Source organism: Larkinella ripae, from assembly GCF_054780775.1.
Map to the genome: position 1 here is coordinate 230,687 of NZ_BAAGVR010000033.1, position 50,516 is coordinate 281,202.

A 50,516-nucleotide genomic window follows, 5' to 3' on the forward strand; every position below is an offset into this window, starting at 1 on the left:
GCCCGATGGGCGGGTGTTTATGGTGGAGCGGACCGGCAAGTTTTACCTGTATGACCCGAAAACCAAAAGCACGAAGCTGGTCTACGATTTTCCGGTCAAAGCCGTGGAGAAGTATCTGAACGGACTGCTGGGCATGACCATCGACCCGAATTTTGCCAAAAACCACTTCCTGTATTTCTTCTACACGATTCAGGCTGGCGAGCAGACGAAGCAGCGCATCGGGCGGTTTGTGATGAACGACGACGGCACGCTGGATCTCAAATCCGAAAAATCCATCATCGAGTTTCCGATTGATCTGGAGGTGAGCGCGCACACCGGCGGGTCGATGGCCTGGGACAAACACGGCAACCTGTTTATTTCGACGGGCGACAATACCGTGCCGTTTGAGTCGAGCGGTTTTTCGCCCACCGACTGGCAGGCCGGCCGACTGACATTTGATGCGGCCCGTTCGGCGGGAAATACGAACGATCTGCGCGGTAAAATCCTCAGGATTCATCCCGAAGCGGACGGTTCCTACACCATTCCGGACGGGAATTTATTTCCGAAAGGCACGGCCCAAACCCGGCCGGAGATTTACGTAATGGGCTGCCGGAACCCGTACCGGATTTCGGTCGACCCGGAAACGTCGGTTGTTTACTGGGGGGAAATCGGTCCGGATTCGGGCACCGACGGCCCGCAGGGACCGCGCGGCTACGACGAGTTCAACCAGGCCAAAAAAGCCGGAAATTTCGGCTGGCCGTTTTTCGTCGGCGACAGCAAACCGTATAAAGCTTACGATTTTGCGACCAAAACCGTGGGGATCGAGTTTGATCCGAACGCGCCGGTGAACAATTCACCGAACAACACCGGTTTGAAAAACCTGCCGCCGGTGACGAAGGCGATGGTCTGGTATCCGTACAACAAATCGACCGAATTTCCGGAACTCGGAACGGGCGGTCGGTGCGCGATGGGCGGGCCGGTGTACCACTTCGACGCGAGTCTGCAATCGGACGTGAAACTGCCGCAGTACTACGACAAGGCGCTGTTCATGTACGACTGGATGCGAAACTGGGTCTACGCCGTGCGGCTGGACGACAGCCAGAACTACAAACGCCTGGAAGCGTTCATGCCGCAGCGGGGCGATTTCCGGCGGCCGGTCGATCTGGAAATTGGGCCGAAAGGCGAAATTTACATGCTTGAATACGGTTCGGTCTACGGTATTGACAATGAGGATGCCCGGCTGGTCAAAATCGAGTACAATCCCGGCAACCGCAGCCCGGTTGCCCAGGTTGCGGCCCGCGATACGATTGGTCTGGCTCCGTTGAAAGTGGCCTTCAGCAGCCGCCGGAGTTACGATTTCGACGAGGACGACAAGCTGGCGTATGAATGGCGGTTTGAAGGCAATCAGGTTGGCTCGACCGAAGCGAATCCGACCTACACCTTCCAGAAAAACGGAATTTACAAGGCCACGCTGAAAGTGACCGACCCGGCGGGCGCCAGTTCGGTGGACACGCTGGAAATCAAGGTGGGGAACACGCTGCCGCAGGTGGCTATTGCCACCACCGACAACAGCACCTTCTTTTTCGCCGACCAGACGCCGTTTAAATACGCGGTTGATGTGAAGGACAACGAGGACAAAATGATTGACAGGAAAAAGGTGAAAGTGGCGCTGAACTACATCCCGAAAGTGGCCGGGAACGAGCCGCTGGTGGGGCACCAGCAGATTACGAGCACCTTTAACCTGGGCAAAAACCTGATGCAGGGCAGCGACTGCAAAGCCTGCCACCAGATCAACGGCAAATCGGTCGGACCGGCGTTTATGGAAGTGTCCAAAAAATACCGGGGTGACAAAACCGCCCTGACGCGGCTGGCCAACAAGGTGATCACCGGCGGGGGCGGGGTCTGGGGTGAACACGCCATGAACGCCCACCCGCAATTGTCGAAGGAGGATGCCACCGAGATTGTGAAATACGTGCTGGCGTTGTCCATCACGCAGCCGGACATGACGCTGCCGCAGCAGGGCGCAACGGTGTTGAAGGAACACGTCGGCAAGGAGCAGACGGGGCGCTACATTCTGTCGGCTTCGTACACCGACAAGGGCGGGGCCATTACGCCCCTGACGACCAGCCAGAGCCTGATGCTGCGTCCGGCAAAAGTGATGGCCGGAGAAGCCGACGAGCTGTACAACATGAACCGCCAGCGCGGGCGGCTGGGTGCGAGCCGCAACAAGGCGTATTTCGTGCTGAAGGGTGTAGACCTGAAAGGCATCCAGAAGCTGACGTATCAGGTGGCTTCGAAAGACCACGACGGCACGATCGAGGTGCATACCGGATCGGCGAAAGGCCCGGTGATCAGCACGGTGAACTACACGGCCACCGGTGCCTGGAACAAAACCGCCGAGCTCAGTGCCCCGATCCAGAACCCCGGCGGCAAGCCGGATTTATACTTCGTGTTTGTGAAAGATGATCCGAAAGCGGAGAATATCGGGGGTGTAAGTTGGGTAGAGTTTGGAAAGTAAGGTAGTAGTTGAAAAGCCACCGTAATTTTTAGTTACGGTGGCTTTTTGATTTTGGCTTAAGCAACTACACTTTTTAATCTAATTTATATGCTGGATGTAAATTATAAGTATATCGCGATTCAGGTAGGAGATATTTTAAAATATTCAACTTCTGTTAATGAAATAGACCGAATAGGTCAATCAATATTAAATATAGATAAAGAGAATTTCCCAAACAGTTCAATTACTTCAATTAGAGCAAAAACCCTATATGACTGGATTATGTCGCTTTCTATAGCATCTCTTGATGCTTCAGAGCGAGTAAAAAGACTTATTAGGTTTTCTCTTGAATTAACACCAGAGGAATATAAAATTTCAACAATCGATTTTTTAGAGAAAAATAATTGCCCTTATAATCTTGTTTATAAAGATAGCCTAGATGAATTTGTCAGGCGTAACTTTCACTCAGAAGTAGTAAAGCATTCACAAAAGTTATTTATCCAAAGAAATTATTTTCATTCTGTTTTTGAATCAATAAAGGCTTATAATAAAGACGTTAAAGAGAAATCTAAAAGTGAAAAGGATGGACAAGCCTTAATGCTAAACGTTTGGGGATGCGATAGTGGTGTCTTGAAGATAACTGCATGTCTAACACAAACTGATAAAGATTACCAAGATGGCATAAAATTCATTTCTGGTGGACTTATGAGTGCGATTAGAAATCCCACTTCACACGAGCCGGCATTATTGTGGCCTATCGATAAACAAGATTGTTTGGATATATTGAGCCTCATTTCTTTCTTGTATAGACAACTGGATAAATCAGTTTATTTTAAAGCCTAAAAAATGGTAAAGCTTTAATCTTGAGTTTTAAATTAACCTATGTGCTTAAATTTTAGCTTAGTGGCAGCTAGTTTTTAATTTTAAACAAAATAATCATTAAATCGAAGGACTATTTAGATTAATGAATAGCCTGCATGCACGACCACGAAACCACCCGGCTTTCCCGGTTGACGGCCATCCTGACGCAGTTGCAGACCAAACGGCTGATCACGGCTACGGCGCTGGCGGCTAAATTTGGCGTCAGCGTACGGACCATCTACCGCGACATCCGGGCGCTCGAACAATCCGGTGTTCCCATCGTGACCGAAGAGGGCAGGGGCTACAGCCTGATGGAAGGCTACCGGCTGCCGCCCGTCATGTTCACGGAAAGCGAAGCCAACGCCCTGATTACGGCGGAAAAGTTTGTGGTCAAAAACCGGGATGCCTCGTTTGTCAGTGAATACACGGCGGCTATCGAAAAAGTAAAGGCGGTTTTGCGGCACAGCACCCGGGCGAACACCGAACTGCTGGCCAGCCGCATGGTCGTGAGCCAGAACAACACCCACGACCGCACCAGCCACCACTTGGCCGACCTGCAGTTGGCCCTGACCAATTTTAACCTCACCCGCATTGCCTACCAAAAACCGGATGCTTCCGCCCCCTCGGAGCGGTTCGTTGAGCCGTTTGCGCTGTTGAACACGCAGGAAAACTGGCTGCTGCTGGCCTGGTGTCGGCTGCGGCAGGGTTTCCGGCTTTTCCGGCTGGACCGCATCCGGAAGCTGGACGTGCTCGGCGAGAAGTTTGAGCCCCACCCCATGACGTTGCAAGAATTTTTTGACCATTCGCAAAAACCGGACAGACCCCTGACATAGGGCTGTCACCGGGCCGGTTTACCTTTGTTGCATCAATCACGTAAAACACAACCCAAATGGAATCAACGGGAAAATTTCGCGGAATGGCCAACGTCAGTTACTGGGCCGAAGATGTCAAGAAAGCGCGTCAGTGGTACACGGACGTGTTCGGAATCGAACCGTATTTCCAGCGCCCGACGACCGAAAATCCGGCGTATATCGAATTTCGGGTGGGCGATTATTTGCACGAAGTGGGCATCATCGACCAGAAATACCGCCCGCAGCCTGCCGCCGACGGCCCCGGTGGCGCCATTCTCTACTGGCACGTCGATGACATTCAGCCGGCGCTGAACCGGCTTTTGGCCCTGGGCGCAACGGCGTACCAGCCCGTTACCGAACACGGCGAAGGGTTTGTCACGGCCGCCGTGGTCGATCCGTTTGGCAATGTGCTGGGCATCATGTACAACCAGCATTACCTGGATATGCTGACTTCGATCTCGGCCCACTAATCACCAAGCCGAGCGGCACCGTGGAAACCAACAAAGGAGTCGACGTTTTTTACGCCCAAAACCGCACCGAATGGCGGCAGTGGCTAGCGGAGAATGGGCAGTCGAAAAAACAAATCTGCCTGATCATCTACCACCAAAAAAGCCGGACGCCGGGTGTTTCTTACCATGAAGCGGTGGAAGAAGCGTTGTATTTTGGCTGAATCGATTCGCTGACCAACAAACGGGACGGCGAAAGCACCTACCAGCGGTTTTCGCCCCGCAAACCGACCAGCCACTGGAGCAAAAGCAACCGGGAGCGGGTCGAGCGGCTGACCCGGGGCGGTTTTATGACGGAACACGGACAAAAGCTGATCGACTTCGCCAAACAGAACGGCAAAGGGGAAACCGCCCCGCCGGACTAGGATTCAAAACCGGCGGGCGGTTTAATCACCGTTTGGGAGCCGCGTGTTTTTCGAGCAACCGCAGGGTGTGTTCCAGCGCTTTGGTGTCGGTCCATTCCTCGTGGCCGGGCACCACAATTTTTGCCGACCCAAACTGGTTCATCACGCGCCGGATCGAATTCGGCCATTCTTTCAGGTTGGCGTCGCCGACGAAGCCCATGCCGAACGTCGCCACGCTCTTGACCAAACAACCACCGTGCAAAATCTGCTGATTGGGGAGCCAGACCACAAGGTTGTCGCTCGTGTGGCCTGCGCCCGGAAAATAACACCGGATCGGTTCCTGACCAATCGTAAAGGTCGTGTCGTTCGGCAGGAGGGCTTCGGGCGCTTCGTACCCCTCTTGTATTGATTTTTGGGCCGTCAGCGGGGTGCCGACGACCCGGACCCCGGCTTTTCGGAGTTCGCCGACTCCGCCCACCCGGTCTCCGTGGGCGTGGGTGACAATGCAAAGCCGGACGGGTTGGCGCAGACTATCCTTCACCCACTGGAGCAACTGCCGGGTGTTGTCGGTATTGCCACCGGTATCCCAGCCCGTATCGACCAGAACAATGCCATCTTTTGTTTTGATAATGAGTCCGTTGGAGGGTACGCTCTCGTTTTGGTAGAGCCCGTACGTCGTGTGGACGAACACCCGATCGTTGAGGGGCGTCACCACCAGTCTGGGTTTCGGGGGCGTTTGGGCGCGGGCAAAACCGGGGAGCAGGAGCGCAAGCAGGAGGGGCGTCAGAATACGCATGGGTCGGAGGTGAACAGGTTTGCCAATGAAAAAGCCGGTGGGTGGCGTGTCGGGCAAAATTGCAAAATAGTTTCCTATTTACCGTACAGACGCGGGGAATCGCGCTCCAAAGGCCCCGGAACGAAACACAGAAACCGCAAAAACCGCTACTTTTGCGGGCATGAACAACCGCCTATTTGCCTTCCTGCTTTTTCTGACGACCCCGCTGCTGGCGCAGGAACCCTCAGCGGACCGGATTCAGAAACACATCGTAAAACTGGCTTCGGACAACATGAAAGGCCGGGGGACGGGCAGTCGCGAGAACGCCAAAGCCGCGGCCTACGTCGCCCGGCATTTCCGGAGGTACGGCCTGAAACCGCTGGGCGAAGACGGTTTTTACCAGCGGTTTCAGGCCCGGGTCCGGCGCGTGGTAGTGCCCGACAGCCTGCGCAAAGCCGCCAACGTCATCGGTTTTCTGGACAACGGCGCCACCAACACCATCATCATTGGTGCGCATTACGACCACCTGGGAACGGGCAATCAGGGCAGTTCGCTGGCGGAAAAACCGCAGGGGCAGATTCACAACGGTGCCGACGACAATGCCTCGGGCGTGGCCGGTTTACTCGAACTGGCGCAGTATTACGCCAAAAATGACGTGAAAGAACCGTACAACTTCCTGTTTATGGCGTTCGGCGCCGAGGAACTGGGTTTGCTGGGTTCGCGCCACTTCCTGAACCACCCGACGCTACCGCTGGACCGCCTGAATTTCATGATTTGCATGGATATGATCGGCCGGTATGATCCGAACCGGGGCGTGGGGATTGGCGGCTACGGCACCGCCGACGCCTGGCCGGCGGTTTTCAGGGACGTAACGGCGGGTGTCAAGTTTTTTACCGACCGGGCCGGAAATGGCGGCTCCGATAACGCGGCTTTCTACGCCCGGCAGATTCCCGTCTTGTTTTTTCACACCGGCGGCCACCCGGATTACCACAAACCGGGGGACGATCCCGAAAAAATCGACGCCAAAGCCGAGGAGGAGATTCTGAAGCTGGAAATCAGGCTGATCGATAACACCATGAAACTGCCCAAAATGACGTTCACGCCGGTAAAATAAGGGATGAAAGAAACCGACGGGTGGATGGGCCGGTTTTAGTTCACGCCCGTCGCGGGCTCCCGGCCCCGTTTTGGCTACAAGAACAAGAGATTAGGCTACTTTTTTGCTGCCGTGATGGCGGACCTTTGTGTCGTTCCTTTTAAAACAAAACAGACACATCATGAGTCGTATTGAAACAACGAAGCTAGGCAGCCAGGGACTGGTAGTTCCCAGAATCGGGCTGGGCTGCATGGGCATGACCACCATTGCCGGGGCGGATATTTACGGAAAAGCCGACGAAGCCGAATCCATCGCTACCATTCACCGCTCGCTCGAACTGGGCGGCAACTTTCTGGATACCGCCGATCTCTACGGCCCGATGCTGAACGAACGGCTGGTTGCCAAAGCCATCAGAGGCAACCGCGATCAGTACATTCTTGCCACCAAATTCGGCTTTGAAATCGATGACAACGAGCAACTGACCTGGCGGATCAACGGCCAGCCGGATTACGTCCGAAAATCCATTGAGCGTTCGCTCAAAAACCTGGGTACGGACTACATCGACCTGTATTACCTGCACCGTCAGGACCCCAACACGCCCATCGAAGAAACCGTGGGCGCCATGGCCGAGCTGGTTCGGGAGGGGAAAGTGCGGTATATTGGGTTGTCGGAGGTGTCGGCGGAAACCATCCGCAGGGCGCACGGTGTTCACCCGATAACGGCGGTGCAAACCGAGTATTCATTTTTTGAACGCAGCGTGGAAGAAAACGGCATTGCCGACGTCCTGCACGAACTCGGAATCGGGTTTGTGGCTTATTCGCCGGTGGGTCGCGGTTTTCTGACGGGCGCAATCCAAAGCCCGGATGATTTTCCGGCGGACGATTTCCGGCGCAGCATTCCGCGGTTTCAGGGTGAGCAGTTCTATAAAAACATCGAGCTGGTCAACGAGATCAAAAAACTGGCCGGGGAGAAAGGCGTTACGGCCCCGCAACTGGCGATTGCCTGGGTGATTTCCAAGGGATTTGTGCCCATTCCGGGTACCAAGCGCGTTCAGTACGTGGAGGAAAACAGCGCGGCAACCACCATTAGCCTGAGTCCGGCCGAACTGGCGAAACTGGAAGCCATCGTGCCGGTGGGTCTTTCGGTGGGCGACCGCTACGATGCCACCGGAATGGCGCTGGTGAACCCGTAAAACAGAAAACCGAGCCGCTAAAACCGTTCCTTCGGGCGGTTTTAGCGGTTTTTATAAACGCAGATTCGTGATGAAAAAACCGCCCCCGGCTCCCTACCTCATCAATTCCGTTTCCGAGTTGCACCGCCTGCTGGCCCTCCCTAAACCGGAACATCCGCTGGTGAGCGTGATCAATCTGAGCGAAACCCACTGCTTTCCCGATGAGGTCCTGAAAAGTTTTGTGTACAACTTTTACTCGATCTGCATCAAGAAAGATTTCAAGGGCAAAATTAAATACGGGCAGAGCTATTACGATTTCGACGAAGGCGTCATGACGTTTTTCTCGCCCGGTCAGGTCATTTCGACCATCACGGCGGACGATGCCGCTGTGAACGGCTGGTGGCTGGTTTTTCATCCGGATTTTATCCGCAATTACGCCCTGGCCCGCGCCATCAAAAACTACGGTTATTTTTCGTACGCGGTCCACGAAGCGCTGCACGTTTCCGAAAAAGAGGAAACGATGATTGCCGGCATGATGAAGAACATCGCGCAGGAGTATCATTCGGTCATCGACGGGTTTAGTCAGGATGTGATCGTTGCGCACATCGACCTGCTGCTCAACTACTGCAACCGGTTTTATAACCGGCAGTTCATCACCCGAAAAAACGCCAGCAATGACCTGCTGGTTAAACTGGAAACCCTGCTGGCGGACTATTTTGACGGCGATAACGTGCAGGAACTGGGCCTGCCGACTGTTCACTATATCTCGGAAAAACTGGCGATTTCGCCCAATTATTTAAGCGACATGCTGCGGTCGTTAACGGGCCAGAGCACGCAGCAGCACATTCACAACAAATTGATCGAAAAGGCGCAGGAAATCCTGACTACCACCTCCTTATCCGTCAGCGAAATTGCCTACCAGCTCGGTTTTGAACACCCGCAATCGTTCAGCAAACTGTTTAAAAACAAAATGAACGTTTCCCCGCTTGAATTCCGGCAGTCGTTCAATTAAACGATCGTAACAGGTTGATTCGGAAGCCAGAAACGAGATGGTTATAAACGATAAACTTTACGGGTCGTTTGAGGTTCAGCCGGTTATCGAAGCGCTGGTGCGGTCGAAACCGTTCCAGCGGCTAAAATCGGTGCACCAGGGCGGAGCGATATTTTTGGTTGATCCTGAGCTGAATCACACCCGTTTTGAGCATTCGCTGGGCGTGTATTACCTCGTCAGCCGTTTTGGTGGATCGGTGGAAGAACAAATAGCGGCCCTGTTGCACGATGTTTCCCATACCGCTTTTTCGCACGTTACCGATTACGTTTTTGAGAATGCAGACGAAGACTACCACGAATCGATTTTTGACGAGCTGATCAACCAGTCCGAGATTCCCGCTATTCTGGAACGGTATGGCTTTACGCCGTCGATTCTGGCGGACGATTCCTACACGCTTCTGGAGTTGCCGCTGCCCGATTTGTGCGCCGACCGGCTTGACTATACGCTGCGGGATTTGTTTTACTTCAACCGAATTTCCGCCGACGAAATTCACTCATTTCTGGCCAGCCTTTTGGCTTATGAGCACAAATTCGTGGTGAATTCCCTCGAAATGGCGAATTGGATAACGAGGCAATACGAAATTCTAAACGCGGACTATTTCCGGAAAAAGGAACACGTTTATGCCAACACCCGGTTTGCGGAAGTACTCAGGCTGGCGCTTACGAACCATAAAATTACCCCAAATGATTTGCTGGGCGACGACGCTCAACTGATTGCCAAACTGCGGTCGGATGCGGAAGGACGGCGCGGGCTGGAGTCCATTCAAAAGCGGGAAGGGATCGAAACGTTTGCGCCGGATGCGGCCCCTCAATTTAAGAACCGAAGGTTGCAGCCGAGGGTGATTCATTAAGAAATTGTATCCAGCTTGCCGAAACCGGGGCAGAACCGTATTTTTACGGTTTTCCGAACTCATCCGAACCGCAACGGGTTATGCTGCGAATCCTCTGTTTCTTCGGCGTTTTCCTGGTCTCGTCGCTTGTACGGGCCCAGCAACCGCTGCACGTTCTGGCGCTCAGAACGCCCAAAGACCTGCACGGTTTTTTTCGGTGGACGGGCAGGGACATTCCGATCATCAGCGGCCACCGGGGCGGGAAGGTGACGGGTTTTCCGGAAAATTCGCTGGCGACGTTTGAAAATACGCTCCGGTACAGCCCGGCATTTTTCGAGATCGACCCGCGCCTGACCAAAGACAGCGTGATTGTGCTGATGCACGACGCCACGCTCGACCGCACCACCACCGGCACCGGAAAAGTGGCGGATTACACCTGGGCCGAACTCAAAAAGCTGAAACTCAAAGACGCGGAAGGAAACGTTACCGAACACCGCATTCCGACCCTGGCCGAAGCCATCGAGTGGGCGCGGGGCAAAACCGTCCTGAATCTGGACAAGAAGGACGTGCCGTTTCCGATGATTGCCGCCATCATCCGGGAGCACAGGGCCGACGCCTTCATGATGCTCACCGTTCACACGGCGGCCGAAGCGACCTACTATTTCAAGGACAACAAAAACCGGATGTTTTCGGCCTTCGTCAAAACGCCGGAAGCCCTGAAGGACTACGAAAAAGCCGGTATTCCATTCACGCAGATGATTGCCTACATCGGGCCGGACATCAAACCGGCAAACCGGCCACTGTACCAGCTGCTGAACGCCAAAGGGGTGATGTGCATGATCTCGGCGGCCCCTACCTACGACAAACTCAAAACCCCGGCGGAGCGGGCCGAAGCCTACCGCGCCATCTTTGCCGACGGCGCCAGCATCCTGGAATCCGACCTGCCCATCGAAACCGCCGAAGCCATTCGGGGGCTGATTCCGGCCAAAAGCGCCAAAGCCGTTTACTTCAAAAAAACCGTCAGCAGCGACCGGTTTTAACGAAATTGCGGAAAGTTGGCTTATCTTGAACCGGAATAAGTCCTCCGATGTATGCGCTCGCTTGCTGTCTTTTTAATGCTGGCCGTTGCCCAGCTAAACCGTCCGGTTGCGGCTCAGCAAACCAATCGGACGGCGCCGGAACGCATTCTTTGCAACCGGCTGCACTACCTGGTGGCGCTCAAGAAGCGGGTGGCTCAGAATCATTGGCCCGCTTACGGTAAACGGGCGATCGAAAACGAAGTACGGTTTTATACCGACCAGGGCATTTATCTGGTCCACCCGCAGAAACAGACGCTGAGCGAAACCCGTACCGAAGCCTGCGCCTGTCCCGGTTTTGTGCTTTTCCGGGTGAGCGATTCGCTGAATACCTCCTATCAGATGTTCACCAACTTTGCCGACGGGATTGCCGCCTGCAACGACGTGACGGTTTCCCGGCAGTATATTCCGGATGTGCCCGACACGGAAAGCTGGGCGATCATGGTCATTCACGAAATGTTTCACCAGTACCAGACCAGCCACCGCGCTTTTCAGCAACGGGCCGTCGATATGACCGCGGTGGGCTGTACCTGTCGGCCGACAGCATTCGGGCGATTTACAACGCATTTCCGGATTTCAAAAAAGCCGTCAATGAGGAAAACGACCTGCTGCTGGCCTGCCTGCAAACCGACCGAAAAACCGCCATTGATTCGATGCTGACCCGGCTGCTCCGGATTCGGAAAGCCCGGCTGGCAACGCATCAGAAGGCGACTGGTTTTGACCTGACCACCAAAGAGGAATTCGAGCAGATTGCCGAGGCCGGTACGCGCTACATCGAATACCACCTGTCCAATGATTTTAAACGATACCCCGTTGATACCCGGCTGGCAGCCGTCGACAGCAGTTACCGCGCCAACCAAGGTTTTGCGAGGTATTCGCTGGAAAAGGAAGGCCGGTACCTCTACAAGCTCACTTCGGTGTATTATTACGCGCTCGGTTTCAACAGCATCCGGCTCCTTGAAAAACTGGGCATACCGTTCAAAAACCGGATGTACGCCGAGCCGGATTACAGCTTTACGAAAGAGTTTGAACGGTATGTTAAGATACGGTAGTGGAACTTTAATAGTCACATTTTGAAGGCGTTAGCGTAAAGTATAGCATACATTCATTACATTTAGCGGCATTTGATGCGTAGACCGTCATGGAAAAAAGCGAGCGCTGGCGAAACTCCCCCTTTCTTTTATTGAACCGGCGCTCCGGCAGGAAATGATCGTGCATGGGAAGTTTATCACGGTCGGCAAGAACGATACGATTGTGCGTGAGGGGCAGTACCTGGACTTTTTGCCCATTGTTTTAAAAGGCGAAATCCGGGTTTTTCAGCAAAAGGAAGACCGCGAAATTCTGTTGTATTACGTGCGGGAAGGCCAGACGTGCATGATGTCGCTCTCGGCGGCCTATTTCAGCAACACCAGCACCGCCTACGGTGTGGCTACCCAGCCGTCCGAAGTGTTTGTTTTTCCGACCCGGCTCGTCAACGAATGGCAGTTGAAATTCCCGTCGTGGAACGCGTTTCTGATCCAGACCTTCCGCAGCCGCTACGACGAATTGCTGGGCTCGTTTGAAAGCGTCGCTTTCGATCCGATCGACAAACGACTGATGGCCTACCTGAAAAACCGTTCGCAAAAGGAGGCTGCCAGCCGAATAACCCTTTCGCATCAGCAACTGGCCTACGAACTCGGCACCACCCGCGTTGTGATTTCCCGCATCCTGAAAGACTTTGAACAGCAGGGAAAAGTCCGGCTTTTCCGGGGTGCCATTCAACTCAACTAAATTTGGGCTTGTGTATCTTTTGATACCGTTTTTTGGCGGTGTCGTGCTATAGTTTTGTCCTGACCACTACAAAACAGGATGAAAACGATTCTTTATGCCCTAACCGGTTTACTGTTCTCCGCAACCACGGCGTACACCCAGTCAACTACCACCTCCTCAACGCCTTCCAAAAAGATGAAATTCCTTATTCACGTTACCCAAAGCGAGGATCCGACCCGGGCCGCACTGGCTTTTCTGGTCGCCAAAACCGCCCTGGAAGAAGGGCATACCGTCAACCTGTTTCTGGCGGGCGACGGCGTCAAATTAGTGCAGGAGCAGGTGCTCAATCAGGCGACAGGCGTGGGGACCGGCAAACTGCGCGACCACTACGACGCCATTGTAAAAGGCAACGGGCGGTTTTTTCTGTCGGGCAATTCGGCGAAAGCCCGGGGCATGACGGAGGCCGATTTAGCTGGCAAACCCGCCGAATTTGCCCTGCCAGCGGTGCTGGTGCGGCTGGCGACGGAAAGCGATAAAGTTTTTACGTATTAACCCCTTCAAAACGCGACAAAGCTATGAAAACTGTCTACTGCCGGGACCTGGGCTTCGATTGTCCGGGCGTTGTGAAAGCCAACACGGAAGATGAACTGCTGCAACAGGTTGCCGAACATGCAAAAACTGCCCACGGCGTCACCGTGACACCCGAACTGGCCGAACAGGTCAAAATGCTGATAAAGGAAGACGCCTAAGGCTGGCGGATTACCAATCCGAAGGAGCGCTGGTCGGGACCGGCCACCCGGTCCCGACCAGCGTATGGTTTGGCCTTATTTTCTACCTTCGAAGATCCGCTACCTGCCAGCCGTCGCGGTACAGGCGGCTGAGGTATTTTTCGGCATCCGGATGGTTCGGAAACTTCATGGTTTCGGCGTCCCATTTGAGCAACTGCCCCGGCACCCGAATGGCCACAGTGCCCAGAATAATGGCCTCGGTCATGGGGCCGGACTGCGCAAAATGCGACTCGGTGGGGGGACCGCCCAGACAGGCATCCACGAAATGATGGTAGTGATTGCGGTCTTCCAGCTCCGGCGCTTTATAGTCTTTGAATTTCTCGTTCGGTAACAAAACCGGCATCCCGCCGTGCGGAATCAGCAGCGCCCCTTTCGTGCCGATCAGCATGGCCGATTCAGCCGGATACTCCTGCCCCGCATACAGCGCCCGGATTTCTTCCGGCGGGTAAAATTCACCGTCGAACCACTCCAGCGTCAGGGTGCGGGAGGTCCGTTTGGTGCCCGGAAACGTCCAGGTAATGTGATCGCCCTGCGGCCAGGTATCGCCCCGGCGTTCGGCGGAATCTTCCCAGGATTTCTGCACCTCGGCAATGACGGTTTTGGGCGCTTTCAGACCCAGCCCTTTCCAGACGGCATCGAAAATATGGCAGCCGATGTCGCCCGACCAGCCGGTTCCGAAATCCTGCCACGCGCGCCATTTGGTGGGGTGGTAAATATCCGGCGAGAAGCTGCGCCGGGGGGCGGTGCCGAGCCAGAGGTCCCAGTTCAGGGTCGAAGGCGGTTCCTGACCGTCGGCCGGGCGCGGTCCCACAAGCCGGTAATGTTCGACGGCTCCCGGGCGATTGGAGCAGAGGTACGCGTGTTTGACTTTGCCGATGGCTCCGTCCTTGATCCACTGCACCGCCGTCCGGTCGCCTTTGCCGGAGGCAATCTGGGTGCCGAGCTGGGAAACAACGCCCGCTTTGACGGCCGCTTCGGTCAGTACGCGGACCTCCACCACGTCGTGGCACATCGGTTTCTGGCAATAGACGTGCTTGCCCGCCCGGATGGCCTGAATCGCAATGGCGAAGTGATTGTGATCCGGCACCGTCACGTTCACCGAATCGATGGTGGCATTTTCCTTTTCGAGCAGTTCCCGCCAGTCGGTATAGGTCCGGGCCTGCGGAAAGGCTTCGGCGGCTTTTTTAAGCCGGTTTTCGTCTACATCGCAGAGGGCCACGATGTTTACTTTGGGGTGTTTGGCGAATTGTTGCAGATCGCCCCAGCCCATGCCGCCCACGCCGATGCAGGCGTGGTTGAGCCGGTCGCCCGGGGCGAGTTTGCGTTTCGACGCCTTGAGCGTTAGGGGAGGGGCCAGGGCGGTGGCCGCAGCCGCCAGCAGAAATTTCCGCCGGGATACGGTGAAGGGATTTTCGTTCATGTCTTAAGGATGCAGGTTTAGTGTAGTCATAAGACGAGCGGGTGCGGAAACTACCCGCAGGGTGCTCGCTGACAGCGTCTTGTAAATTTATCGGAGATTCCGGAATTTCCAACCGCCCGTAATTTGGAATCGCCCGCAACTTTAGCGTACCTTTCTCCATCAATCCTAAACCGCAGTTTTTATGATACGATTCGTCAGGAATTCGTCGCCCATGCGCTTTTTTATGTTGGTAATGGCCGGTTGTTCGGCTTGGATTTCGCGGGTGGATGCGCAGGTCGGTGTCGGCACCAAACCGCCGAAGGATGCCCAGGTGCTGTTCGACGGATCGCGCCAGCTGCTCGACTCGAAATGGACGTACTGGGAAGGCCCCCGGTTTGCGGGAACGTTGCCCATCAAGTGGACCATTGAAAAGGATCCGGCGGGCAACGGCACGGTGCTGAACAGCAACGACCCCACGGCGGCAGGCGGCAAATACGGTTCTGCCGACATTGTAACGAAACAGGCGTTCCGGGATTTTCGGCTGCACGTCGAGTTTTTTATCACCAAAGCGGGTGGCAATTCCGGGGTTTACCTGCAAAACCGCTACGAAATTCAGGTGCTCGACGGCGACACCACCTCGCACGGCATGGCGGCCGTCATCAACGAAACGCCCTCGCCGTACCACGCTTACAACGGCGTCGGCAAGTGGAACTCTTACGACATTGTGTTTCGGGCGGCCCGGTTTAAAGACGGAAAGCGCACCGAGAAAGCCCAGCTGACGATGTACTTCAACGGCAAAAAAGTGCACACCAACCAGCCGATCAATCAGGTATGGGGTGGGGCTAATTCGGGCATCGACGGTGGCAACGAAGGCGGCAAAGGCATTACGGACACACCGGGCGGTTTGAAACTTCAGGCCGAAGGGCACGATGTGCTGTACCGCAACATCTGGATCAAGGAACTGGACCTGAAAGACGCCCGGACCGATTTCTAGGCAAACCGGCCAACAAAAAAAGCGATGGACGTGACGCCATCGCTTTGTTCAGATGTGGGTTAGTCAGAAAGATTCGGCGATTGGTTAGTTGACAACCATCGTTTGGGTGGTTAAATACTGCATCAATTCGGTCGCGGAACGCAGCGCCGGACCGGCCAGGGCGTCGTTGAACAGCATATTGATCGGGCCTTCACCAAAATAAAGTCCGTCGGAAACCAGAAACGAAATCCGGACCACGTCGGTGGCGGGGTGGGGGCGCCGGGCGCCGTTCCAGGGCCCGATTTTGGACACAATGGAGATGCTGTCCTGAAACAGATTGTTCGTCAGAGCGTTTGAGTCGGCGGTGGCCGTTTCCCAGATCAAAACTTTCTCGCTCTGATTGAGGTAGCGGGCGGTTCCGTCCTGATACGAAGCCAGCACATCCAGGCCGTCTTCTAGGCCAAGCTCGATGATCACGGCCAGCAGTTCGCGTTTCAGAACCGGCTGTCCGTTGGTCCGCAGGCGGTGGCAGGCCAGCAGTTTCGCCCGGGTTTCGAGCTCGTCGTCGGCGGCAATGTGCTGCAGGTCGTCGGTGGTGGCCCGCTCGGAGAATAAGGTGTTCCAGGGGGATTCCGCCGGTTGCTCCATCTTGCTTTTGTACAGACCAACCTGATCGCAGAACAATAATTCATACACCAGGTTGAGGGAATCGTCGCCGTAAGGCCGGGAGGAATTTGCGAGAGAATGTGCCATTAGTCAGTGTGTTTCGTTTAACTGTTGACCAAAGGTAGGCACACAAACCCGGGTCAGACAGGCCGACTTGGTAACTGGTCGGTTTGAACCAATAAGTAGTCCATTCGTCTGGCAAATGGTTTCAAAACCGTCGGACTGCGTTGCAAAAAAAACGGAATTCGGCCTCAGGAAATCCGGAAAGCGGCGTTCCAGCCCAACGCCCCGACCGCTTTCCGGCTGGAGACGGTTCCGTCCTCCTCGGCTACATTATAAACACCCGGTTTTCAGTGCGCAAGGGCCAGCCGGGCGGCTTCTGCCGCGGCATCGACGTGAACCGCCCCGCCCGCGGCTGGTTGGTCAAAACCCGTACCGGGGCCGTAAAACCGGCCGTAACGCAGCACGATGCCCGCCAGCGGGGCCGTCAGCACCTGCTGCTCCAGGCTGATGACGCCACGGGATTCGGGGTTCAGGGGCGACTCCTCCGTGTAGGGCTGCGAACCGGGCGCGTAGGCAAAGGCAATGCTCTGGGCGATCATCCGGTGCGCTCCGGCCCGGACGGCAGCAGTCACCAGATTTCGGGTGCCAACCTCCCGGAGGTAGGCATTGCGCACCAGCGCTTCGGGGAGTTGGGCGGGGTCTAGGCCCGGCGGCAGATCGGTCAGCTGGTGGATCACCAGGAAGGGCTGCACGTCCGCAACAACGCGGTTCAGCCGTTCTGCGTCAAACACATCCACCACCACCGGCTGAATGCCCAGGGCGCGAAGCAGGGCGGTTTTTGCCGCCGATCGGGTCGTGCCGATCACGTCCCAGCCATCGGCCACCAGCAGCCGGCTCAGGCGCTGGCCAACCGCCCCCGTGGCACCCGCCAGGAAAATGCGCCGGTTTTGCCCCGGGCTCACGGCTGATCCGTTGGCCTAATAACTGTCTTCACCCACATCTTTCGTTTTCTTCTTGGCCTGCCGCAGACGGTAATTGAAAGTCAGGTTAATCTGCCGCAACCGGCCCTGCGAGTTGTTTTCGGTGTAAAAATTGCCGCCTTCGGTGATGGAACGAAACCGGCGCGAATTAAACACGTCGATCACGTTGAGCGTCAGCGTGGCGTTGTTTTTCAGGATGTCTCTGCTGACGGCAAAATCCAGCGTTGCAATGGCTTTGCGCCGGCCCTGGGGCGTCAGCTGGGGCGCTTCGTAATTGGCCCGCAGCTGCATGTCGGTTTTGTTCCAGAGGGTCAGCCGGTTATTGGCCCGGACAAACCAGCTGTACGTGTCGCTCTGGAAATCGGTATCCAGGTTGTTGCCGTTGGTGATGGCCCGGAAAAAGTTGAAACTGCCGTCGAGCTTCCACCATTTGAAGAACGCGTACGAGGTGGTGAATTCAGCACCGTAGGAATCTTCGGTGGCCAGGTTTTCCGGGCGGGTGTTCGCGTTGCCGTTTTCGTCCACCCGGCGAATCCGGATGATTTTACCGGTGGTGTAGCGGTAATACAACGACGACCCGATCGAGCCTTTCCCCAGATACTTGATGTGACCGATTTCGAAGGCGTCGGTAAATTCCGGATTCAGGTCGGGATTCCCGCTGAAGAAATTGCGGTTGTCGCTGAAGGTCATGAACGGACTCAGATCGTTGTAGGTCGGTCGGCGCACCCGGCGGCTGTAGCTCACCTGCAGGGCATTCTGCCGGGGCAGGTCGTAGGTGACGTGGACGCTCGGAAAGAGGTTGGCGTAACTGCGCGGATTGACGTCGTTGGTTTGGCGCAGCGTTGTCGTCACATCCGTCCACTCGGCCCGCAGCCCGGCCTGGTAGGAAAGCTTCCGGGTTTTGTTTCCAATAATGCCGTAGAGGGCGTTGATGTTTTCTTCGTACAAAAAATCGTTGGTCAGGCCCGGCAACGGTACCCAGCCGCCGTCCGGGGTTTGCTGGCGAACCCAGTAATCGTTGGTCATGTCGCGTAAGCTGCTCCGCAAACCGGCTTCGAACTTGCCGTCTTTCGCAAACGGCTGCACGTAATCGATCTGCACCAGAAACTGCTTCTCGGTTTCGTCGTTGATCGAACGTTGCAGGGTGTTGGGCAGTGCAGACGGTTTTCCGTCGGGCAAGACCGTCCGCTGGCCAAAATACTGATCGGATTTCTCCCAGTTGTCGAGGTAGCGTACATCGGCGGTCAGCTCGTGACCCGGGCGTTTGAACGAGCGTTTGTAGGTCAGGGCATACTCCGAGTTGGGCTCGGTTTCGGTTTCGTCCTGGGTGCGGTACGTGATGCTTTGCGGGTTGCTCAGGCTGCCGATGTAATCGCGGTAGCGGATGTCCGTCAGCCGTTTTCCCTTGCTGATTCGCCAGGTATACGAGCCCGTCAGGACGTTTTTCTCGTTGAAAAAATAATCGATCCCGGCCCGGGCGTTGTTGTTCTGGCCTTTGAGTTTACTGGTCGAATTCTGCTGGGTCAGAAAGGTGGAATCGTTGCGATAAACCTCCTGATACTGTTCGCTGCGGCCGGGCGTGTTCCGGTAGGAGGCCGTGTAATTGACGAAAAAGTTCAGGTTTTTGCGCCGGTAGTTGACGTTGGCGGCCAGGCCGTAGTTGGCCGGGTGGCCCAGAATCACATCAAACGAGCCGTTGAAGCCTTCCTTTCGTTCTTTCTTCAGCACAATGTTGATGACCCCGCCCATGCCTTCCGCTTCGTAGCGCGCCGAGGGGTTGGTAATTACTTCAATCCGTTCGATCATGCTGCCCTGGAGTTGCTGCAAACCGCTGCCGCCCTTGATGCTGACCAGACCCGACGGTTTTCCATCGATCAGAATCCGGACGCTGCTGCTGCCCCGCAGGCTCACATTTCCTTCCACATCGACGGCCACCGACGGCACGTTGCTCAGAATATCGACGGCCGTTCCGCCCGCGTTGGCGAGGTCCTTGCCGACGTTGAAAATTCGTTTATCCAGCGAAAATTCCATCGTGCTTTTTTCGCCCTGCACCACCACTTCATCCAGCGTGCTGGCCGAAGCCGCGAGCTTGAGGGTGCCGATGTCGAGCGGAGAATTTTCCCGGCTCAGCCGGATACCCGGTTTTTTCAGCGATTTGTAGCCGATAAATTCCAGCAGGGCGTAGTAGTTTCCGGCAGCCGCATCCACCGAGAATTCACCGGTTTCGGTCGTGATGGCCCCCGCGACAAACGAGCTGTCGGCCTGTTTGAACAGCCGGACGCTGGCAAAAATGAGGGGTGCATTGGACTGGGCATCCAGCGCCTTTCCTCTGACTTTCAGCTTGCCGTCCTGCGCTTCCGCAAGCGTACTGGCCAGGAGCTGAAACAGGAGGCCAATCAACAGAACAAAACTGTACTTTTGGAAGGAAAGGGAACGCATGCGCCTGGGGATCGTAAAGGGTTGATTCATTCGTTGTGATCTTGTTAGGTCAATAAAGCCGGGAGGGCGCCTTTTTTACTTTGCGCCGATGAATCGAAGCGTAGGCTTTCGGTCCGAACAGGGGTAGAGATGGGAGCTGCGGCTGTCAGCCGAAGGGTGATGCAAAAATAGGATTTTTTGGGAATTTGATGCAAAATAAAATAGCGCCGGTCAGAGCGGTTTCAGGCTGGACCGGTGTTTCTGCAAAACCGGATCGGTGGCCATTAGCGCCGAAATCTGTTCGAGGGTGGCGGACGAAAGCCGGGGTGTGCGGCTGATGATGTCGACGCCTTCGGGGGTGAACAGCGTTTTCGAAAACCAGATGACGGCCCACTGCCCGGCGGGGTCGAGCAAGGCTACTTTCCAGGTGCTTTTGGCGAAGAATAAAAGGCCTTTTCCGCGCCAGACAAACGTGGTTGCGTCGGTTTTGTCCGGGTAATCAAAACCGGTGATGGTTTTCGCTTTGCGGTTTTTCAGGTACTTTACTTCATCAAGCAAAACCGGCCCGTTCTTTTTCTGAACGATGGTGTAGGTAAACGTTGGGCCGGTTTTGTCGCCCTTCAACCACATCGGGAAATTGGTGCTGCAAATAAACCAGGTTCCGGCCAGGGTGTGAAGAAGGGTTTTCATGCGTAAAACGAGTCGATCTGATTTTCGGTAAAAAGGATACCTTCGGGGCGAGTCGATTGTTTAAAACAATGCTTACGTTTAGCATGAAACTCTAAATCGGACAGCAGTGAAAAGGGAATCATACAGGTAAAATTCTAACCAGCTTGGATGATGAAGGAAATACGGAGCCTGATTTTCGCGTTGATTGCGCTGTCGTGCTCGCAGCAAAAACCGTATGGGGATCCGGTGACGGACCCGGCTGCGGCCGTGCGGGATATGGACAGCTTCTTACGGTACCGGCAAAAACACGTGAAATTATACGAGGATTTTAACGCCCTGGATGCCACTTCCAGGGTGATTCCGAAAGACCGTTTTTTGCGGCAGATTTCCAGCGGGAAGTTTTTTCCGGTGCGCCTGCAATCCACGGATTCGTCGGTTTATTACCGCTTGTACGCCCTGGGCGAGTCGGTAAATCAGGATATTAAAACCGTCAGCAAATACTGGGGACTGGAAGAATACGAGCATTTTCAATGGGAAGGCAAACCGCTGCCGGCTTACGAATGGGTGGATCAGAATGGAAAGCGGTACACCAATGAATCGACCAAAGGGAAAATTCTGGTGCTGAAATGCTGGTTTATCAATTGCCTGCCCTGCGTTCAGGAAATGCCCGCGCTGAACGAAATAAAACAAAAATACGAGGGCCGGAACGATGTCCTTTTCGTGAGCCTGTGCCTGGATGCGCGCGACAAAATTGATGCGTTCTTAACGAAAAAGAAGTTTGACTACGCCGTGGTTTCCGACCAGAATACCTTTCTGACCGACCAATTACAAATCAACTCGTACCCCACCCATTTTGTGGTTGGCAAAAACGGGGCAGTTGTCAAAAAAGTCGGTCATTATCAGGGCATGGTGTACGCGCTGGAAAAAGAACTGGCGCGCTGACTATGAATTTTAACTACGCTATACCCGCATGTGATCGGGTTGCCAGTTGGTGATTGCTTTTTTGATGGCGTCGGCACTAAGATTTTCGGTCAGCGCCCGTTGCACCAACCCGGGGAGTTCGTCATCCGACGCAAACCGCAGAGCGGCAATCTGGCCGAACGAAAGCCGGTTTTCCAGTAATTCCAGCCGCTGGTGCGTCAATACGTAATACCGAAACCGCATTTCCAGCCGTACAATGCGGTTCTGGTTGTTGAGGGCGTAATGTTGCCGCAGCATGAGGGCCAGCCAGATGATCAGAACCAGCAGCGCGGTCAGAAAGGCCCAGATGCGCGCGGACTCTTCCGCCCGAAAACCGTAGTAAATACTGAAACCCAGGAGAACCAGGGCGACGGGATAAAATACAAAATGGTGGGGAGGGTAATAGCGAACGTGGTTTTCGTAATTTTGTGTTTTCATCGGGTCAATGGAACGTTGGAGGCAGCTTTCCTTGTAAAGAATAAAACGACCTGCATTGTTTACGGATATGACTTTCGAGGATTTAAATCTAACCAAACCGCTCCTGAACGCCCTGACGGATTTGGGCTATACCCGGCCTACGCCCATCCAGCAGAAAGTATTTTCGGTGGTGATGTCGGGTAAGGACGTGTGCGGCATTGCCCAAACCGGCACCGGCAAGACGTTCGCCTATCTGCTGCCGTGTCTGCGGCAAATGCAATTTTCGAAAGAGCGGGTACCGCAGCTGCTGATTATCGTGCCGACGCGGGAGCTGGTGGTGCAGGTGGTGGAAGCCGTTCAGCAGTTGAGCACCTACCAAAGCCTGACGGCGGTGGGGCTGTACGGGGGCGTCAACATCAAACCGCAGCTTGCCGAAGTGGAGAAGGGCATGGACGTGCTGGTATCGACGCCCGGCCGGTTGATTGATCTGTCGATCAAGGGCTTGCTGAAAACCAAAAGCATCAAACGGCTGGTGATCGACGAGGTGGACGAAATGCTGAACCTCGGTTTTCGGTCGCAACTGGAAACCATTCTGGATCTGTTGCCGGCCAAACGCCAGAACCTGCTGTTTTCGGCTACGCTGACCGAGGAGGTGGAAACGCTGATTGAAACCTACTTCAACACGCCGGTGCGGGTGGAAGCCGCGCCCGTGGGCACTCCGCTGGAGAATATTCACCAGACCGCCTATGAGGTGCCGAATTTTTACACGAAAGTCAATCTGCTGCAACTGTTGCTGATGCGGGATGCTGACATGAACCGGGTGCTGGTGTTTGCCGCGACGAAGGAACTGGCGAATCAACTGTATGAGCAACTGCTGAAGGAGTTTCCCGACCAGGTGGGGCTGATTCACTCCAACAAGGAGCAGAATTTCCGCTTCAACGCCGTGCGGCAGTTTCAGGACGGAACGTTCCGGATTCTGATTGCCACCGACATCATTGCCCGCGGGCTGGACATTGCCGAGGTGTCGCACGTCGTGAATTTCGATTTGCCGGATGTGCCCGAAAACTACATTCACCGGATTGGCCGCACGGGCCGCGCCGACAAGAACGGCATGGCCATTGCGTTCATCACCGAAAAACAGCACGAACAGCAGAGCGCGATTCAAGCCCTGATGAAGTACCCGATTCCGGTGCTGCCGTTGCCCAAAGGGCTTGAGATTTCGGACGAGCTGATCGACGACGAAAAACCGAAGGTGAACATGAAAAATGCCGTCGAGAAGATTCACCTCAGTGAGACGTACGGCGGGGCTTTTCACGAAAAACTGGAAAAAAACAAGAAGGTGAACGTCCGGCGGGATCACGCCAAGGAAATGATGAAGAAATACGGCAAACCGATTAAGAAAACCCGGAAGAATAATTGATGGTAACAAGTATGTCTTTTTCCGCCCTCGGTTTATCCGAACCGCTCCTGAAAGCCATTGTGGCTCAGGAATACACCAATCCGTACCCCATTCAGCAGGAAGCCATTCCGGCGATTCTGAAAGGGCACGACATTCTGGGTATTGCCAAAACCGGGTCGGGGAAAACCGCCGGTTTTGCCCTGCCGATTCTGGAGCGGTTGCAGCGCCGAAAAACCGCCATCAACCGGAGCGTCAAAGCCCTGGTGCTGGTGCCAACCCGCGAACTGGCCGTTCAGGTGGCCGAGGTGTTTCAGGCATTTGGGGTGTATTTACCCCGAAAAATTAAAACGCTGGCCGTCTACGGCGGGGTGTCGATCAACCCGCAGATGATTGGCGTGCGCGACGCCGAGGTGCTGGTGGCCACTCCGGGGCGGTTGCTGGATCTGGTGGCTTCCAACGCCCTGCACCTGTGGGATGTGGACGTGCTGGTGCTCGACGAAGCCGACAAAATGCTCGAACTCGGTTTTGCCGACGAGATGAACCAGGTGTTTGAAATGCTGCCCAAAAAGCGGCAGACGCTGCTGTTTTCCGCGACCCTGAAAGATTCCCTGCAGGAAATCCGGGACCATTTGCTGCACAATCCGCTTAAGATCGAAATTGCCGAAGAACCGCAGAACCTGGATCAGATCAGACAAAGCGCCTACCGCATCGACACCGAACGCAAAGGGCCGTTGCTGCGGTATTTGATCAAAGAAAAGCCGATGAAGCAGGTGCTGGTGTTCGTCTCGTCCACCCGCACAGCCGACAACCTGGTGGTGAAACTCCGGAAGAACGGGATTCAGGCCGAAGCCATTCACGGCGACAAAAGCCAGGGCGCCCGCACCGAAACGCTGCGAAAATTTAAAACCGGCTCGCTGCCGGTGATGGTGGCGACGGACCTGATTTCGCGGGGAATTGACATTCAACTCCTGCCGTTCGTCGTGAACTACGAACTGCCCCGTTCGCCCAAAGATTACGTACACCGGATTGGTCGCACGGGCCGCGCCGAAGCCGATGGCGAAGCGATTTCCCTGATTACGCCCGACGACGAGCACCATTTCAAGATCATCCAGAAAAAAATGGGCAAGCGCGTGGAAATGATCGACACCGAAGACCTGAGCCTGAAAGGATTCTGAAAAGATAGGGGAGTAAAGACCAGGGAATAAAGAAGTTTCATCGGCTCTATTCGTAGTGGGTTGTCTTTACTCCCTGGTCTCAACGGTTATTGTTCATCCGCGCTGGGGCCGTAACTGCCCGGAATCGGAATGTTCAGCAGCCGCAGGTACACGCCCAGCTGGGCGCGGTGGTGAACAATCTGGCTGTACGAAATCCGGATCATTTCGCCCTTCGAGGTGTCACTGAAAATGGCATTGCCGTCGCGCAGCACCCAGCGCCCCTCCAGTTGGTCTTCGGTCGCTTCCGCCAGATGCGCTTTGCCGTCGGCCAGCGAGCGTTCAAAGTAGTCCATTAACTGGGTCGATGCGTTGATTTCGACGGGTTGGTAGGGCGTGGTGGCAAAGTCCAGTTCGTCGGTGGTCAGGGCCAGCGTCACCCACGACGGCAACTCGGCAATGTGCGTGGCCAGTGAGCGGACGGTCATGCTTTTCGGGTGTGGCTGCCAGTCGTACTGATCGTCGGGAACGCGGCTCAGCATCTTCCGGGTGGTATTGGCTTCCTGATCCATTTCCTTCAAAAGCATTTCGATCTGTGACATAGTGGTTGGAGTTTGTTTACGCTACAAAGTAAACGCGAGCAGGTGACAGCCCTATGTCAGTAGCTTTTCGCCGGAAAGCGATAAATTTGCCGTTGGTTAGGTTTAAAATTTGATGCGTGATGGAAACCGGGCGTACGGTGCTTTATGTCGTTCTTACCATTGTTATTTTGTACGGAATCCTTTGCTTTGTCGTGCACTACCTGGATTTTGGCTGGAAACTGGTAACCGGAACGTGGTTGCACGAAAGACTAAGGATTCTTAAAAAAATGCGGTCGGGTCTGTTTCACCGGTTTTTGATCTTTATGGTGCTGACCATCTTACTCTATGGCGGTCTGCGGCAATTTTTGGATTTTATCCCGAACGATTGGGGCCGGATCGACGAAGCCGGGAAAATGCACCCGTATAAATTGCCGATCACCAGTGTCCTGGCGGTGGTCATTGCCGGCATCAGCATGTACGGTTTTAGCGTGGCCAACACGCATTTTGAGGAGGAAGTGGCCCGGGAAGAACAACGACGCACGCAAGATCCCCCCAACCGGACCCTTTAAAATTGATACCCCAGCTGATGCCCCGGTTCGGGCAGGTTTGTACTGACGAGCCAGTGGGTGGCGGCCAGGGACGATTCCAGAAAAAACCGGTTCCGCTGGTAGACCAGTCCCATGGTAGGCCAGTCCCATGGTAGGCCAGTCCTAAGCCGAGTGACCGGACCGTTCCCGAATACGGTAGGTGATCACTGTTGCATCACCAGCCCATCGAAAGCGCCCAGCTTCCCGAGTTTGAACTCCACAAAACCGTCTTTCCAGGTGAACGGAACCGGTTTTTCGGTCACCATCGAAAACACTTTCGACGGCCTGGACGGAGCTTTGATGCGGAACTTCAGGTCAAAAACCGGCAGGGGTGCGAAGTAGGTGTTGCCGCTAAAACCGGTCAGGTTGACCAGGTGCAGAATCTGGCCGTCGGCGGTTTTCTTGTTCACATTGGCCGGAACGTTTCGAATGTATTCCTGCAAAATCACCTCGACGCGCTCCGGTGCGTTGGTTTTCAACATTCCCGTCGCTTCCGGGTATAGGTAGTCAATGGCGTCCAGCAGGATGTTTTTGTGCTGTTCGTAGCCGTGCATGTAGTACAGCCGGCCCAAATTGATGGGCAGAATGGCGGCTTTGCTCTTCGGGTGGTTTTTGACGCCCATTGCAAAATAACCGGTCGGATCGTGGCCACCAATGATTTCCGGTGGTCCGGGCCGGCCTTTCGCCAAGATGGGCAGAAACGTCTGGTCGGCGGCTTTCAGGTCGTAGAGGCCCAGGTTGAATTTCCAGAACAGCATTTTCTGCTTCTGAAACCGTTTGAAAACAGCCTTGTTCTCCGGATTCAGGTAAAAACCGGCGCCGTCGTGGTCTTTGTTCCCGATTTTAGCCCCGAACAGGTCCTGCAAGGTTTCCGGACTGTCGAACAGGCTGCGGTTGGTGGCAATCAGATTGGTGCCCTGCTGGCTGGCTTCTTTCAGCGTCCGGATGGCGTCGGCGCTCAGGTAGGTAATTTCCGGCAGAATCAGGAGCTTGTACGCTTTTACTTTTTCGGCCCGGCTGGCCAGTTGGGCGTCCTCGATGATGTCAAACGGAATGTGGGCTTCTTTCAGCATGAGCACGATACCCCGGTATTCCTGCATGGGCTCGCCACTCGGCCAGGCACCCGGCGCAACCACGGCGATTTTGGCGACAGATTTGTATTTTCCAAAGTACGGTTCGTGCTTTTTGTGGTGGGCATAAATCGTCTTAACCACCCCAAAGTTTCGTTCGTCCTCGTAGCCGCGCAGGTCGCCCATCAGGCTGATATCCAGGCCCGAACCGTTGGCGATGTTCTCGTACAACCGGATGCCGACTTCTTCCGGTTCCACGGCGTTGTAGCGCGACTGAAACGAAATCTGCTGAATGCTGGCGTTACTGATGACGTGATCGGGGAAGGAATTGACGGCATTGCCCACGTTGTCGGACGCCGTATACGGCCAGTACGGCAGGCTGGTGTTCGACTGCGATTCGTGCCGGATGATGTCCACGTATTTGTCCAGGTAGGTGCAGATGGCGATCTGGCGGTTTTTGGATTTGACCAGTTCGTGCAGCCGTTTCGACCAGTCTTCGACCGTTGCTTTCTTGAACGCCAGGTACTTCTGAAAAACCGGGTCGGCTTTGTTTTCCACGGTCGGCAGGGTCAGACCGTTGCTGAAATCGGCGAAGGCTTTTTTGTCGGATTCGTTCTGGTCGATGCCGTGGTATTTGCCCTCGTACGGGTTGTTGACCTGGTAGCCGGGCATGTTCAGGAAAATCCCGTCGATCGGAAAGTTGTCAATTACTTCTCCGATAATCCTGAACGCCCGGTCCTGCACGTAGGGCGCGTTGATCGACACGACGTACATGTCCGTGTTGATGATCCGTTCGCCCTTGGGCGAAATGTAACACCAGTCGGGGTGGGCTTTAAAAATACTTTCGTGCACCCGGCTGAAGTCGAACCGCACCACCACCCGAATGCCGTGCCGGTGGCATTTCCGAATCACCTCAGCCAGGGTGTTCGGTTTCATGTACGGGTTGGTGTAGTGAAAATCAAGCTGGGTGGGGTAGAAGGCCATGATGCCGCCCGCGTTGATCAGCAGCGTGTTGGCCGAGCAGTCGAGCAGATCCTGCAGCAGGGAGTCCGGATCGAGCGTCGCGGCTTCGTAGGCCGGCAGGTTGGTCTGGATGACGCGCAGGTTATTCGGTTTCCACCACGGAAGGTTGTCGGGCCAGGTGACGACGGCGGAGGGTGATACGGTTTTCTGGGCGAAACCGGCATAAAAGAAAAGCAAAAAACACAGGAAGGCTGGAAAAGGCGTTTTTCTCACGAGCAAAGGACACCGGTTGAACGACGGCCCCAAAAATAAGGAGAAACTCCTACACCCCAAAACCGGGGGTTTCACCCCCGGCGATCAATAGTCAACCCCTCTGGGGTTGCAAAGTCATATCCCAACGCCGAAGGTGTTGACGCTCGATAACCGGTGGTTAAACCCCCGGCCTGTGACCCGACGCCATCGCCAACGTCTCATCTACACACCAATCCTCCACCGATGGCTTACCGACAAATCTGCTACCAAATCGTTTTTGCCACCAAATACCGCAAACCGACCATCAACGAAGCCCACTGCACGGAGTTGTACCGGTACATCTGGGGCATCGTTGAAAACAAGAACTGCCGCTTGTTCCGCATCAACGGTATCGAAGACCATATTCACATCGTCTGCGACCTGCACCCGACCGTTGCCCTCGCCAGGCTGGTCAAAGATATCAAAGTTGGCAGTTCACTCTGGATGAAAGAAAGCGGTTTATTCCCCGATTTTGAAGGATGGGCCACTGGATACGGAGCCTTTACGTACTCGATTCGGGAGCGCGGTATGATCATCAATTACGTCAAAAAGCAGAAGGAACACCACCGGAAGACGGCTTTTGTGGAGGAATGCAAAGCCTTACTGACCGAACACGGTATCGCATACGATGAAAAATCCGTATTGTTGTGAAAACAATCCGTGATTCATGAAACTCACCTGGACGTTCTATTCCAAAACGCACCAGCCCATCACGCTGACGGTCATTTATGTGCTGGAACTGGACAAGCACCAACTGGAGCACGGCGGTTTTCTGGACAGCGAAACCAACCGGGCGTACGTGGATTGGGCCACTTTCAAACGCTTCGACGATCCGTCCATTCAGGTGAGAAAAGACGCCTTTGCGCGCTTAAAGCGAATCTCCAAGCAAGAAGCCGCAAGGCTCGAACCCGCTCCCTGATTTCGATTAGGTCCAAAGTCAAGTGCAGCGTTTGACCCGGTTTCTCCACCTGCTTTTGCCTGGTGCTCCCCACGTTTTTGTCGAGCCGCAATTTGGAACTTGGAATGAAATCCATTGGCTGTTTGGAAAAGGACGTAGCCGAAAAAACCGCCCTGGTTTCCGGTGGGCACGGCGGAAGAAATGGGCGAACTCGCCACCGGGCTGGGCCTCGGTCGTGACGGTCGCTTATCATCCGGTGGGTGACGGTTATCTGGCCCGCTAAAAAACGGGGCGGTTTTGCTGAAAAACCGCCCCGTTGGCTTCTTTAGTTGGTAACGTCCGGCATCCGGGTGACCGAGAAGTACCCTTCGATGACAGGCCCGATCATCGTTTTAGGAACGCCGATTTTCGCGTGACCGGTTGGCGAGATCGTAAATTTGCCGCTGACAGTTTCAGACGCTTTTCCGACTTTGGTGATGGTCAGCGCCCCTCCGCTGTTGACAAATCCTTCCTTTTCTTGATAGTACTGGGCCTCGTAATGGTTGTTCCCCTTGATGTCCTGCAGGGCGAAGGCCGTCGAATTTTTGACCTGGTTGACCATCGCCCAGCGGTAGGTTCCTGCCTCCCCCGTCCAAATGAGGGAAATACCAATTTCGTTGGCCGCATCAAAACCGCCGAGGGCAAACTCGCCTTTCTGCCGGACGACAAACGTGTCGTGAATGGTTTTCCAGGGACCACCGCCAATCCGGTAAACCAGCGCGTTCTTCGGGAACAGTTCGACGTTGCCCACAAACAGAATTTTGCCTTTTTTCGTGTTGAAGGCCACCGAAACGCCGACGCTGATGGGGTGAGGAATAAAAGCCGGGGCTTTGTAGAGGGCGCGCGACTGGTTCGGCTCCGGGAAAATTTCACCTTCTTCCACATCCGGATCTACGCTGTTCAACTCCCAACTGCCTTCTTTGACGTATTTAGGGTCCAGCGGCTGGCCTTCGTAGATGATCTTTACTTTTTCAGGAACCAGCGGAGCCAGCAGGTCGTCATCATTGATCAGGTGCGAAAATTCTTCGTACGAATCAATCCGGATGTATTGGATCAATTTAAACGGCTGTTCCTGTTTTTCCGAGAGCGTCACGGAACAGGGCAGCAAGCGGACGGCGGTGGCAATGCTCCAGTCGCTGAAATGGGTCGTGGCCACTTTGATGGTTTGCGTCGTTTCGTCCACGACGCGGCTCAGGGCCAGGTTCCAGAGTCCTTTCTCGTCCTGATACGCCAGCGTTAAGCCACTGGTGGTGCCGAGGGAATCCTTCAGCGCTGCGTAGGAAAACGCGATGGTAACCGGTTTGGCAAAGGCAATATCGTGGGGCAGCAGCCGGATACTTTTTCCGAGTCCCGCCGGACAGGTGCTTTCGACCGGTTGCACGCTAAGGACGGTTTCGGTCGTCAGCGCCCCCGCCGGAATGCTCAGCGTCAGGCCGATCTCCGGGTCTTTCCATTCGCCCCCGGCCGGACCGACGGTAAAGGTTTTCGGCGCGCCAAGGGGCGTTCCGGTGGGGAAGGGTTTGGCTGCTTCAACCGGCGGTTTTTCGGTGGGTTCAACCGGGTCGGGTTCGTGTTTACAGGAGGTTAGTGCGGCCAGAAAAGCCCAGCCCACCAGCAGGCAGTGTTTAACGTTCATCGTTGCTTCGTTTTTGTTGTTCGGTACAAAAATAGAAGCACCGCTGCGGACTGCGGGTACGGGAAACGGAGTAAAACCTACGCGAACCGGATTAGCCGGTACGGCTCACCGCCCTTCGCTGCCAAAGGGAAACAACGCCGACGCCACGCGCGACTGGTTCATCAGACGGCCCAGTTCGGCCGCTTTGGCCGGGTTTTGGGCGGCCTGGTTCGTGGTTTCCGCCGGGTCTTTGGCGAGGTCGTACAGTTCGACGGGCCCCGCCGGGTTTGTGGCCGCGTTCAGCCGGACGGCTTTCCAGTTGCCCTGCCGAATGGCCTGCTTGCCGCCCTGCTCGTGAAATTCCCAGTAAAGGTGATCGTGCTTTCGTTGCGTCCCTTTTCCGGTCAGGGCCGGCACAACCGAAATACCGTCAATGGCTGCGGGCGCTTTCGTGCCGGCCAGTTCGGCAAAGGTGGGCAGCAAATCCCAGAATGCGCCGATGTAATCATTTTGGGTGCCCGGTTTGATGGTTCCTGGCCAGCGGGCTACCATCGGCTCCCGGATGCCGCCTTCGTACAGGTCGCGTTTGAAGCCGCGAAAACCACCCCCGCTGTTGAAGAATTTCGGATCGGCGCCCCCTTCCTGGTGCGGACCGTTGTCGCTCGAAAAAATAATTAGGGTGTTCTGATCCAGCCCTTTGGCCTTCAGCGTTGCCAGAAGCTGGCCCACGTACCCATCCAGCCGCGTCACCATAGCCGCAAAGGTCGCGTGTGGAAATTCCTGCGATGCGTAGCCACCGTCTTTGGCGTCGGGGCCGTAATCGGCGCCTTTATACGGTTTTTCCGCAAATTTGCCTTGGTAATACTGGAAAATGCTGTCGTTCGGCACCAGCAGTTCGGCATGGGGCAGGATGTACGGCAGGAACAGAAAAAACGGTTTTTGCGAATCACTGGCGTTGACGAAATCCAGCGCCTGCTGCTGAATCAGATCGGGCGCGTACTGTTTCTGCTGCCTCAGGTTCTCATTTGCTTTCAAAACGATTTTTTCGCTGTTGTTCCAGAGGTGGTTGGGGTAGGAGCGGTGGGCCAGCGACTGGCAGTTGTAGCCGTAAAACCGGTCGAACCCCTGCTGATTCGGATCGCCCTCCGAGCCAACCGGTCCAAGTCCCCATTTGCCAAAAGCCGCCGTCGTGTAGCCCGCTTTCTGCAATACTTCACCCATCGTAATCACCGAATCGGCGATGGGTTGCTGGCCCTCCGGTTCGACGCTTTTGTTGCCCCGAATGTAGGTGTGTCCCGTATGCTTGCCGGTCATCAGCGCCGAGCGCGAGGGCGCACACACCGAGGTGCCCGCGTAAAATTGCGTAAACCGCATCCCTTCTGCCGCCAGCCGGTCAATGTTCGGGGTTTTGATCAGTTTCTGACCGTTCACGCCAATGTCGCCGTAGCCCAGGTCGTCGGCCAGAATAAAAATGATGTTGGGGCGCCGGGGCGCAGCGGTGGAGACGGTGAGAAGCAGGCAGAACGAAACGAGGAGCTTGGGCATGGTTCAGAATCACGTATTCAGGTACGAAGAAAGCGAATGGATCGGGAACTTGATGCCGCAGCCGCGAAAATTAGAAAACCGGAGTCTGCTTTTTCCGGTTGATACCCGTAAAACCAAGGCAAACCGCACGGCCACCAACCGGGAAAAGCGTATGAAAACCGAAAAAGAGAAAATGATCGCGGGCGAGCTGTACGACGCGCTGGATCAGCAATTAGCCGACGAACGCACCCGGACCCGGTTGTTGATTCAGGAACTGAATGCCTGTCCGGAAGATCAGCCCGACCAGCGGGCGCGTATTCTTGGGGAGCTGATGCCCGAAGCCGGGGAGGGATTGTGGTTGCAACCGCCTTTTTATTGTGATTACGGGTACAATATTCTGGCCGGCGAAAAAGTCTTTTTCAACTTCAATTGCGTGGTGCTCGATGTGACCACGGTGACCATCGGCAGCCGGACGCTGTTTGGTCCAAACGTGCAAATCTACACCGCCACTCACCCCACCGACTGGCAGGTGCGGGCTTCGGGCCTGGAGTTTGCCAAACCCATTGTGATTGGGGAAGACGTCTGGGTGGGCGGCAGCGCCGTCATCTGTCCGGGCGTCAGCATCGGCGCCCGGACCATCATCGGTGCGGGCAGCGTCGTGACGCGGGACATTCCGCCCGATGTTTTTGCCGCCGGAAACCCCTGCCGCGTCATTCGGCACCTGAACCCGGAAGAGCAAAACCGCCTTACTTCGCCGTAAACCGCTTGATTTCGACCGACCGCGTCGAGCCGTCAACGGCCAGATCGAAGGTGGGATGCTGGCCGCCCGGGCTGATCAGGAACGGGATCGTCTGCACCACGGTCTGGGGTTGCCGGGTGTAATCGCGGACCAGCAGGGTATACGAACCCGGAGCCAGGTGAAACGCAAAACCGCCATCGGGCTGCGGGGTGGTGGTCGTCACCGGCCGTTGATCGCGCAGGACTTCCAGGGTGAAACGGCTGAACTGGCAGGCTTGCGTATACACGTTGGTCTGGCACCGAAGCTGCCCACTGATCCGGAACGTGCGCTGCAGCGGAACCTGCCGGTTAACCGATCGCACCACCGTGATTTTGTCCCGGTATTGCACCGGATCACCCACCGCGCTGATGTTCACGGCCGAAACCGTGTAGGCACCGGGCGGCAGGTTGCGGTACAGAATGGTTCCTTTTGAATTGGTCAGGAGCGTGTTTTCGTTGACCGTCACCAGCAGGCTGTCAATCCAGGATTCGCCCGGATCTTTGCTGCCGTTGGCGTTGACATCTTCAAAAAAGCTCAGCCGGAGCTGCGCGCGTTTTTTGAGGCTGAGCTGACTGAATTGCCGGGTCAGTTCCAGACGGTACTGGCTGTAGGCCAGCTCGGATTGCTGGCTGTAGGGCGTTGCATTGCCTTCCACTTTAAGCCAGAAATCGGGCGTGATGTCAAACCGGACCCGCCCAACCGCCAGGCACCGCGAACCACTCGAAAGGGCATCATAGAGGTAGTTCAGGCCCACCGAACCCATAAACCGGCGGTTGAAAAGGCTAAAATCCACCATCGGTGTTACGGAGGCCATCTGAACGCGGTCCGGGCGGTCGGTTCGCAGATCGCTCAGGAAATAGGGCCCCTTCTGCCAGTAACCGAACAGGTGAAACGGCCCCATTGCCCAGTTGGACAGAATTCGCTGGCTCAACAGGCCCGCAGGGACCGTCGGGCGGCTCAGGTCGAAGAACGTTCCAATGTCGTAACTCAGATCGAAGTGCTGGCGGGTTCCGTCGCGGTATGCGACGGCCGGGGAGAGCCGGAACGCCTGGCCCCGCTGGCTAAACGGATTGGAGTAATCCGTCTGCGCGTGCCAGTAGGGGCGGATACTGGCCGAAAATTTTTCAAACCGCTGATCCAGCGTAAGCTCGGCGACGGTATTGCCAAACCGCAGCCGGTAGCGATCGACGGGGGAGGTAAACAGGACCTGATTGTAGCGAATGTGATTCAGCCGGGCGATCAGGGTCGTGGAGGGGGTGGGCTGCCAGACCGTCTGGGTTTGAACCAGCGTGGCCCCTTTTTGCAAACCGGCATAAACCGGGCTGCTGAGGTACGACCGGAAAATCCAGGCAAAACCCGGTTTTCGGAAGCTGTAATTCAGTTGTCCCGCCCAGCCCGTCACCCGGCCGCGATCCGGCGAACTGCGGGCGTATTCGACGCTCTGGCTGCCCAGCAGTTCGAGCCAGTGCCGTTCGGACTGGTGCAGCTGCACGGCCCCAAAGTTCAGAAAACCGGTCCGCTGGGTGGCCGAGTTGGTGAAGTAGCTGCTGCTGAGCGACCACGAACTGCCCGGCAGCGTTGCGATGGGGTGGTCGTAGCGCGCCGAATAGACCGTACCGGCCCAGGCGTTGGCTTCGGGGTTCAGCCAGTTCGGGTTGGTGTTGACGGCCCAGAACGTCCACTGGTGGGTGGTTTGATGGAGGTTCAGTTTCAGGCCCCGGCCCAGCAACGCCAGTTCGTGGTAATCGTACTGGCTGCCCAGCCGCAACTGCGCCCGGTTGGTGCGGATCGACAGGTGGGAGTTTTGCAGTTGCCGGAAACCGTCCGACACATAATCCAGATAATGCAGTTGAAAATCGACCTGCGCCCGGCCCACCGAATCCCGGCCAAAAATGCGGGCTTCGCGGGCCCACTGGTTGTTGCTTAATTTGGTCACCCCGGCACTAATACCGTACCCCTCCGACGACCGGGTGTCCAGGTCACGAAAGCGTTTGCTGGGCGTCGCCACCATTAATTTATACATCACATTGCCCAAAACCGAGCCCGCCGAATCCCGCAGCGTAACCGTAAGCTGATAGGGGGTGCTGGCCGACCAGTAGCGTTCGGGCGAAACCGGGATGGAAAGTAGGGTGTCCTGCCGGGGCGCCAGCGCCAGGCTGAGCGGAAAACGGCTCCGGTCGATGATTTCCGGAAACGAAGCGACCTCAATCGAGACGTTTTCCCGGCGGGTGCGGTGGTGGATAATTTGGAGCGGCAGCTGGGCGGGTTCGGTTCCCGAATAAAGCAGGATCGGTTCGTCCGGTGCGTGCAGCGCCAGAGCGGGCAGCCCTTTTTCTTCCACAATTACCTGAAACGATACTTCCTGAACGGGCTTGGTTCCGGTGCTGATTCGGAACCGGATTTCGTGGATGGGCGAGTCGGACTGGCGGTGAACAAAACCCTTCAGCGGAACCATCTGGACTTCGCCGGGGCTCAGCGCCAGTTCGCCCGGAATTTCGGATAAAAACCGGATGGCCGGGGCGCCTTCGTACGCCAGCTGGACTGATTGAACCTGGGAGCCACCGTTCCGGATTGTCAGACGGTTAGTGAACGTATTGCCAACATATATATTTAGTGATTTTTTCCATAGGTTCAGTTCCAGCGCCTGCGCCTGCGCGGTCGATAAGCTACTTACCAAGAGGTAAAAATAAAGCCCTATTCTATATATAGTACTCATCTAAATGTCAGTATACTAACCAATTAGTTACGGTAGGTTGCCCTTCTTTACTACAAAAGGAGTGCCAGAAGCAGTCGGCTTGTTCCAGAATAATTCCGTACAAATACTTATTACAACTATTTTAACCGGGATTGAGTATTTTTTAATTATCAGACAAAAATGGTCCGGTAATTGTATATACGTCGAATGTTGTTTTTACTTAATTCTCTCAAAGTTTAACTTGTAACTTGTATGAAAAACTCAGTAAAAAGTTTCCTGTCGATTGCCGTGCTGGTAATTGGAATGAGTGCGTTTGGTATGTCGTCGGCTTCGGCTCAGGCCAGCGGAAATGTGACCCTGACGGTGACGCTGGTGGATGTGCTGGCGCTGACCGTAAACAACAACAACGTCACCCTGACATTCGATTCGGCGGAAGATTATCAGGACGGCGTGAGCGACACCAAAACCGGGCAGTTGACCGTCACCAGCAACAAGGCGTATGATCTGAAGGTAAAGGCAAACACCGAACTGATCAACGGAGCCACCAGCATCCCGGTCAGTAATGTCATCGTGCAGGTTCAGAATGCGTCCGGCATGGGAACAACGCCCGCCAAGGGCCTGTCCACGGGCGATCAGACGATTGCGGCTGGCGCACCGGCGGCCATTCTGCGGAATGTGGATCTGAAATATTCCACGGCGGCCAACAACACGGCTTTTTTGCAGACTCAGGGCAGTTACTCGACGACGCTGGTTTACTCCATCGCGGGCCAATAAGGAATGGTCAATTTTAAGAATTTCCACCTGCCGGACTCAACGGTCCGCGTATGGGGCTTGATTCTGTGCCTGATCGGGTTAAGTACCCAATTCGGTCAGGCACAGACCGGGTTTCAGGTTTCGCCCGCCCGCCTGTTTTTTCAGCAGAAAGCCACGGCGGTGCAAACGGGCAAGATTCACCTGAGCAACCCCACCGAAAACCGCCTGGTTCTTCAGGCGTCCTGCGCCGACTGGCGCCGGGATTCCACCGGTACGAAAGTGTATTCAACGCCGGGTTCGCTGCCGGGTTCGTGTTGCTCCCGCATCCAGGTGACGCCAAGCGTAATTGAACTGGCTCCCGGCGAAGAAAAAGATGTGCTGGTAACCATTGCGGCCGAGTCGCAGCCGGGCAACGGCACGATCCGAAACGCCATGCTGTTTCTGACGCAGAACAACGAACAGGAACTGGCCCGGGCCAAAGGGAACGTCTCGCAACTGATTATCAAAATCCAGATTGGCGTCCACACTTATTTGCTGCCCGACGGCAGCGCGCATCCGGACATCGACATTACGGCGATGAATGTGCTCAAACCGGCGCAGCAGTATCAGGTTGCCGTTCAGGTTCAGAACAAGGGAAATGCCCTGCTCGAAAGCCTGTTGCGGCTGGAATACCTGAACCTGGAAACCATGGAGGAGGTAAAAGCCGAACCGATTGCGGTGAACACCATGCCGAAGGACCGGTTTCGGGTGATGGCCGACGTACCACCCACGCTGTCGGCGGGAAAATACCTGATTGTGGCGGTTCTGGACAGCGGTCCGGGGCAATCGCTGAAAGTAGCCGAACTGGAAACCGTCCTGAAATGAAACCGCTCCGTTCTGTTTTTGTGCTCATTGTTCTGTGGCTGGGCGGTTTTTCCGCCTGGGCCGAAACGGGTCCGCAGAGTAAAAACCGCTCGGCACCGGAATTTCTGGGCATCACCGTTCTGGCCAATCCGGCGCTGAGCCTGACTACCGCCAGTCATTACGCCAATGGCGTTTCGGTGGAGCATGCCACCATTCGAATGGCGGTGGCCATCGGCCTGGTCTGGACGCTCCAGATTCGGGCGACGGACGATCTGCGGTACCTGACCAATTCAATTCCGGCGTCGGCCATTGGTGTTCAGTCGGTGAATCTGACGCCCCGCCCGGAGGTTTTTTTAACCACCACCAATCAAACGCTGGCCGGTGGGCTGGCGGTGATCGGTCTGAATCAGGCCATGGTAATTCGCTACCGGGCCGTGGGCGGAACGCCTTTTCTGAAACCCGCCGGTAGTTACACCACCACCCTGGTCCTGACCTATACCGGTCTTTGATGGCCGCCTTGCCAAAACCGGCCGGATTTGGCCCTCAATTTTCCATCACCTTCAGCCGTTCCACCACTTTTTGCCGGGCGGTTTCGAGGGAACTCACCTGCTTTTTGTACGATTTCAGCGCGTCCTTGTAAAAAAGCAATTGCTGTTTTTTGGCAATTGCTTTTTTCAGGAACAAAGCCGTCATTTTTTTATGCAGCCGCAAAATGGCTTTGATGGACAGGTTGATCTGCCGGTCGTAATAGATCAGCAGACGGCGGTTCCAGTTGATAAACCGCTGCCGGTCCAGGGTTTTCGTCGGAATCGACTGGTAGGCCAGAATGTGTTCCCACTGGTTCTGCAATTGCTGAACATCGCCACTGATGGGTTGTCCATCGAACACGTCAACCGGCAGCTCCGTGCGGCAGTTCTGATCGATGAGGGCGACCTGTTTTACTTCCAGCCCATCCGCAATGTAGCTGGACACCAGCTCGTAAGCGTCCAGCTCGTCGGAAACCGGGCAGGTGAAGTTGATCCAGTTGATCCCTTTGAAAATGCCGTTTAAAATGAGAAACATACGTGTTGATTCAAGTAGTCGACCTGCGGGTAGAAGAGGTAGACTCCTCTTTTGTTCGAATCCGGTGGGTCTCCCCGTAAAAAGTTAGTAAAAAGCCGGTTTTTCCTGGCTTACTGATTAGAACCATTGCGGCTATACGCAGTTATGCATGTCAGTAAGTACTTCACTTTCGTGAATTCTATGAATACGGCTAATGCTTCTCCGCTCTCGTCCCTGGCCCTGTATCTGGCCGCCCGGCGCGATGCCCTCCTGAATATCTGGCGCACCACCTGCGAAGGTGATCCGGCCTGTAATGCGGTTGCCAACCTGAATCGGGAGGAGTTTAACAACAAGGTGCCGGTCATGCTCAACGAATTCGATCACCAGCTGCGGCACCAGCCCCTGACGATGGACATCAAGCTGCTGGCGTCGGAACACGGACTGCATCGCTGGCAGAAGGGGTACGTGTTGTCGGAACTCCTGGCCGAAGTGCATCACATGAACCGTATTTTGCTGGATGAATTCCGGCAGTTCTGGCAGCTTTATCCTCCGGCGGACCCTGCGCTGATGATTGAAGCCTACGAATACCTGGCCCAGTTTACGAATTTGAGCGTCAACGGAAGCGTCGAGCAATTTGCGGATTTACAGCGCACGACGGCCAGCACCCGCGTTCAAACCTTGCAGAACGCCCTCGATGAACTGAACGAGCTGACCCGCCAGCGGGGTGATATGCTGCGAACAGCCTCGCACGATCTGCGCGGAAGTTTTGGCATTATTCACGGAGCGGCTTCTTTTTTGAACCTGGTGGATGCCGACGAAACCGAGCGCAAACAGATGGTGGAGATGCTCAACCGCAACCTGACCACCGTGCGGCAGATGGTGGTGCAACTCATGGACCTGGCCCGGCTGGAAGCGGGGCAGGAAACGCTGAGCATTCAGACGTTTGACGCCGGTAAGCTGTTGCGCGACCTCGTGGAAAGTTACCAGCCGCTGGCGAAAGAAGCCGGCTTGCTGTTGCGCGCCGACGGCCCCTCGGATCTGCTGGTGGAGAGTGACCCGCTGCAGTTGCAGCGAATCCTGCAAAACCTGGTGCTGAACGCGTTGAAGCAAACCGCAGCGGGCTGGGTATCCGTGTCGTGGGCGCGCGAGAACGACTACCGCTGGATTGTCAGCGTGCAGGATTCCGGACCCGGTTTGCCCAACCAGTCCGCCAGTTCGTATTCCCAGACGTTAGCGCCTACGGCCGAATCTTCGGCGGCTTTCGGGGTGGAAACGTCCGAAGAAAACGCCCGGGAAGCGGACGTGGTCCGGGCTTCCCAATCGCCCTTCCGCCAGAGCGAAGGCATTGGTTTGTCCATCGTCAAAGGCTTGTGCGAGCTGCTGCGGGCCACGCTGGAAATCGAAACCAAAACCGGGGAGGGAACGCTGTTTCGCATTCGACTGGCCACCCACTGGAAACTATAAAGGCGGTTTTTGCGTCAGGTGAGGGGCTGTTGCTGAAAAATAAAATTCCGCAGCACATTGGACCGCTCCCGGGTTTCTTCGGCTTTGGCAAAATACTGTTCCGCTGCGGTGTGGTTGTCGCCCTCGGCCATCACTTTCGCCGACTGATCCAGCAGAATCACGGTTTCTTCCAGGCTCTTGACGGATTTCCACAAGTTATCCTCAACGTTTTTGGTTACTTCCGACAGGAGCGAATGGGCCGTAAAGGCGTGTCCCGTATGGCAGCGAAACCGGATTATTTTCCCTTCCTTGATGCTGACCAGACTCCCGTTGCACTCCGGACAGGTCAGGTGGGTCAGCTCGCCCATTTCCAGCACACCCAGATTGAAGGCATTGTCCTGAGCCGCAATGTTGATTTCCAGCTCCAGCCGTTCTGTTTCGGTTTCTTCGAGGGTGGCCAGTTCGGGAGCGGTTTGCTGAACCAGTTCCTGGAGCAGGGCGGGCATTTCGGCGACCGAAAGACTGTAATCGACCGCGACGTATTCCAGCACACTGCGGGGCATACTCGAAAACATGGCTTCTTCGGGCGTTTGAATGATGCACAGGCCGTTCATGCGGTTGATCGACCAAAGGCCCGACGTACCATCGTCGAGCAGGCCGGTCAGAACGATCCCGATTACCCGCGAACCGTAGCGATAGGCGGCTGAACGAAACAGCGCGTCAATGGACGGACGAAACCGGTTTTCTTTCGGCCCTCTTTTCACGATGATCTGATCGTACTCGATCAGCAGGTGGTGGTCGGGCGGGGCCACGTAAATCTGGCCGGGCTGCACCATCTCGCCATCTTCCGGATGCCGGGCCAGCATCGGACCGGCGTGCGTCAGAATGGAGGGCAGCAGGCTCGGCGAGTGGGGCGAAACGTGCTGAACAATGAAAATGGAAGCTGGGAAATCGGCAGGAAAACCGGCGACCAGTTCTTTCAGGGCATAAATGCCACCCGCTGAAGCGCCGATGACTACAATATCCCGCTTTGGCATACATTTAAGAGAAGAAGGTTGATAAAACTGCTTGATAAATTAACCGTTCAGCGGGTTCGTTGTTCAAAGGATTCCGCCAGCCGCATTTTTTCTGATGTATCATCCGGTTTTTGGAGCGTACCGGCGGGGCCAGGTGATCCGAAAGGTAGTACCCGTATCCGGCACACTTTCAATGTCCAGTTGCGCCTTCAACAGAATGCAGAGTTGCCGAACAATCGACAGACCGATGCCCTCGCCGTCGTGGGTGGTTAGAGGAAATTCGAACGGTCGGTCCGGCGCGTTCTCCGAGGCCGTCCGGAATTGCCGGGCGATGGCCGTGCTGATTCCCGGACCGGTATCCTGCACGAGCAGAACCCACTGTTCCTCCGAACCCTGCCATTGAATCCGGATGTGGCCTTGTGGGGTATACTTGATGGCGTTCAGCACCAGATTCTGAAAAATGCGCTCAATTTTCAGGGCATCGCCTTCGATCAGCAGCGAGTCGGGCCCTTCGGTCTGGACCTCCAGCTCTTTTTCAATCGCGATGGGCAGCATCTTTTCGCTGAGGTTCCGGAGCAAAACCGCCACGTCGAAGGTATCGAGCTGAAGGTGTTCCTGCCCGGCTTCCAGCCGGGCAAAATCCAGCATCTGCGTCAGCATCAGGGTGGCCTGTCCAATGTTTCGCTGCAACATATCGACCATCTGAACCCGCTCTTCGTCCGACGAAACCATCGCCAGCAGCGAGGCTGCGCCCGAAATTACCCCGATGTTTCCGCGCAGGTCGTGGGAGGTTTCGCGCAGAAACTGGCCCCGCTGGCGCATTTGTTGCCGCAGTTCTTCCAGAATCTGCAGCGATTCGTTGGAGGTTCGCAACTCTTCCAGCCAGTGGTCCTGCTGGCTTTCGGCGTATTTGAGGGCCGTAATATCGAGTCCCGTCACCATCACACCGCCGTCGAAGCGGGTGGCCGACACCGCCGTCCATTCGACGGGCTGGTCGGGCGTGTGCTGGTCCTGGTAAAAGGGCTCGCCGGTTTGCTGGATGTGCGAAAGCTGCTCGAAGGTTTTTTCCTGCCAGAGCAGGTCCGTCATTTCGGTAACCGACTGGTCAATTAATTCGTAGGCGGTTTTCTGCTGCAGATCGGCAAATTTCTGGTTGCAGACGGCCAGGCAGAAATCCACGATCTGGTCGGGGTGTTCGTCGGAAAAAACCGCCTTGAAAAAAGCGATCCGGGTGGGCGAACTGTCGAGAACCGCCTGCAGGTTTTCGGTGGTCAGCCGCAGCTTTTCCTGCGCCAGCACCCGATCCGTAATGTCCTGATGGAAGCCCACTATTTTATAGGGGAGACCCGCCTGATCGTGGATGATCTCGTGCCGGTTGTAAAGATAGCGCAGCTCCCCATCCGGACGGATGATCCGCCGAATGTATTCCAGCGGTTGTCCATCCTGCACGGCCTGACCCAGTTGCTCGTTGATGAGGGGCAGGTCGTCCGGGTGCGTAAGCTGATCAATAAAATCGACCGACAGGTCCACCGAATAGGGTTCATACCCAAACAGGCGGTACAGTTCGTCGGAGCCGGTCAGCTTCGGACTGGTAAATTCGCGCTCATAACTGCCAATGCGGGCGGTTATTTCGGTGCGGTTGAGCAGGTTGTTGGCGGTGGCCAGTTCCTGGGTTCGCTGCTGCACCCGCCGGTCGAGTTCCTGGCTGAGTTCTTTCTGAAGCTGCACGTCGGCGCAGGTGCCGATGTAGCCACTAAAAGAACCTTCGGGCGACACCGTGGGCTGGGCATTCTCCAGCATCCAGCGGTACTGGCCGTCGTGCCGCAGCAGGCGGTATTCGGTGCTGAACGGAATTCGGTCCGCAAAATTGGCGTGGTAGGTGGCTAGATACCGAACCCGGTCTTCGGGGTGAATGCCCTGGGCCCAGCCGTGGCCGATTTCTTTGTCCATGCTTCGACCGGTATACTGGAGCCAGGCCCGGTTCAGGTACGTGTAGCGCCCGTCAACGCCGGCTACCCAGGTCAGGGCCGGCGAGTTGTCGGCGATGGCGTGAAACCAGGCTTCCCGCTCTTCCGACAGGCGCTGGGCCCGGCGGTGCTGGGTAATTTCTTCAATGGCGAGCAAAATGGCTTCTTTTCGTTGCTGGAGCACCACCCGCCGGGCGTTGATCAGCAGGAATTTTTCCTGCCCACTCGGGAGCACATACGTAAATTCAAACCCCTGAAGCTGCGTATCCTGCGTGATCACCCCCGCCAGCCGCTCGCGAAACCGGGGACTGTCCCACTGGCGGCCCCCCATTTCGTACAGCAACCGGCCCTCGGCTTCTTCCCGGCGTATGTCGAACATCTCGTAGAAGGTCAGGTTGGCGCTTCGCACGCGCAGATCGGCATCGAGCACCAGCGTGGCTTCGCGCAGGGTGGCAAAAATGGCTTCGGCAAATTCGTAGGCTTCCGAAAGCTGCTCGTTGCGCACCTGGAGTTCCTGGTTGATGGTCAGAAGCTCTTCGTTGGTCGATTCGATCTCTTCCTTACTGGTCTCCAGTTCTTCGTTGATGCTCTGCAACTCCTCGTTGCTGCTGACGATCTCCTCGTTGGCCGATTGCAGTTCTTCGTTGCCGGCTTCCTGTTCCTCAATCATCGAGTGCATGTCGCGCCGGACGGTTTCGAGCTCTTCCTCCAGTTCTTTGATCCGGCGGTTTCGGGCTTTCATGGGGCCGTTTTCGAGCAAAGACGGGGGTTCCATCTCCTGAAAAATAATCAGGAAAAGCCGGTCTTCGTTATCGCTTTCGAGCGGGGCCGCTTCGATGGTGACGTAGTGCGTAGCACCGCCCATTTTCATTTCCAGGCCGCTTTTGCGGTACGGTTTTCCCGACTTGAATACTTTATGAACGGCATTGCGCAACTCGAACGAAAGCGAAGGGCGGGCCATTTTTAGCAGGTTCAGGCTGGCGCGTCCCTGGGCGTGTTCCAGGTATAAGGAGGTGGCGCCCCGGAAACTGAGAATATCCAGTTCCTGATTAACAACCACGCTGGCCGGCACGTACTGACTGAGCAGCTTGGCGTCAACCCGCAGTTCCAGGTCATTGATAGGAGGAGTGGCCGATCGCGAAACCGGCACGGGCTGCGTGACCGCGGGCAGAATTTTGGGCTCGATGGTGCGGGGCGTCAGCTCGAAACTCGCCCGCTGGGCCGAATCGTTTTTGCGGGCAAAAATTTTGTAGGTTTTTTCGATCGATGTGAACAGCGAGGTGGAATTTCCGACGGTTTCGGACTTGCCCAGCAGCAGAAACCCCTTGGGATTCAGGCCGTAATGGAACATCGTCAGCGCCCGGCGTTGCAGGGTGGCGTTCAGGTAAATCAGCAGGTTCCGGCAGCTCACCAGATCGACCCGCGAAAAGGGAGGGTCCCGGAAAATGTTGTGGGGCGCAAACACGCACAAATCGCGGATGGATTTGTTGATGCGGTAATGGTCGTCCTGTTTGGTAAAATACCGGCTGAGCCGCCGGGGCGACACATCCAGCACCTCCGACCGCGAGTAGGTGCCCAGACGGGCCTTGGTAATGGCGCTCTCGCTCAGGTCGGTCGCAAAAATCTGGATCACCATCGACGACGCCCGGTCGTTGAGCACTTCCATCAGCAGAATGGCCAGCGAATACGCTTCCTGGCCCGTCGAACAGGCCGGCACCCAGATGCGCAGCGGCTCGATTTCCGTTTTTTCGTTAATAATGCGGGGCAGGAGCACTTTTTTGATATACTCCATCACCTCCGTATCCCGGAAGAAAGAGGTTACGTTGATCAGCAGGTCGTTATACAGCAGGTTGGCTTCCGCCGGATTCTGGCGGATGTACTGGGCGTAGTCCTTGAGATTTTCCAGTTTGAAGAGCAGCATCCGCCGGACAATCCGGCGCCGGATGGTGGTTACTTTATAGTGACTGAAATCGACGCCGACGGTTTTCCGCAGAAAAGCCAGAATGGGTTTAAGTTCTTCATCGGGTGTCCGGTTTTCGTCTTCTTCCGCCAGGGCAGTCTGGCGGAAAATGTCAGAATTCTGGCTGAGTCGTTCCAGTTCGCGGGCGATCTGGACGGGCGACAGCACCAGATCGACTACGCCTTCGGCAATGGACGAGCGGGGCATTCCCTGATACAGCGCGCTCTGATCCTGGGCAATGGTGATGCCCCCGGCGGCTTTAATCGCTTTCAGACCCTGGGTGCCGTCATCGTCCAGACCCGACAGCACAATGGCGATGGCTCCGGCTTTCTGGCGATCGGCGAGTGAAATAAAAAACCGGTCGACGGGCAGGTGCTGCCCTTCGTGTCGGGAGCTGATTTCCTTCTGGCGGGGCAGGAGCGTGAGCACGCCGTCGATAATTTCCAGGTCGTGTTCGGCGGGGATGGTATAAACGTGATTCGGAACAATGGGCTGCAGGTGTTCGGCTTCGAGCACGGGCATGGTGGTGACACGCCCCAGAATTTCGGTCAGCTTACTTCCGTGACTGGGGTCCAGGTGCTGCACATAGACGTAGGCAAATCCCGTTGTCGGTGACAGATCGGCCAGCAAAACCGACACGGCTTCAAGGCCACCGGCAGATGCGCCAATGGCCACCACGGGAACGGGTTGCGCAGGAGAAGTAGGCAGCGGTTTTCGTTTACTCATAGAGTTAAGTGCACTACATTGCACGGGTTCTGTCGTCAATTGCCGACGGGCGGGGAGGGCCGGAGTTCACAACCCCTTTCGGTTCATCGGGCAGGCTAATGTACGAAAGTAGACTATTTCTACTTTTAATTTTATGAAAGCAATAAGCGGTAAGATAGGTATTTTTTTTAATGACGGTTCAGAAGCGAACGTTGTTCCTGTCCGGTTTATCCGGGCGGTTTTCGGTATCGGGCAGAAACGATGCGGCTGATGAAGCCGGGAACCGGCAGCAATCCGGTTTTTTTCGACTGACCGGGCGGTTTTTAGAGAACCGTTGCGCTGCGTACCCGGCGGGGTGGAAGGAGATAGGAAACGAAAAAACCGCCTTTTCGGGCTACCCAATTTTTGTTTCCGGAGGAAAGGGGTTGGAAAGCCAGACCCTGAAGAACGGGCGAAGGTAGGTATAAACCCGTTCAATCCATCGGGAAAAGCACGTTCGTAACTTTCCAGGTGAACCAGTCGCGGGTTAAAACAATCCGCATCTCATTTCCTCGTTTATCCGGCACATACGCTGAAAATTTACTGAAGGAATCAAACGAGTAATGCAGATTGGAGAGCGGATCTGGGGTGGCCGGTTTCGACGAAACGACCCGGCCCAGGGGCGTTCTTTCACCTTTCAGCATCATCGCCAGTCCCGATGGGGTAATCATCTTATCGATCATCAGCCCGGCAAACACCGAACCCAGCATGGCCCAGCCGTCCGCTCGCTGGCCCTGAACCGCCCCCAACGTCTTGGCATTGAGTTGGTCCTTGATGCCCTCACGCAGCCGAATAAAATCAACGTTTTCCGCAATCTTCTCCGAATCGCCGTTCTTTACCCCACTGCGCAGCTGATGAACCGTGTAGAAGGGGCCAACACCTACAAAACAAAGCAACGCAATCAAGGCAATGGTGACGTAATGACCCGGTTTCATAGCGTGGTGATTTAGAGGGGAATGCGGTGGCTGATCGTGTAATCAGCAAACGCCTGGGAAGCACCGGCAGTATATTTCCTTCCGGATTTTAAGGCGCCGACGGTGTTGATTTGGTAAAACAAAAAGCCAGCCGTATGGCTGACTCTCTGCCGATCCTGTGATCTTTTACCTACTTGGTCACGACGAAGATAGTGCTTTTCGTTCAGACTTGATGGTGGTGCAAGCCAGCGGGTCAAATTATCGCTTATTTTTCAGGTTCTTTTTAATGACGTCAAGCGCGTCCTTAACCGTTCTGATGCCTTCACAATCCTTAGCAGAAGTGCTGGTGTTGAATGCCTTGTCTATTTCCATACAGACTTCGACGACACCCAGGGGATCAGCGCCCAAATCCTCGATCAGCCTGGATTTTAACTGAATAGATTTTGGATCTGCCCCCAGTTTCGCCTTCATAATCGTTTTGAGTTTGGCCAGAATTTCCTGATCGGATTGGAAAGCTGCTCCGCCTACCGATGAATTTGGGGCGTCGGTTTTCGCTGGTTCTATAGAAGTCCCTGAGTGAGTCGCTACATCGGTGCCGGCGGCTGGAAAAAGCAGGGAGAACAAAGCCAGCGCAGTCGGGAGAATAACAAAACGTTTCATTTCGATTTAAAGTTGGTATGATGTGTTCTAAAACAGAAACCGATCGGCTGTCATTGCCTTCAGCTTTCTCTAACTTACGCAATTGCAGGGACTTAATGCCGGAAGGCGGAGAAATACGGGAAATTTCCCGGGTGACATTTTTCAATTCCCGCACACCCGGTTTTTTGGCATTGCCGCGTCCTGGGTTCTGTCATTTTTTGATGCCGCCCGATGCAGGTTTAAAATTAATTCTTCTATATTTGCTGCATGAATAATCGCAACCACTTTCAATCCTGTCAACCGCAAAGCCAGTGCTGTCCTGGTTGGGGTATGACTATTGATTGAGGTTTAAAGACTTTTTTCCATAGGAAGCCCCTGTCCGATTCAACCGGCAGGGGCTTTTTCGTTCAGGCCGTGGCTAGGCAGGCAGCGCGCGGGATTACAGGATGCTGAAGTCGTTGAAGCGCCTGGAATAAAAATTGGTCCGTTAACCAAGTGGTCAAGGTGGGGCTCTGCAAAAGCTCATTCTCCGGTTCGAATCCGGAACGGACCTCCACTCACAAACAGAGGCACGGTTCGCTATTTCGGTAGTAACTTTAGCCCCAAAGGAATAAGCAGGCAACAGCAATTGAATCAATAGCCGTTTTTTCACGGCGTATCGGATGCGTTTAGGCAAATGGAAATTGATAAGCTGAAAGTAGGGAATGGCGAATCGCCCATATTGTAAAAATGCGATATTCCTAAAGCGGGATCATTGACTTCCAGGATAATAAGCGGAGAGCCCTGCAATGTGAGGAGTTCGATACGGGATGATGGCGAAAACCGCCAATTCAATTCGGTACCCATGAAGTGGGTGGCGCGCAACTTAAGCGATTAAGGCTGTTTATGACCTCTGGGACTTAGGCGGTTTTATTACTTAAAACTGGTGTTTCACGCTTTAAAACGCCGTTTATTCTTTGCCACAGGCTCTGCCTTTTTACGGGGAACGAACCGGTTTTTATTTGATTGAATACTCGTTTTGCCAGCATTGCTTATTTTTGGCTTTCATCCTAAAAATCAAAACCCTTACAATGAGAACGGTAACATTCGGAATGAATATCAGCCTGGATGGCTATTGCGACCACACGATGTTTAATCCCAGCGAAGAGGTTCATGATTATTTCACCAGCATGATGAACGACGTGGATCTCATTGTTTACGGCCGTATCATGTATCAGCTCATGTTTCCCTACTGGGCCGATGTGGCTAAAAATCAATCCGGCACCGCCGATGAAATCAGATTTGCCGAACGACTGACGGCGATCGATAAAGTGGTTGTTTCCCGGTCGTTAAACCTTGTGGAGCCGAATACGCGCATTATCCGGAGCAACCCGGCCGACGAACTCCGGAAACTGAAGCAGCAACCCGGCAACAAAATTTCCGTGGACAGCGTGAGCCTGCTTCCGGAACTGATCGCAGCCGGCCTGATCGATGAATTTCAGTTGGTAGTCCATCCGGTGATGGTGGGGCAAGGGAGACCCCTGATCGAAGGCGGCAGCCTCCAGAAACAGCTTGATTTAAAGCTGGTGGATACGACCGTTTTCAAATCCGGCAGTGTGGCGCTTCACTACGTGAAACCATGACGGACGACTGTCCGCCAGCGCCAGCGTTCACTAGCCGTAGCGGCCAGCCGGATCATCTCAAATTTCTGAAAATATCTGCCTTCCCGGCAGATTGTGCCGGAGTCAAAACGCCGTAGGGCTGCGTACGCGCCAGGGTGGAAGAAAAACGAAAAACCGCCTTTGTGGGGCGGTTTACGCTAGCCTAGCTATAAGTGCACTCGTAGGGATTCGAACCCCAAACCTCCTGATCCGTAGTCAGGGAGAGCGCATTTACCATAGCCTACTAATGGTTCACCAAAATTACTAATTATATCAGTAATTCAGCTATTTACGCCCACTTATTTACTTTCCTCTACTTTGCGATTTACCATAAGTTACTAAATTTGTGTAGTAAATTGTGTAGTACATGAAGAAAGCTGTACCCTCTTCTAGCGTCGTTCTGTTTACTCATCGAGTGATGAAGGACGGCACTTACCCGCTAAAGCTCCGGGTTACCTACCAGCGCGAACGAAAGTACTACAGCGTTGGCATGAACATGACCGAAACACTTTGGGCAGATGTTGAGGATAAGACCAAGACGCGCCGGGAGCTTCGTGAAATCAGGGATCGTATCGCTGAGTTTGAAGTCAGGGCAGAGAAGGTGTTTAAGGAGCTAACCGAATTTACTTTCTCCGGCTTTGAAGCCAGGTACTTTGTAAGCGAATCCGATGATGCTAAAAAGCGGGCCTTAAAGAATGACGTCGGAAATTCGTTCAACGAATATATTTCCCTCTTAAAATCGGAAGGTCGGGACGGTACCGCCGAATCCTACGGTAATGCGCTATCATCACTTACTGCCTATAACAAGCGGCTGAGGTTCGATGAAATTACCCCTGACTTTTTAAAGGGGTATGAAAAGAAGATGCTCCAGGCGGGTCGGTCAATCACTACCGTCGGCATTTACTTACGGGCGCTGCGGGCAATGGTTAACCAGGCCATTAGTGAGGGAACCATCAAACAGGAGCAATACCCGTTTGGGAAACGCAAATATCAGATCCCGGGTGGCCGCAATGTAAAGAAAGCCTTGACGCTGGTAGAAATTGAACGCATCTATAGCTACAGCGCTATTCCCGGCAGCGAGAAAGAGAAGGCCCGCGACTTCTGGCTATTTAGCTACCTCTGTAACGGTGTCAATGTGAAAGACATTTGCTTGCTTCGTTGGAAGAACATCGAAGGCGATACCATTACTTTCATTCGTGCCAAGACCGCCCGCACCAGTAAAGCCAATCTGCGGTCGATCGTCTGCGTACTATCCGAGCCCGCTTTGCATATCATTCATAAGTGGAGCAATCCGCGAGGCAATCCAGATGATTTTGTTTTTCCGATTCTAAGCCACGGGTTGACCTCTGATCGGGAACGCACCCTGATTAAGTACTTTACCAGGTTTGTCAACCGATGGATGGGTAAGGTTGCCACTGAGCTAAAAATCGAAAAGGAGGTTCAGACTTACACCGCCCGTCACAGCTTCGCCACGGTTTTAAAGCGATCCGGCGCACCCAATGAATTTATATCGGAGAGCATGGGACACAGCGACTTAAAGACGACGGCTGATTACCTCGACAGCTTCGAGGACGATGTAAAACGCGAATACGCAAAAGCACTGCTGAACTTCAAACCCAAAGCCGACCAATGAGCCTAACCCCTAATTTTGATCATTTTATGACTGAAATTCAGTCTCTGGATATTCGATTCAAAGAGAGGTTCGTAGATGGCAGAGGCCGGATTGTGCCCGACTATGATCCCGCTAAACACGCGGCTTTGCTAGAAAGGCATACTGATTGGAGAATAATAAGATATAGGAGTTTGGATCATTACCACTATAAAAACAAAGAGGACAATTATTCTGACTATTGTCTTAGCCCCCTAAATGGTTGGACAAAATTGTAAAAACAGTTTAGTCCATTAATTTA

47 protein-coding genes and 1 tRNA gene (1 of these 48 cut by a window edge) are annotated in these 50,516 nt (G+C 55.0%); 30 read left to right on the forward strand and 18 right to left on the reverse strand.

The window, feature by feature from the left end:
* The 5 genes from ACYVHX_RS29310 to ACYVHX_RS29330 form a co-directional block, all read left to right on the forward strand.
* On the forward strand, nt 1-2,497 hold the 3' portion of the coding sequence (locus ACYVHX_RS29310) for a ThuA domain-containing protein (protein ID WP_460675281.1). It extends 920 nt beyond the left edge of the window; the window shows 2,497 of its 3,417 coding nt (coding positions 921-3,417); its start codon lies off the left edge, out of view; it ends in the stop codon at nt 2,495-2,497.
* 87 nt (nt 2,498-2,584) lie between these two features.
* The gene (locus tag ACYVHX_RS29315; protein ID WP_460675282.1) at nt 2,585-3,319 is read left to right on the forward strand and encodes a TIGR02391 family protein; all 735 of its coding nucleotides are present in this window, start codon (nt 2,585-2,587) and stop codon (nt 3,317-3,319) included.
* A gap of 134 nt (nt 3,320-3,453) precedes the next feature.
* Complete coding sequence (locus tag ACYVHX_RS29320; protein ID WP_460675283.1) at nt 3,454-4,170, forward strand: helix-turn-helix transcriptional regulator; 717 nt, start codon at nt 3,454-3,456, stop codon at nt 4,168-4,170.
* Nucleotides 4,171-4,226: 56 nt separating this feature from the next.
* Complete coding sequence (locus ACYVHX_RS29325; protein ID WP_460675284.1) at nt 4,227-4,658, forward strand: VOC family protein; 432 nt, start codon at nt 4,227-4,229, stop codon at nt 4,656-4,658.
* A gap of 20 nt (nt 4,659-4,678) precedes the next feature.
* Complete coding sequence (locus tag ACYVHX_RS29330; protein ID WP_460675285.1) at nt 4,679-4,858, forward strand: hypothetical protein; 180 nt, start codon at nt 4,679-4,681, stop codon at nt 4,856-4,858.
* Nucleotides 4,859-4,896: 38 nt separating this feature from the next.
* Here the strand turns inward: ACYVHX_RS29330 and ACYVHX_RS29335 are convergent, their stop codons facing one another.
* A complete protein-coding gene (locus ACYVHX_RS29335) occupies nt 4,897-5,022 on the reverse strand; it encodes a hypothetical protein (RefSeq protein ID WP_460675286.1) in 126 nt (41 codons plus the stop codon).
* A gap of 62 nt (nt 5,023-5,084) precedes the next feature.
* Entirely contained in the window at nt 5,085-5,834 is a 750-nt protein-coding gene (bla, locus tag ACYVHX_RS29340) for a subclass B1 metallo-beta-lactamase (RefSeq protein ID WP_460675287.1), read from the reverse strand.
* A 160-nt stretch (nt 5,835-5,994) separates the two neighbouring features.
* On the opposite strand from bla, the gene ACYVHX_RS29345 reads away from it, so the two are divergent.
* From ACYVHX_RS29345 to ACYVHX_RS29390, 10 genes are all read left to right on the forward strand, one after another.
* A complete protein-coding gene (locus ACYVHX_RS29345; RefSeq protein WP_460675288.1) occupies nt 5,995-6,927 on the forward strand; it encodes a M20/M25/M40 family metallo-hydrolase in 933 nt (310 codons plus the stop codon).
* A gap of 160 nt (nt 6,928-7,087) precedes the next feature.
* Nucleotides 7,088-8,098, forward strand: a complete 1,011-nt coding sequence (locus ACYVHX_RS29350; RefSeq protein ID WP_460675289.1) for an aldo/keto reductase — start codon at nt 7,088-7,090, stop codon at nt 8,096-8,098.
* Nucleotides 8,099-8,168: 70 nt separating this feature from the next.
* The gene (locus ACYVHX_RS29355; RefSeq protein ID WP_460675290.1) at nt 8,169-9,089 is read left to right on the forward strand and encodes a helix-turn-helix domain-containing protein; all 921 of its coding nucleotides are present in this window, start codon (nt 8,169-8,171) and stop codon (nt 9,087-9,089) included.
* 37 nt (nt 9,090-9,126) lie between these two features.
* Nucleotides 9,127-9,978, forward strand: a complete 852-nt coding sequence (locus ACYVHX_RS29360; protein ID WP_460675291.1) for an HD domain-containing protein — start codon at nt 9,127-9,129, stop codon at nt 9,976-9,978.
* A gap of 80 nt (nt 9,979-10,058) precedes the next feature.
* Nucleotides 10,059-10,997, forward strand: coding sequence for a glycerophosphodiester phosphodiesterase family protein (locus ACYVHX_RS29365; protein ID WP_460675292.1), 939 nt, complete (start codon nt 10,059-10,061; stop codon nt 10,995-10,997).
* 51 nt (nt 10,998-11,048) lie between these two features.
* Nucleotides 11,049-11,693 (forward strand): hypothetical protein, encoded by a 645-nt coding sequence (locus ACYVHX_RS29370; protein ID WP_460675293.1) that lies wholly within the window; start codon nt 11,049-11,051, stop codon nt 11,691-11,693.
* On the forward strand, nt 11,687-12,085 hold the full coding sequence (locus ACYVHX_RS29375) for a hypothetical protein (protein WP_460675294.1): 399 nt from the start codon (nt 11,687-11,689) through the stop codon (nt 12,083-12,085). The genes ACYVHX_RS29370 and ACYVHX_RS29375 overlap by 7 nt, the downstream gene beginning before the upstream one ends.
* A gap of 154 nt (nt 12,086-12,239) precedes the next feature.
* Nucleotides 12,240-12,803, forward strand: coding sequence for a Crp/Fnr family transcriptional regulator (locus tag ACYVHX_RS29380; protein ID WP_460675295.1), 564 nt, complete (start codon nt 12,240-12,242; stop codon nt 12,801-12,803).
* A gap of 78 nt (nt 12,804-12,881) precedes the next feature.
* A complete protein-coding gene (locus ACYVHX_RS29385) occupies nt 12,882-13,334 on the forward strand; it encodes a DsrE family protein (protein WP_460675296.1) in 453 nt (150 codons plus the stop codon).
* A 23-nt stretch (nt 13,335-13,357) separates the two neighbouring features.
* Nucleotides 13,358-13,531, forward strand: a complete 174-nt coding sequence (locus ACYVHX_RS29390) for a DUF1059 domain-containing protein (RefSeq protein ID WP_460675297.1) — start codon at nt 13,358-13,360, stop codon at nt 13,529-13,531.
* A gap of 82 nt (nt 13,532-13,613) precedes the next feature.
* Here the strand turns inward: ACYVHX_RS29390 and ACYVHX_RS29395 are convergent, their stop codons facing one another.
* Nucleotides 13,614-14,990, reverse strand: a complete 1,377-nt coding sequence (locus ACYVHX_RS29395) for a Gfo/Idh/MocA family protein (protein ID WP_460675298.1) — start codon at nt 14,988-14,990, stop codon at nt 13,614-13,616.
* 223 nt (nt 14,991-15,213) lie between these two features.
* Here ACYVHX_RS29395 and ACYVHX_RS29400 point away from each other — a divergent pair, with 223 nt between their 5' ends.
* Complete coding sequence (locus ACYVHX_RS29400) at nt 15,214-15,963, forward strand: 3-keto-disaccharide hydrolase (RefSeq protein WP_460675331.1); 750 nt, start codon at nt 15,214-15,216, stop codon at nt 15,961-15,963.
* An 84-nt stretch (nt 15,964-16,047) separates the two neighbouring features.
* Here ACYVHX_RS29400 and ACYVHX_RS29405 read toward each other — a convergent pair whose 3' ends face one another.
* The 4 genes from ACYVHX_RS29405 to ACYVHX_RS29420 all read right to left on the reverse strand — a co-directional run bounded on the left by ACYVHX_RS29405 (nt 16,048) and on the right by ACYVHX_RS29420 (nt 20,699).
* On the reverse strand, nt 16,048-16,695 hold the full coding sequence (locus ACYVHX_RS29405; protein ID WP_460675299.1) for a hypothetical protein: 648 nt from the start codon (nt 16,693-16,695) through the stop codon (nt 16,048-16,050).
* Between the two features lie 263 nt (nt 16,696-16,958).
* The gene (locus ACYVHX_RS29410) at nt 16,959-17,573 is read right to left on the reverse strand and encodes an NAD-dependent epimerase/dehydratase family protein (protein ID WP_460675300.1); all 615 of its coding nucleotides are present in this window, start codon (nt 17,571-17,573) and stop codon (nt 16,959-16,961) included.
* Between the two features lie 15 nt (nt 17,574-17,588).
* Nucleotides 17,589-20,060, reverse strand: a complete 2,472-nt coding sequence (locus ACYVHX_RS29415; protein ID WP_460675301.1) for a TonB-dependent receptor — start codon at nt 20,058-20,060, stop codon at nt 17,589-17,591.
* A 180-nt stretch (nt 20,061-20,240) separates the two neighbouring features.
* Nucleotides 20,241-20,699 (reverse strand): lipocalin/fatty acid-binding family protein, encoded by a 459-nt coding sequence (locus ACYVHX_RS29420; RefSeq protein WP_460675302.1) that lies wholly within the window; start codon nt 20,697-20,699, stop codon nt 20,241-20,243.
* Nucleotides 20,700-20,849: 150 nt separating this feature from the next.
* Here ACYVHX_RS29420 and ACYVHX_RS29425 point away from each other — a divergent pair, with 150 nt between their 5' ends.
* Nucleotides 20,850-21,620 (forward strand): TlpA family protein disulfide reductase, encoded by a 771-nt coding sequence (locus ACYVHX_RS29425; RefSeq protein ID WP_460675303.1) that lies wholly within the window; start codon nt 20,850-20,852, stop codon nt 21,618-21,620.
* Nucleotides 21,621-21,638: 18 nt separating this feature from the next.
* Here ACYVHX_RS29425 and ACYVHX_RS29430 read toward each other — a convergent pair whose 3' ends face one another.
* Nucleotides 21,639-22,076, reverse strand: coding sequence for a DUF6526 family protein (locus ACYVHX_RS29430; protein ID WP_460675304.1), 438 nt, complete (start codon nt 22,074-22,076; stop codon nt 21,639-21,641).
* A gap of 67 nt (nt 22,077-22,143) precedes the next feature.
* Between ACYVHX_RS29430 and ACYVHX_RS29435 the strand changes: the two genes are divergently transcribed.
* Nucleotides 22,144-23,475 (forward strand): DEAD/DEAH box helicase, encoded by a 1,332-nt coding sequence (locus ACYVHX_RS29435; protein ID WP_460675305.1) that lies wholly within the window; start codon nt 22,144-22,146, stop codon nt 23,473-23,475.
* 11 nt (nt 23,476-23,486) lie between these two features.
* Entirely contained in the window at nt 23,487-24,629 is a 1,143-nt protein-coding gene (locus ACYVHX_RS29440) for a DEAD/DEAH box helicase (protein ID WP_460675306.1), read from the forward strand.
* A gap of 86 nt (nt 24,630-24,715) precedes the next feature.
* On the opposite strand, the gene ACYVHX_RS29445 is transcribed toward ACYVHX_RS29440, so the two are convergent.
* Nucleotides 24,716-25,207 carry a DinB family protein gene (locus tag ACYVHX_RS29445; protein ID WP_460675307.1) on the reverse strand — a complete coding sequence of 164 codons (492 nt, stop codon included), beginning with the start codon at nt 25,205-25,207 and terminating at the stop codon, nt 24,716-24,718.
* Between the two features lie 137 nt (nt 25,208-25,344).
* On the opposite strand from ACYVHX_RS29445, the gene ACYVHX_RS29450 reads away from it, so the two are divergent.
* Nucleotides 25,345-25,755 (forward strand): hypothetical protein, encoded by a 411-nt coding sequence (locus ACYVHX_RS29450; RefSeq protein WP_460675308.1) that lies wholly within the window; start codon nt 25,345-25,347, stop codon nt 25,753-25,755.
* A 182-nt stretch (nt 25,756-25,937) separates the two neighbouring features.
* Here the strand turns inward: ACYVHX_RS29450 and ACYVHX_RS29455 are convergent, their stop codons facing one another.
* Nucleotides 25,938-28,079, reverse strand: a complete 2,142-nt coding sequence (locus ACYVHX_RS29455) for a hypothetical protein (protein ID WP_460675309.1) — start codon at nt 28,077-28,079, stop codon at nt 25,938-25,940.
* A gap of 222 nt (nt 28,080-28,301) precedes the next feature.
* Between ACYVHX_RS29455 and tnpA the strand changes: the two genes are divergently transcribed.
* The gene (gene tnpA, locus ACYVHX_RS29460) at nt 28,302-28,748 is read left to right on the forward strand and encodes an IS200/IS605 family transposase (protein ID WP_460675310.1); all 447 of its coding nucleotides are present in this window, start codon (nt 28,302-28,304) and stop codon (nt 28,746-28,748) included.
* Between the two features lie 16 nt (nt 28,749-28,764).
* The gene (locus ACYVHX_RS29465) at nt 28,765-29,016 is read left to right on the forward strand and encodes a hypothetical protein (protein ID WP_460675311.1); all 252 of its coding nucleotides are present in this window, start codon (nt 28,765-28,767) and stop codon (nt 29,014-29,016) included.
* Between the two features lie 304 nt (nt 29,017-29,320).
* Here the strand turns inward: ACYVHX_RS29465 and ACYVHX_RS29470 are convergent, their stop codons facing one another.
* Nucleotides 29,321-30,670 (reverse strand): hypothetical protein, encoded by a 1,350-nt coding sequence (locus ACYVHX_RS29470; protein WP_460675312.1) that lies wholly within the window; start codon nt 30,668-30,670, stop codon nt 29,321-29,323.
* A 105-nt stretch (nt 30,671-30,775) separates the two neighbouring features.
* The gene (locus ACYVHX_RS29475) at nt 30,776-32,194 is read right to left on the reverse strand and encodes an arylsulfatase (RefSeq protein WP_460675313.1); all 1,419 of its coding nucleotides are present in this window, start codon (nt 32,192-32,194) and stop codon (nt 30,776-30,778) included.
* 151 nt (nt 32,195-32,345) lie between these two features.
* Between ACYVHX_RS29475 and ACYVHX_RS29480 the strand changes: the two genes are divergently transcribed.
* On the forward strand, nt 32,346-32,933 hold the full coding sequence (locus ACYVHX_RS29480) for a sugar O-acetyltransferase (RefSeq protein WP_460675314.1): 588 nt from the start codon (nt 32,346-32,348) through the stop codon (nt 32,931-32,933).
* Here the strand turns inward: ACYVHX_RS29480 and ACYVHX_RS29485 are convergent.
* Nucleotides 32,920-35,628 carry a hypothetical protein gene (locus ACYVHX_RS29485; protein WP_460675315.1) on the reverse strand — a complete coding sequence of 903 codons (2,709 nt, stop codon included), beginning with the start codon at nt 35,626-35,628 and terminating at the stop codon, nt 32,920-32,922. The two genes, ACYVHX_RS29480 and ACYVHX_RS29485, sit on opposite strands and share 14 nt — an antisense overlap.
* Nucleotides 35,629-35,898: 270 nt before the next feature.
* On the opposite strand from ACYVHX_RS29485, the gene ACYVHX_RS29490 reads away from it, so the two are divergent.
* Genes ACYVHX_RS29490 through ACYVHX_RS29500 form a run of 3 tightly spaced genes read left to right on the forward strand, consistent with a single transcriptional unit; the run spans nt 35,899 to nt 37,751 of the window.
* Nucleotides 35,899-36,420, forward strand: a complete 522-nt coding sequence (locus tag ACYVHX_RS29490) for a hypothetical protein (protein ID WP_460675316.1) — start codon at nt 35,899-35,901, stop codon at nt 36,418-36,420.
* Nucleotides 36,421-36,423: 3 nt separating this feature from the next.
* Nucleotides 36,424-37,263, forward strand: a complete 840-nt coding sequence (locus ACYVHX_RS29495; protein ID WP_460675317.1) for a fimbrial biogenesis chaperone — start codon at nt 36,424-36,426, stop codon at nt 37,261-37,263.
* Nucleotides 37,260-37,751, forward strand: a complete 492-nt coding sequence (locus tag ACYVHX_RS29500; protein ID WP_460675318.1) for a hypothetical protein — start codon at nt 37,260-37,262, stop codon at nt 37,749-37,751. The genes ACYVHX_RS29495 and ACYVHX_RS29500 overlap by 4 nt, the downstream gene beginning before the upstream one ends.
* Nucleotides 37,752-37,785: 34 nt before the next feature.
* Here the strand turns inward: ACYVHX_RS29500 and ACYVHX_RS29505 are convergent, their stop codons facing one another.
* Entirely contained in the window at nt 37,786-38,304 is a 519-nt protein-coding gene (locus tag ACYVHX_RS29505) for a hypothetical protein (RefSeq protein ID WP_460675319.1), read from the reverse strand.
* Nucleotides 38,305-38,484: 180 nt separating this feature from the next.
* Here ACYVHX_RS29505 and ACYVHX_RS29510 point away from each other — a divergent pair, with 180 nt between their 5' ends.
* Nucleotides 38,485-39,747: a sensor histidine kinase gene (locus tag ACYVHX_RS29510; RefSeq protein WP_460675320.1), complete on the forward strand. Its 1,263-nt coding sequence runs from the start codon at nt 38,485-38,487 to the stop codon at nt 39,745-39,747.
* Nucleotides 39,748-39,761: 14 nt separating this feature from the next.
* Here ACYVHX_RS29510 and ACYVHX_RS29515 read toward each other — a convergent pair whose 3' ends face one another.
* From ACYVHX_RS29515 to ACYVHX_RS29530, 4 genes are all read right to left on the reverse strand, one after another.
* On the reverse strand, nt 39,762-40,763 hold the full coding sequence (locus tag ACYVHX_RS29515; RefSeq protein WP_460675321.1) for a chemotaxis protein CheB: 1,002 nt from the start codon (nt 40,761-40,763) through the stop codon (nt 39,762-39,764).
* Between the two features lie 99 nt (nt 40,764-40,862).
* Entirely contained in the window at nt 40,863-45,395 is a 4,533-nt protein-coding gene (locus tag ACYVHX_RS29520) for a CheR family methyltransferase (RefSeq protein ID WP_460675322.1), read from the reverse strand.
* Between the two features lie 452 nt (nt 45,396-45,847).
* Nucleotides 45,848-46,348 (reverse strand): DUF2939 domain-containing protein, encoded by a 501-nt coding sequence (locus tag ACYVHX_RS29525; RefSeq protein WP_460675323.1) that lies wholly within the window; start codon nt 46,346-46,348, stop codon nt 45,848-45,850.
* A gap of 237 nt (nt 46,349-46,585) precedes the next feature.
* The gene (locus tag ACYVHX_RS29530; protein ID WP_460675324.1) at nt 46,586-46,987 is read right to left on the reverse strand and encodes an acyl carrier protein; all 402 of its coding nucleotides are present in this window, start codon (nt 46,985-46,987) and stop codon (nt 46,586-46,588) included.
* A gap of 460 nt (nt 46,988-47,447) precedes the next feature.
* On the opposite strand from ACYVHX_RS29530, the gene ACYVHX_RS29535 reads away from it, so the two are divergent.
* From ACYVHX_RS29535 to ACYVHX_RS29545, 3 genes are all read left to right on the forward strand, one after another.
* Nucleotides 47,448-47,522 (forward strand) — tRNA-Cys (locus tag ACYVHX_RS29535).
* 514 nt (nt 47,523-48,036) lie between these two features.
* Nucleotides 48,037-48,588, forward strand: coding sequence for a dihydrofolate reductase family protein (locus ACYVHX_RS29540; RefSeq protein WP_460675325.1), 552 nt, complete (start codon nt 48,037-48,039; stop codon nt 48,586-48,588).
* A gap of 385 nt (nt 48,589-48,973) precedes the next feature.
* Nucleotides 48,974-50,239 carry a phage integrase SAM-like domain-containing protein gene (locus ACYVHX_RS29545; protein ID WP_460675326.1) on the forward strand — a complete coding sequence of 422 codons (1,266 nt, stop codon included), beginning with the start codon at nt 48,974-48,976 and terminating at the stop codon, nt 50,237-50,239.
* Nucleotides 50,240-50,516: the final 277 nt, after the last annotated feature.

What these genes read in the sequence shown, in the direction of transcription:
- ACYVHX_RS29470 (WP_460675312.1), bottom strand. Translation starts at nt 30,670, where the DNA reads ATGAACGTTAAACACTGCCTGCTGGTGGGCTGGGCTTTTCTGGCCGCA.
- bla (WP_460675287.1), bottom strand. Translation starts at nt 5,834, where the DNA reads ATGCGTATTCTGACGCCCCTCCTGCTTGCGCTCCTGCTCCCCGGTTTT.
- ACYVHX_RS29345 (WP_460675288.1), top strand. Translation starts at nt 5,995, where the DNA reads ATGAACAACCGCCTATTTGCCTTCCTGCTTTTTCTGACGACCCCGCTG.
- tnpA (WP_460675310.1), top strand. Translation starts at nt 28,302, where the DNA reads ATGGCTTACCGACAAATCTGCTACCAAATCGTTTTTGCCACCAAATAC.
- ACYVHX_RS29370 (WP_460675293.1), top strand. Translation starts at nt 11,049, where the DNA reads ATGCGCTCGCTTGCTGTCTTTTTAATGCTGGCCGTTGCCCAGCTAAAC.
- ACYVHX_RS29325 (WP_460675284.1), top strand. Translation starts at nt 4,227, where the DNA reads ATGGAATCAACGGGAAAATTTCGCGGAATGGCCAACGTCAGTTACTGG.
- ACYVHX_RS29320 (WP_460675283.1), top strand. Translation starts at nt 3,454, where the DNA reads ATGCACGACCACGAAACCACCCGGCTTTCCCGGTTGACGGCCATCCTG.
- ACYVHX_RS29350 (WP_460675289.1), top strand. Translation starts at nt 7,088, where the DNA reads ATGAGTCGTATTGAAACAACGAAGCTAGGCAGCCAGGGACTGGTAGTT.
- ACYVHX_RS29355 (WP_460675290.1), top strand. Translation starts at nt 8,169, where the DNA reads ATGAAAAAACCGCCCCCGGCTCCCTACCTCATCAATTCCGTTTCCGAG.
- ACYVHX_RS29395 (WP_460675298.1), bottom strand. Translation starts at nt 14,990, where the DNA reads ATGAACGAAAATCCCTTCACCGTATCCCGGCGGAAATTTCTGCTGGCG.
- ACYVHX_RS29510 (WP_460675320.1), top strand. Translation starts at nt 38,485, where the DNA reads ATGAATACGGCTAATGCTTCTCCGCTCTCGTCCCTGGCCCTGTATCTG.
- ACYVHX_RS29415 (WP_460675301.1), bottom strand. Translation starts at nt 20,060, where the DNA reads ATGAATCAACCCTTTACGATCCCCAGGCGCATGCGTTCCCTTTCCTTC.
- ACYVHX_RS29540 (WP_460675325.1), top strand. Translation starts at nt 48,037, where the DNA reads ATGAGAACGGTAACATTCGGAATGAATATCAGCCTGGATGGCTATTGC.
- ACYVHX_RS29435 (WP_460675305.1), top strand. Translation starts at nt 22,144, where the DNA reads ATGACTTTCGAGGATTTAAATCTAACCAAACCGCTCCTGAACGCCCTG.
- ACYVHX_RS29360 (WP_460675291.1), top strand. Translation starts at nt 9,127, where the DNA reads ATGGTTATAAACGATAAACTTTACGGGTCGTTTGAGGTTCAGCCGGTT.
- ACYVHX_RS29365 (WP_460675292.1), top strand. Translation starts at nt 10,059, where the DNA reads ATGCTGCGAATCCTCTGTTTCTTCGGCGTTTTCCTGGTCTCGTCGCTT.
- ACYVHX_RS29545 (WP_460675326.1), top strand. Translation starts at nt 48,974, where the DNA reads ATGAAGAAAGCTGTACCCTCTTCTAGCGTCGTTCTGTTTACTCATCGA.
- ACYVHX_RS29515 (WP_460675321.1), bottom strand. Translation starts at nt 40,763, where the DNA reads ATGCCAAAGCGGGATATTGTAGTCATCGGCGCTTCAGCGGGTGGCATT.
- ACYVHX_RS29400 (WP_460675331.1), top strand. Translation starts at nt 15,214, where the DNA reads ATGTTGGTAATGGCCGGTTGTTCGGCTTGGATTTCGCGGGTGGATGCG.
- ACYVHX_RS29500 (WP_460675318.1), top strand. Translation starts at nt 37,260, where the DNA reads ATGAAACCGCTCCGTTCTGTTTTTGTGCTCATTGTTCTGTGGCTGGGC.
- ACYVHX_RS29465 (WP_460675311.1), top strand. Translation starts at nt 28,765, where the DNA reads ATGAAACTCACCTGGACGTTCTATTCCAAAACGCACCAGCCCATCACG.
- ACYVHX_RS29490 (WP_460675316.1), top strand. Translation starts at nt 35,899, where the DNA reads ATGAAAAACTCAGTAAAAAGTTTCCTGTCGATTGCCGTGCTGGTAATT.
- ACYVHX_RS29480 (WP_460675314.1), top strand. Translation starts at nt 32,346, where the DNA reads ATGAAAACCGAAAAAGAGAAAATGATCGCGGGCGAGCTGTACGACGCG.
- ACYVHX_RS29420 (WP_460675302.1), bottom strand. Translation starts at nt 20,699, where the DNA reads ATGAAAACCCTTCTTCACACCCTGGCCGGAACCTGGTTTATTTGCAGC.
- ACYVHX_RS29520 (WP_460675322.1), bottom strand. Translation starts at nt 45,395, where the DNA reads ATGAGTAAACGAAAACCGCTGCCTACTTCTCCTGCGCAACCCGTTCCC.
- ACYVHX_RS29475 (WP_460675313.1), bottom strand. Translation starts at nt 32,194, where the DNA reads ATGCCCAAGCTCCTCGTTTCGTTCTGCCTGCTTCTCACCGTCTCCACC.
- ACYVHX_RS29385 (WP_460675296.1), top strand. Translation starts at nt 12,882, where the DNA reads ATGAAAACGATTCTTTATGCCCTAACCGGTTTACTGTTCTCCGCAACC.
- ACYVHX_RS29445 (WP_460675307.1), bottom strand. Translation starts at nt 25,207, where the DNA reads ATGTCACAGATCGAAATGCTTTTGAAGGAAATGGATCAGGAAGCCAAT.
- ACYVHX_RS29425 (WP_460675303.1), top strand. Translation starts at nt 20,850, where the DNA reads ATGAAGGAAATACGGAGCCTGATTTTCGCGTTGATTGCGCTGTCGTGC.
- ACYVHX_RS29430 (WP_460675304.1), bottom strand. Translation starts at nt 22,076, where the DNA reads ATGAAAACACAAAATTACGAAAACCACGTTCGCTATTACCCTCCCCAC.
- ACYVHX_RS29495 (WP_460675317.1), top strand. Translation starts at nt 36,424, where the DNA reads ATGGTCAATTTTAAGAATTTCCACCTGCCGGACTCAACGGTCCGCGTA.
- ACYVHX_RS29440 (WP_460675306.1), top strand. Translation starts at nt 23,487, where the DNA reads ATGTCTTTTTCCGCCCTCGGTTTATCCGAACCGCTCCTGAAAGCCATT.
- ACYVHX_RS29380 (WP_460675295.1), top strand. Translation starts at nt 12,240, where the DNA reads ATGATCGTGCATGGGAAGTTTATCACGGTCGGCAAGAACGATACGATT.
- ACYVHX_RS29530 (WP_460675324.1), bottom strand. Translation starts at nt 46,987, where the DNA reads ATGAAACGTTTTGTTATTCTCCCGACTGCGCTGGCTTTGTTCTCCCTG.
- ACYVHX_RS29405 (WP_460675299.1), bottom strand. Translation starts at nt 16,695, where the DNA reads ATGGCACATTCTCTCGCAAATTCCTCCCGGCCTTACGGCGACGATTCC.
- ACYVHX_RS29375 (WP_460675294.1), top strand. Translation starts at nt 11,687, where the DNA reads ATGCTGACCCGGCTGCTCCGGATTCGGAAAGCCCGGCTGGCAACGCAT.
- ACYVHX_RS29525 (WP_460675323.1), bottom strand. Translation starts at nt 46,348, where the DNA reads ATGAAACCGGGTCATTACGTCACCATTGCCTTGATTGCGTTGCTTTGT.
- ACYVHX_RS29390 (WP_460675297.1), top strand. Translation starts at nt 13,358, where the DNA reads ATGAAAACTGTCTACTGCCGGGACCTGGGCTTCGATTGTCCGGGCGTT.
- ACYVHX_RS29315 (WP_460675282.1), top strand. Translation starts at nt 2,585, where the DNA reads ATGCTGGATGTAAATTATAAGTATATCGCGATTCAGGTAGGAGATATT.
- ACYVHX_RS29505 (WP_460675319.1), bottom strand. Translation starts at nt 38,304, where the DNA reads ATGTTTCTCATTTTAAACGGCATTTTCAAAGGGATCAACTGGATCAAC.